Origin of the sequence: Sphingobium sp. (genome assembly GCF_032153725.1) — a bacterium.
In the GTDB taxonomy this organism is placed as follows: domain Bacteria; phylum Pseudomonadota; class Alphaproteobacteria; order Sphingomonadales; family Sphingomonadaceae; genus Sphingobium.
This window is the reverse complement of record NZ_JALDYQ010000010.1, coordinates 1-57,671: the sequence shown is the minus strand read 5'-3', so window position 1 is coordinate 57,671 and position 57,671 is coordinate 1. Positions and strand designations below refer to the sequence as shown.

Here is a 57,671-nt window from a genome sequence, read left to right as displayed (position 1 = left end):
GAAGGTGGGGGCTGGACCTATGCCAAGTTTCTGCTCGACAATGAACGTCTGATTTCGGCAGAGGTGGGCAAGGCGCAAAGGTTGATGGCGCAATTGCGCTTTTTCCTCTCGGAAATCCGGCAGGGATCGGTGACGCTGGCTGAAACGCAGGCCTGGCGCCAGCGCATGGGCGAACTGGAACTCAAGCTGATGTCGCTGGTCAGCCTGTGCAACCGGATGTTTTCCGAACTGGAAATGGGCAATGATCCCGGCCTTTCCGCGTCCATGCTGAAGATCGTCAGCGCCGAACTGCTTCAGGCCATTTCCGGCGCGCATGTCGACGCGTTGTCGCAGGGCGGCCTTTCCTTTCAGGCCGAAGCGCTGGTGCCGGGAGACTCGGCACCGCTCGTCTCGCCCGAAGGGGCGGCGGGGGCCGTTGGCGAATATCTGTTCGGCCGGGTCTATTCGATCTGGGGCGGGTCGAGCGAAGTGCAGAAGAATATTCTTGCGAAGGCGGTGCTGGGATTATGACGTACATGACAAGTCTAGATGAGGACGACCGGCGCCTTGCCGGTGCGACAATCGAGCGACTGGCCGCGCAATATTTCAGCATCGAGCGGTGCCGTTCGGGCGATCTGGTCTGCGATTCCGTCGAATGGACGTCTTTTGGCGATCAGGGCCTGTTCGCCATCGGCATCAGCCCGGAATATGGCGGTATAGGCGGCGCCGCCGGCGATCTGGCCATGGTCATGCGGCAGGTTGGCCTCAATCTGCTGCCGCTGCCCTATATGGATAGCGTCGTCATCGGCGCAACGATTGTCGCCCGGCTGGGTTCGGAGGAGCAGAAGCAGCAATTGCTGCCGGCCATCGCGGCGGGTCAATTGCGTCTGGGCTTCGCTCATCGCGAGGCCAGTTCGGGCGACGTGCCGGATCATGTCGACGCGCGAGTCTCCGGCGGAAGGATAAGCGGACAGAAAATCCATGTCATGGATGGCATGATGGCCGCGAAGCTCATTGTGTCCGCGCGGGACGAACAAGGCGTCCTGGGCTTTTATCTGGTGGACCGGGACGATCCGGGCGCGGCATTCCAGCATTATCGGCTGATCGACAATCGCATGGCGAGCCGTGTCACCCTGGCCGATGCACAATGCGTTGCCATCGGCGGCGACGCGTCGGAAACCTTGGCCGTCGTGCTTGACCTGGCTGGCGTTTGCGCGGCTGCGGAGACGGCTGGCGCGGTGACGGGGCTCAATCGCGACACGCTGGAATATGCCAAGGTCCGCAAGCAGTTTGGAAAGTCGATCGGCAGTTTTCAGGTGCTTCAGCACCGGCTGGTGGACATGTTCATCGCCGAGACAATGGCTTCCGCGCTGGTCATCGACGCCCTTGCGGCATTTGACGATTCCGCATCCGACGCGCCGATGCGCATATCGGCGGCCAAAGCGCAGGCCGATCGGTCAGGGCGCCAGGTCGGCGAAAGCGCGATCCAGATCCATGGGGGCATAGGCATGACCGACGAATGTTCGGTCGGGCATTATCTGAAACGCATTCTCGCCAATGGCTCTCAATTCGGAACGGCAGGATGGCATGTCGCACGCATTGCCCAAAACGCGCTTTGACCTGGTCGGGGCGTTAGATCCCCAATCCGCCAGTGACGAAAGTCAGGTAGGTTTCGATCGTTTCCTGGACAAATTCGGGCTGGGCCGAAGTTTTGTTGTCGATTCTGAAAAGCAGCGCGGTTCGTGCGTTCACGATCATGATGGCCACCATATACAGCCGTTCGTCGCTTGCATTGGCGAAGGGACCGCGCGTCAGGGTGCGTTTGAAGGAACGAACATAGCTTTCGGCTATGCCGTCGAGCCAGCGGCTGTAAACCTTGGGCGCGAACAGCTGCGCCTCGTAAAGAACGCGGTTCATGTAAGGATGGCTGGCGGTATAGGCGATATTGGCGGTGAAGCCGCGCCGTTCGACTTCGATCGGATCTGTTTCGTCACCGATCGCCGCGGCGATGCTCGCGAGCATTTCGTCGCCCAATGTCGGCAGGATGCTGTCCAGCAGTTGCTGCTGCGATTTGAAATAGAGATAGAAGGTGCCGTGGGCCATGCGGGCCCTGGCCGTCACTCGGGCGACGGTGCAACCGACATAACCGTAGCGGCCGATGACGCGGGCGGCGGCATCGAGAATTTTTCGGCGTGTCGCGATCTGGCGCTCGGCCCGTCTTCCCGCAACCGTTTTCGTCGTCGTGGCGGCGGCCGTGTTTCCTGCCGCCATTTCCGTAGCCTTGCGCGCCATCTCGATCCTTTCGCTTCGCCGATCTCTATCGAGCGGCGCATTTATGAGCAAGCGTGTGAATTGCGGCCGGGCCATTCACGGGCCGGGCATTCCAGAAAAAAATGACTATTGAGTCATTGAGTGTCCCGGGCACGGCAGGGTGTTAGGAGAAGGTGATGGAAGTTTCGGAAAGCATGGAGCGGCCCAGGAGCGGCATGCGCATCGCATCTCCCAACAAATGGCGGACGCTGATATTGCTGATGCTGGTCGGTCTGACCAACTATATGGACCGGCTCAGCATCTCGATCCTGCAAGTGCCCATCAAGGCCGAACTGGGGTTGAGCGATACCCAATTGGGCGCGGTCACGGGTCTGTCCTTTTCGCTGGTCTACACGCTGGCGGCGATACCCATTGCCCGCCTGGCGGATCGTCTTTCACCCAAACGGGTCATACTGGTCTGCCTGGCCGCATGGAACGGGCTGACGATGTTGTGCGGTCTTGCCAACGGATTTCTGGCGCTTGCCATGTTGCGCATGGGGGTGGCAATCGGCGAAGCGGGTTGTTCTCCGGCGGCGCAGGCGCTGCTTGCGCATCAGTTTCCGGCCCGCCAGCGCGGCCGCGCGATCGCCATCTGGCAGATGGTTTTCCCGTTGGGTACCTTGCTGGGCATTTTCTCCAGCGGCATGCTGAGCGCGGCTCTGGGCTGGCGGACGACCTTCGTGATGCTGGGGGGGCTGGGACTGGCGGTCGTGCCGCTCATCTTCTTCTTCCTGCGGGATGAAACGCGCGGCGATGATTCCGGCAGGGCGCAGAACCTCGCAAGTTCGGGCGATATGCTGGACGCGCTTCGGGAAATCCTGGCCTCGCGTGCCTATCGCCTGCTGTTGGCTGCCGGCTTTCTCGGTGCGATCCCGCTTAATGCCGCGTTGAATTGGAACGCACCCTTTTACGGTCGCGCCTTCCTGTTGCCGATCGAACAGATCACCATCATTGTGGCCCTGATATCGGGCGTGGGCGGCGCTCTCGGCATGTTTGGCGGAGGCTTTCTCAGCGACTTTCTGAGTCGCAAGGATATTCGTTGGTATTGCTGGATGCCCGCAATCGCCATGTTCGCCGTGCCGTTGATGGCGGCTTATCAATACCGGATCGCGGAGACGCCGATGTTTTCCCTGCCCGCGGGCATCATCGGCGCCATCCTGCTCAACTGCTGGATTCCGCCGCAGGCCGCCATTGCCCAGTCGCTGGTGCAGCCGTCGAGCCGCGCCCTGGCGGCGGCGTGCATCGTGGTCACGGCCGGACTCGGGGGCGCTGCCGGGCCTTTCGTGACCGGCGTGTTGAGCGATGCCCTGGCCGGTGTCGCAAACGGGCAGGGGGATGCGCTCGCCTGGTCTCTGGCGATCATGTCCCTGACCAGCCTGCCTGCTGCCCTTCTGTTTCTGCTGGCGGGTTCCAGGCTCAAGGCCGACATGGCATCCTTTCAGAGCGGTGGCGCAGGCACCGACTGAATGCAGCGCGATTAGCATAAATGATTGGACAGTCATTTTTGTCTGGACTATTTTCGGTCTGCAAGGCGGAGTTTTCCGGACCCGCGCCGATCCTGCCGAAATTCGCTGGACGTCCTTCGTCAAGGAACCAATGCCGATATGCTTGATCATCCCGTGATGCCGCTGGATTCCGCGATGTCGCCTGACGATATCATGGGGTTTGCGAGCGGCGTCGAAACATCGGCACTCATGGCCATGGCCAGTTCGATTGCGCTAGATGCCTTCGGACCGGTCGTCACCTATTCTCCGAAGGTGTTCATTCCCCTGACGCGCCTGTGCCGGGATGTCTGTCATTATTGCACCTTCGCGACGACGCCGGGACGTATCGCCAGCCCCTATCTCTCCATGGGCGAGGTCATGGAAATCGCACGGGCCGGTGCAGCGCAGGGGTGCCGCGAAGCCCTTTTTACATTGGGGGATCGTCCGGAGGACCGCTATGGCGCGGCGCGCCTGTGGCTGAGCGAACGGGGCCATGAAAGCACGCTGGCCTATGTCGCGGCTGCGGCCCAGGCCGTTTTCGACGGGACGGGTCTGTTGCCGCATCTCAATCCGGGCATATTGTCGCCGGATGACTATGCGATGCTGCGTCCTCATGCCGCGTCTATGGGGCTGATGCTGGAAAGCAGTGCCGACCGGCTGTGCGAAAGGGGCGGGCCGCACTTCGGTTCGCCGGACAAGCGGCCGGCGGTGCGGCTTGCGTCCATAGCGGCGGCTGGCGAGGCAAAGGTGCCCTTTACCAGCGGCATTTTGATCGGCATCGGCGAAACCGGGCTGGAACGGATCGAAGCGCTCTGCGCCCTGCGCGATCTCCACCTGCGCTACGGTCACATCCAGGAGGTGATCGTCCAGAATTTCCGCGCGAAGCCGGGGACGCCGATGGCTGGTCATGCGGATGCTCCGCTGGAAGAATTGCTGTGGAGCATCGCGCTCGCGCGCTTGATCCTGCCCCGGGACGTCAGCATCCAGGCTCCCCCCAATCTGCAACCGGACGCGCTGGAATCGTTGATCGCGGCGGGGCTGAACGACTGGGGCGGGGTATCGCCCGTCACGGCTGATCATGTCAATCCCGAAGCGCCATGGCCGCACCTTACTGTGCTTGAACGGGCCTGCACACGCGCGCGCCGAATCTTGCGGCCGCGTCTGGCAATCGGCCCACGTCATGCGGCCGATCCCGGCACGTGGCTCGATCCGCGCCTTGCGCCCTCGGTCCGCCGCCAGGTGGACGGGCAGGGATTGGCGCGCACCGACGGCTGGCATGCAGGATCGGGACTGGCTGCGCCGGTTTTCATCGGGGGGCAGCAGATGTCATCCCGCATCGCCGGGATATTGGACCGGCTGAACGAAGGGGAGGAACCGGACCGGGACGCCGTGGCGACCCTGTTCACGGCGGATGGCGGCGACTTCGCAGCCGTCGTGCGCATGGCGGACCGGTTGCGGCGGGAAGCCGTCGGCGACACCGTCACCCATGTCGTCAACCGCAACATCAACTATACGAACATCTGCCTCTACAAATGCGGTTTTTGCGCCTTTTCAAAGGGGAGCACGAAGGCGCTGCGGGGCCCGGCATATCGTCTGGATCTCCCCGAAATCAGCCGCCGCGCGGTCGAGGCGGTTGAGCGCGGCGCCACCGAAGTCTGCCTTCAGGGAGGGATTCATCCCGATTATGACGGCGAAACCTATCTGGCCATCGTCGATGCTGTCAGAGCCGCTGCACCGTCGTTGCATATCCATGCCTTTTCGGCCCTGGAAGTGTTTCACGGGGCGACCACGCTGGGCTTGCCATTGGAAGATTATCTGGCCCGGCTGAAGGCGGCTGGGCTTTCGACCCTGCCGGGCACGGCGGCCGAGATTCTCGATCCGGACGTGCGGGCGATCATTGCTCCGGACAAGGTCACCGCCGATCAGTGGCTGCAGGTCATGTGCGCCGCTCATGGCGTGGGGCTGCGCAGCACGGCGACGATCATGTTCGGCCATGTCGACAATTATGGGCATTGGGCGAACCATCTGTTGCAGATCCGCGCGCTCCAGCAGGAAACCGGCGGCTTTACGGAATTCGTGCCGCTGCCCTTCGTGCATATGGAAGCGCCATTCTGGCGCAAGGGCGCAAGCCGGTCGGGGCCGACCTATCGCGAAGCGGTGCTGATGCATGCCGTGGCGCGCATCGTCCTGCACTCGCTCATCCCGAACATTCAGGTCAGCTGGGTCAAGATGGGGCCGGACGGCGCAGCCGCCATCCTGAATGCGGGGGCAAACGATCTGGGCGGCGTGCTCATGGACGAATCCATCACGCGGGCGGCCGGTGGCGTGCACGGGCAACTGCTCGATCAGCCTGCCATGATGCGTCTGGCCCGATCCATCGGCAGGCCGCTGCGGCAGCGCACCACCCTTTACGATCTGTTGCCGGAGGAAGCCGATCCTTCCGCATCCCGTCAACATCAACTGGAGAGGATATGATATTGGACAGGGATCAATGCATTGCGATCGTGGGCGGCACCGGCAGCCTTGGAAGCGCGATCGGCCGCCGCCTTGCCAGGGCGGGCCATCGCATCCTGATCGGTTCGCGCTCGGCTGAAAATGCCGCGGCGGAAGCCGAACGGATCGGGCATGGCGCGGAAGGGCTCGGCAATGCCGACGCAGCTGCGAAGGCGGACATCATATTGGTGACCGTGCCTTTCGCGGCGCAGGACGCGACGATGCGGGACATCGCGCCCTTCGTGATCGGGAAGATCGTCGTCGATACAACCGTTCCGCTGGTGCCACCGCGGGTCATGCGCGTGCAATTGCCCGAAGAAGGCAGCGCGGCATTGCGGGCGCAGGCCATATTGGGCGACGGCGTCCGGATGGTTTCGGCCTTTCACAACGTCGCCGCCCACAAGCTGGCGCAAGACATGGATGTGGGGTGCGATGTGCTGGTGTTCGGTGATGACAAGGATGCCCGCGCGGTTATCATCGGCTTGGCCCATGCGATCGGACTGCGGGGCGTGCATGCGGGCGCGCTTGCCAATTCGGCGGCGGCCGAGGCGATGACGTCGCTGCTGATCTTCATCAACAAACATTATCGCGTCGATGGTGCAGGCATCGTGATTACCGGGGATCTTCAGATGGGGGACGCGGGCTGACCCGCGCCCCTATGGAAAAGGAATTGGCATGACCGATTGCCTGCAGGCATTGTACGACCGGAGCGATCTCCTTGAACTGGTAAATCGTTACGCGCGAGGCCTGGACCGCTGCGATGTCGATCAGCTCAAAGCCGTGTTCTTCGAAGATGCCACGGTCGACATGATATCCTTTTCCGGTCATGCACATGCCTTTGCCGAAACGACACTGGCGGCCCTCCGCGTTCGCGCGGTAACGACGTCGCATCTGACCTCCAACTGCCTGTTCGAGATTGCGGGCGATCGCGCGACAGGAGAGTCCTGTCTGATCTCCATTTCCGTCATGAAGGACGGAGAAGCAGGCAAGCCCGCCATTCATGTCGGCCGTTATCTTGACCGGTTCGAGCGGCGGAACGGCGAGTGGAAGATCGCCTGTCGCACTATCGTGATTGATCTGGAGGTGGCGGCCGCTTTTCCGGCCAGCACCCATGTGGTCATGCCGAAGGGGGATGAGCAACGCCATCCTGACGACGGCAGCTATGCGCTGCGAAGCTGGCTGACGGGAGGACAGGTGTGAAGGCACAAGATTTCACAGGACGGGTTGCGATCATCACTGGCGCTGCGAGCGGTATCGGCGCTGCGCTGGCGCGAGCCGCCGCCAGCCGGGGCATGAAGCTGGTCATCACCGATGTGGATGAGGCAGGCCTGCAAGCGACGGCGGACAGTTGCCGGTCGGCGGATGTCCACAGGATGCGCGTCGATGTTTCCAATTCCGAGGATGTGGAGCGCATGGCAGATCAGGCCTATGCCCGGTTCGGGGCAGTCGACCTTCTCTGCAACAATGCCGGCATCGTTCCGGGCGGTCGCCACCGCCCGGTCTGGGAATATGAGATACAGGACTGGCGCTGGGCATTCGACGTCAATGTGCTGGGCATCGTCAACGCCTTGCGCAGCTTCGTTCCTCGCATGCTGGAGGCGGACAGGCCGGCGCATATCCTCAACACCGCCTCTGTCTCAGGCTTCATCAGCGGCGCCGGTTCCCCGGTATATGGCGCCAGCAAACATGCGGCGGTGCGCGTGACCGAGGCGCTCTATGCCTCGTTGCTGGAAAGGGGCGCGCCGATCGGCGTCAGCATGCTGTGTCCGGGATTGGTCAACACGCGGATATTCGAGACGGAGCGCGTGCGCCCCGCGCATTTGCGCAGCGCCGCCGCCGACATGGAGGAACCCGAAGCGCTCCGGTCGATTGCCGCCGGCGGTGCCGATCCCGAGGCAGTTGCGCGCCAGGCATTCGAAGGTATCGAGGCAGGCCGTTTCTACATATTCACATCGGATAATTTCGACGAACCGATCGCGGAGCGCGCGCAGGCCATTCTTTCACGTAGCAATCCGCAGTTCGACGGCTTCACCGCGATGAGCCGGAAGGACGCCGAACATCCCCGGAACTGACCCGATAATGAGAAATGGAAGGTCAATATGAACGGTCCGATCAGCGCAGCAGCCCAGGCACTTGCCACACGCGTCGAAACTTTTGTGCGCGAAGTCGTGATGCCCTATGAACAGGATCGAAGGCTCGGTCCCCATGGCCCGTCCGAGGAACTGGTCATGGAGATGCGGGCCAAAGCACGCGACGCAGGCGTCCTGACGCCGCACATCCTTGAGGATGGCTGCCATCTCAGCCAGCGTGAAACCGCGCTGGTGCTGCAACGGTCAGGCTTGTCGCCGCTCGGTCCGGTGGCGCTCAATACGATGGCGCCCGATGAAGGGAATATGTATCTGCTGGGCAAGATCGCCTCGCCCGAGCAGAAGGATCGCTTTCTCAAGCCGCTGGTGAGCGGGGAGGCGCGGTCGGCCTTTTTCATGACCGAACCGGCGACGGAGGGGGGCGCGGGGTCGGATCCGTCGATGATGCAGACGCGCTGCGTGCCGGATGGCGACCATTGGGTGATCAACGGGCGCAAGGCATTCATCACCGGCGCGCAGGGCGCCAGGGTCGGCATCGTCATGGCAAGGTCCGACGACGGCGCCTGCATGTTTCTGGTGAAACTTCCCGATCCGGCCATTCGCATCGAACGGGTGCTGGACACGATCGACAGTTCGATGCCCGGCGGGCATTCGGTGGTGGCGATCGAAAATCTCCGCGTGCCTGCTTCCCAGATGCTGGGGGCAAGTGGCGAGGGCTTTGCCTATGCGCAGATCCGCCTTTCCCCCGCGCGCCTGTCGCATTGCATGCGCTGGCTGGGGGGCTGTATCCGGGCGAATGAGATCGCGACGGCCTATGCCTGCCGCCGCCATGCCTTCGGCAAGCCGCTCATCGATCATGAGGGCGTGGGTTTCATGCTCGCAGACAATCTGATCGACCTTAAGCAAGCGGAACTGATGATCGATTGGTGCGCGGACATACTCGATGGCGGGGCGCTGGGTACGGCGGAAAGCTCCATGACGAAGGTTGCGGTGAGCGAAGCGCTGATGCGGGTTGCCGACCGATGCGTGCAGGTGATGGGCGGAACGGGCGTCTCGGGCGACACGATCGTCGAACAGATATTCCGGGAGGTCAGGGCATTCCGCATTTATGACGGCCCGACCGAAGTGCATAAATGGAGCCTGGCAAAGAAGATCAAGCGCGATTCCAGGGGAGGGAACGCGGCGTGAGCGTCCATGCCGACGATAATCTGGGGACCACGGCTGTCCGGCAGGGATATGATTTCGACCGGCATGCCCTGGCCGAATGGATGCGCGCGTATATCGATGGCTTTGCCGGGCCGATGGTGGTCGAACAGTTCAAGGGGCAGAGCGGGCGGAGCGGGCCGGCGCCTGAACGCGGCGATGGTCAGCGCGCGATCAGGCGGACCACCCCTTCCTGCGTTGTGCTGCCTGCCAGATGTCCATCCTGGGTGAAGAACTGGCCGCGGCAATATCCGCGCCCATTCGCGGTCCATGGAGATTCGCTGACGTAAAGAAGCCATGCGTTGACGTCCACATCGCGGTGTATCCAGAGCGAATGATCGACAGTCGCCATGTTGACGGTCCGGGTGGACCAGTTCACGTCCAGCCGCTGTAGACTGGCCGCCAATAGGGTGAAATCGCTGAAATAGGCCAGCACGCCGCGATGAAGATATTGGAGGGCCGGGACCGGTTGCTTCAGCCGGAACCAGAAATGGACAGCATCGCCGCCCTTATTCTCTCCGAATGTCAGGGGACCGTTCACGATACGAATATCGAACGCCTGGGATCGCCGAACGATATGTTCCGGATCCGGGATCATCCGGTCGGCATGGCGGGCGAGATAGGCCGGCAGCGGTTCCAGTTCCTCCGGAAGGGATACCACCGGCATGGCGTCATCCTGACTTTGCCCGTTGTCTTGCCGATGAAAGGATGCGGCGAGATTGAGAATGATCTTGCCATTCTGCTTTGCCACGACCCTGCGGTTGCTGAACGATCCGCCGTCGAAATCGGCCATCACCTGCAGGTCCAGCGGAAGGTTGCCGTCCCCGCTCCGCAGGAAATAGGCATGGGCGCTGTGAACCAGGCGCTCCGGATCGGTGGTCTGCGCCGCAGCCATCAGGGCCTGGGAGAATACCTGCCCGCCGTAAATGCGCTGGGCCCCGCTCCGGTCGCGGCCGCCGACGAATTCCATTTCGCCGGTGCGTTCGGGGACAAGGAGATCGACGATCATGAGGTGCGTTTCGCAAGTTCATGATGACGGATTGCCTTGTTCAGGATGAATCGAAGGAATTTGACGGAAAAGTCCGGGTTGAGGCCCGACTCGGCCGGCAAGATTTTCAGCCTGTCCAGTTGTTGTGCCTCACATTCCGGATCCGCTGCCGGAAGCGCATGCCTGGCCTTGTGCCGGCCGACTTCCTGCGTAATACTGAAGCGTTCGGCCAACAGCCCGATCAGCGCCATGTCGATATTGTCTGTGCTCCGTCGAAAGGCGGCGAGCGTTGGATCGACCATTTTTGTCTCCGCTCCATATTCCATGCTGCGAACCCGGCATGCATTTACCGGTGTCGGGCCGCCAGTTCCAAGGATTCGTCAGACCCGTTCGATGATGATGGCGGGCGCCATGCCCCCTGCGGCGCACATCGTCACCAGCCCGCGCCTCAGGTCCCGGCGTTCCAGTTCGTCGAGCACCGTGCCGATGAGGATAGCTCCCGTTGCGCCGATGGGATGCCCCAGGGCGATCGAGCCGCCATTGACGTTGACCCTTGCCCGGTCCAGGCCCAGATCGCGGATGAACTTCTCCGCCACGACGGCAAAGGCTTCGTTGATTTCCCACAAATCGATGTCGGCGACCGTCAGGCCTGCCCTTGCCAGCACCTTTCGGGCGGCGGGCACGGGGGCGTTCAGCATCAGCGTGGGATCGCCGCCCATATTTGCGGTCGCCACGATGCGCGCCCGGGGTGTCAGGCCGTGACTGTCCGCATAGGCCGGTGACGCAAGCAACAGCCCGGCGGCGCCATCCACCACGCCGGACGAATTGCCGGCATGGTGGACGTGATCGATGGTGAGGTCGGGAAATTTACGCTTTATGAGCGCTCCTGCCGTGTTGCCGTCCAGATCGGCCGGCAAGTCCGCCACGGCCGCGAAACTGGGGCGAAGTTCTGCCAGTCCTTCGGCGGTGGTTCCCGGGCGGGGAAATTCGTCGCGTTCCAGGACGACCATGCCGCTCGCGTCGCGGACCGGGACGATGCCGCGGTCGAAGCGGCCCTCTGCCATGGCGACGGCAGCCCGTTTTTGACTTTCGAGGGCCAGCGCGTCCAGTTCTGCCCGCCCGATGCCCTCCAGTGTCGCGATGGCGTCGGCGCAGACGCCCTGATGCGATTGCGGGTGCCGGTCCTGCAAACGGCGATTGCCCGATCCCATGATCAGCGGGATCATGCCCGCCGCGATTTCCGATTGGGTGATCTTCGCGGTCAGGGACATCATCTCCGTGCCGCCCGCGATGACCAGATTCTCCATCCCCGACATGATCTGGGCGGCGGCCAGGCTGACCGCGGTGATTCCGCCACCGCAGAAGCGGTCCAGCGTCGTGCCGCTGGCCTTCAGGTCATAACCGGCATCCAGTGCCGCCATCCGCGCGAGGTCGCCGCCCTGTTCCGCCTTCTGCACGCTGGTCGACCATATGATGTCGTCGACATCGGCCGTATCGATCCCGTTGCGCTCGGCCAGGGCGGACAGCACCGTGGCGGCTAGATGCTGGGGATGCATATGGGCCAGAGCCCCCTTGCCGATTTTCCCGATCCCGCGCGGGGTGCGGACGGCGTCGATGATATAGGCGTCAGCCATGACAAATTCCTTCTAGTTACCGACGATCTGCCCGTCGCTTTTCACGAGAGGCCTCAGCCCTTTTGCAGGCGTGAAGGCAGGACCGTGACGATGTTCCAGCACATGCAGGCTGTTCAGTATGGCGGACGTTCCCGCCTGTTCGGCCCAGAACATCGGGCCTCCCCGATAGACGGGCCATCCCAGCGCCAGCACAGCGGCGATGTCTATATCCGATGGGCGCAGGACGATGGCTTCGTCCAGCATCTGCATGCCCTCATTGGCCATGGCCGCCAATATAGGCGTGACGATGGCTTCCATTGCCGCAATCGAGACGGAGCTTTCTGCGCCGTCGCCGGACGCAGGGAAGCCGAACATATGGAGCGCCGCGTGAATGGCCGCATCCGCCGTCCCGTCTTCTTTCAGGGCGGCGACCGCCTGCCCGTACGCGCGGGCAAGACGATCTGAAACGATACCTTTCCCGGCCCGGCTGACCACAGGCACCTTGCCCGCTTTCCGGGCCAAATGGAGTGCGGTGGCCAAGGCAGTTGGGGTGGTGCTGCGGCCCTGCGAAATTTCGATCAGCCGCGTCGAGGGATTGGCCGGCAGGGACAGTCCGACCAGCGTGGAGGGATCGTCCGTCGCTACCCGGTCCAGCGCGCCGATGTCCGCCGGGACCAGCAAGCTGTCGGGTCGCCGGATCGTGTCGAGCTTTTGCATGATGGCGGTCGTCAGCGCCATCCCCGACGATGCGCATTCGATGATGATATTGCTGGCAGCAAGACTGTCCGCGCCGTTCGCGAGCGCCGCCGTCCAATCGTCGAAGACGTCTATTTTTTCCAGCCCCGCCCTGCTGAGGATATCCGTCCATCTCTTCGCCCCCTCCAGCGCGCCGACGATCGCCGCACGGCGTAGCGGAACGACCGGCGTATCGGCTCGGACGCCGGGGATCTTGGCTGTCTCCCTCTCGCCGAAGAAGACATGCCGCTGCGCGGCGCTTTCGCTGCTGTCTTCCAGTTCGCGGAACAGTTCCCATTCTCGCGCCAAACCCGCATCGAACGGCAGGGCGACGGCGGCCTCCACGGCCCGGACGATATGTTCGGGCGCCTTGAAACCGCGCATGGCGGCGGCGTGTCGTTTGCGGAAATCCTCAAACAATCCCGGCTGCGCGCGCGCCTGTCCGATCCGTTCGTCGCGGTCGCGTATTCGGCTCAATGGTTTTCCCGCGCTGATGATCGCGCGTGCGAAGGAGACGGCATCCCCGCGCAGTCGCTCCTCCCCGGACAGGACATCCAGCAGGCCGAGCGCCTGCGCCTCCGGGGCGGCGATGCTGCGGCCCGAAACCATGAGGTCCAGCGCGGCTTCGACACCCACGATACGCGGCAGGCGTTGCGTGCCGCCGCCGCCGGGCAACAGGCCAAGATGGACTTCGGGCAAACCCAGCCGCGCGGAGGGGACCGCGATCCGGTAATGACAGACCAGCGCGGTTTCCAGCCCGCCGCCCAGCGCATGGCCGTGGATCGCCGCGACGACCGGCTTGGTGGCGTTTTCGATGAGGTGCATGACCTCATGCAGGGTTGGCGATTGCGGCGGCTTGCCGAATTCGCTGATGTCGGCACCGGCGAAAAAGGTCCGGCCTTCGCAGATCAGCACGATCGCGCGCACGTCGCCGTTCGTCAGCAATGGGTCGAACGCCTGGGCCATGCCCGCGCGCACTTCCGTGCCGAGGGCGTTGACCGGGGGTGAATGGACACTGACGATGCCGACATCGCCTTCGATGTCGATCCTGACGGGTTGGCTCATGAAATCCGCTCCCCCGATTTTCAGCGCAGGCCCATGCGAATGCCGCCGTCCAGCCGGACATCCTCACCATTGAAATAGCTGTTGCGGCACATTTCCAGCACCAGGCTCGCAAATTCCGACGGCTTGCCGAAGCGTTTGGGGAAGGGCACATTAGCGCTGAGCGCGGCCTTCACATTATCTGGCGCGCCCATCATCAGGGGTGTGTCGAAAATGCCGGGAAGGATGCTGTTGATGCGGATGCCTTCGCTCGACAGGTCGCGGGCGATGGGCAATGTCATGCCGACAACGCCGGCCTTGGACGCGGAATAGGCTGCCTGCCCCATCTGGCCGTCTTCGGCAGCGGCGCTCGCCGTGTTGACGATTGCCCCGCGCGCGCCATCGGCCAGCGGTTCCAGTGTCAGCATGCCTGCCGCGCTCTTCGCCGTGCAACGGAATGTGCCGATCAGGTTGATCTGAATGATCTTTTCAAAGGCATCGAGCGGGAAATGCTTGGGTTCGCCGGTCGCCTTGTCGCGGCTCGCCGTCTTGTAGGCATTGCCGGTTCCCGCACAGTTGACCAGCACGCGCTCCTGCCCGTGCGCGGCGCGTGCCCTGGCGAAACCGGCATCGACAGCGGCGTCGCTGGTGACATCGACCTGGCAGAAGAGCCCGCCAATCTCCGCAGCCAATGCCTCGCCCTTTTCGGCGTTGAGGTCGAACAGGGCCACCCTGGCGCCTTCGGACGCGAGTTTGCGGGCGACGGCCTCGCCCAGACCCGATGCGCCACCGGTGACGATTGCGGAAATGCCGCCTATATCCATGAGTTTCTCCAATATTCAAGAAAAGAGGAAAGTCGAAAATCCCGGTGTCAGCGTGTTTCGGTCGCCAGCTGGTCCAGTCGCGCACGCAGTTCGGTCTTCACGATCTTGCCGTTCAGGTTGCGCGGCAGGGGATGGTGGCCGATGGTGAAGCTTTCGGGCTGCTTGTAATCTGTCATACGGGTCGAACAATAAGCGCTCAATTCGTCCGCGCCGGTTTCCAGCCCGTCGCGCAAACAGATGAAGGCATGCACCCGCTCGCCCAATATGGGGCAGGGCTTGGCGATCACGGCGGCTTCCAGCACGGCGGGATGAGCCATCAGGATGCTCTCCACCTCGGCGGTGAAGATCTTGTAGCCGCCCCGGTTGATCATATCCTTCAACCGGTCGAGCACGCGCACGAAGCCCTTGCCATCAATGCTGCCCAGGTCGCCCGACCGCCAGAAGCCGCCGATCAGATTGGCCTGGGTCGCAGCCGGATTGTTCCAGTATCCCGGCGTCACCGTGGAGCCGCCGATCAGCAATTCGCCCGGCTGGCCCTGGGGAAGCTCTTCACCATCCGGCCCGGCAATGCGGATCGTGGCGCCCGGTATGGGCCAGCCGACGGAGTCGCTGTTCGCCAGCAATGCGTCGGCGGGCATGATCGTCACGCCGCCGCATGTCTCGGTCGCGCCATAGCAGTTCATGAGCTGCAATGCGCCCAGGTGCGACGCCATTTGCTCGATCGTGGGGACCGGCATGGGCGCGCCGCCGAATCCGCCGATCCGCCATGCGGACAGATCGTAAGCGGTCAAATCCACGCGCGCGAGCAGCAGGTTGTACATGGCCGGCACCATCAGCGTGTGGGTCATTCGTTCCCGCTCGGCGAGGGCGATGAACGCGTCGGCCTTGAACTGCGGCACGATGATCATGCAGCCGCCGCAAAACGCCATGGTGCACAGCGTGGCCGAAATGCCGGTGATGTGGGACAGCGGCACTACGCAGGCCGATCGATCGTTGGGGCCCAGCATCATGCAATGCGCATAGGCCGCGCCGACATGCACCAGCGCGAGATGGGTCACGATGGCGCCTTTCGGCCTGCCCGTCGTGCCGGAGGTATACATGATGAGCGCCGGGCTTTCCTCCTCCGGCTCGTCGACGGGCAGGGGGGTGGCGGGCCTGGCAAATCCCTGGACGAAGGCACGCACGTCGCCGTCCGTGACCGGGACCACCAGCGGCAGGGCAGGAATGCGGTCGGCCAGCGTCGCTTCATGCACGATGGCGCGGGCGCCGCTTTGTTCGGCAATATAGGCAAGGCCCGGCGCCTGTCCGCGAATGCCGACCGGCACGGCGATGGCGCCGATGCGGGCGATCGCGAACAGGGCGACGACGAATTCCGCCTGATTGTCGAGGAACAGGATCAGCCGGTCCCCCGCGCCGATGCCTCGGGCCACGAGGCCGGAAGCAAAGGCGTCGGCCAGATCGCTCAATTCCTGCCAGTTGCACCGGAAATCGCCGCAGACAAGCGCTTCGTTGCCGGGATAGTCAAGAACGCTCCGGGCCAGCATGGCGGGCAGCGAATGCGGCCTTTGCGCGAGGCATGGAAAGATGCGGCCGTCGTAATGCCGTTCCGGGCGGAATTGTCCGACCTTCTGAGGCCAGCGGTTCATGATCGGTCCTGTCCCTGATTGTTCCGGTCGTGCGAAGTCGTCCCGATCATGGGAGGCGCACCAGCATCTTGCCGATATTGCCGCCCGAAAACAGGTCCACAAAGGCTTGGGGCGCATTGTCGAGGCCCTCGACGACGGTTTCGCGCCAATTCAGCTTGCCCGCGCCATGCCACGCCGCCAGCTTTTCGCGATAAGCGGGCATGAGGTCGAGATGGTCGAAAACGATGAACCCCTTCATGCCGATGCGCTTCGCCGGGATCAGCGTCATGTTGCGCGGGGCCGCCATGGGTTCGATCACATTATAGCCAGCAATCATGCCGCAGATCGCGAAGCGCGCATGGAGATTGGCGCAACCGATCGCCGCTTCCAGGCAGGGGCCGCCGACATTGTCGAAATAGACATCGATGCCCTCGGGCGCTGCTGCCGCCAGCGCCTTTCGCAAATTGGGTTCGGCGCGATAATCGATGGCGGCATCGACCCCCAGCGCGTCGCGGAGGAAGGCCGTCTTCGTCGGCCCGCCAGCTGTCGCGATCACCTTGTGACCCATCATCTTGGCGATCAGGCAGGCGGTGGAACCGACGGCGCCCGATGCCGCCGAAATGAAGACGACATCGCCGGGCTTGAGTTTCGCGACGCGAAGCAATCCGGCATAGGCAGCCAGGCCCGTTATTCCGGCAATGCCCAGAAAGGCCTGGGCGGGCAGGTCCATCGGAGGGAGCTTTTCGACCTCGGCCGCCGGGAGGTTGGCATAGTCCCGCCAGCCTGCGTCGCTCAGGACGATGTCACCAGAAATGAACAATGGATCATTTGAAGAAATGATTTCGCCGATGGCCGGGCTAGCGATGACATCCCCGATCTCGAAGGGGGGAATATAGCTTTTTGCGGCATACATGCGCCCTCTTATGGCTGGATCGATCGACAGCCAAAGGTTGCGAATCTGCACTTCTCCCAGAGCAGGTTCAGGGATTTCGACATCGGCGGCGACGAAGGCGCGACACGACGGCACGCCGGTGGGGCGGTCAGCAAGCCGTATTTCCCTTGAACGCCGCATCGTAACCAAGTCTCTCCAAAAAAATGATTACACAATCATATATTGAAGAATGTCGGCTTGGCAATGGTGGAAAGGTGATCCCTGCCCTGCCGGGCTTCACGCCCTGCGGACGATGTCCAGAATCTGCTCGCGCAGCCATCGATTGCCCGCGTCGGCATGGTGCCGGGCGGGCCAGTAAAGCCGCCAGTCCAGGCTGGGAACGGCGAAGGGAAGAGGCAGCGTGGCAAGGCCGTAATAGCGCGCGAAACGTTCCGGCATGGTCATGGTCAGATCGCTGTTGTGAATGATGTCCGCAGCGATGGCGGGGCTGCGCATGCGTGCCTTGATAGGACGGACCATGCCCCGTTCGCTCAAGATGCGGTCGATATGGCCCAGGCCATAGCGGCGTGCGGAAACATGCACATGGTCGAGCGCAAGATATTGCTCCATCGACAGGCCGGTTTGGATCAGGGGATGGCCGGGGCGCACGAGGCAGGCGAAGGACTCTGTGAGAAGATCGGCGTGGCGAACGCGTTCGTCCGGGGCAATCGGCACTTCGATGGCAATGTCGAGCGTCCCGCGCGCCATTTCGTTGGCGATATCATGGCGGCTGATGAAATTGCACTGAAGATCGACTCGGGGCGCCTGCGCCAGGCAATTCACGATCAGCCGGTGAAGGAAGAGCGCTTCGGCCGGATCGTTCATGCTCAGGCGGAAGCCGCGCTCGGTCGTTGCCGGACTGAAACCCTCATGCGCGGTCAGTTCATTCTTGATGGCGGCCAGCGCCTTGTGAACGGTCGGGGCGATCCCGTCCGCGAAGGAGGTTGGCATCATGCCCCGTCGTTCGCGGACAAACAGCGGATCTCCCAGGCTTTCGCGCAACCGGTGGAGCGCGTTGCTGACGGCGGGCTGGCTGATGTTGAGCACGCGTGCCGCGCGGGTCAGGCTGCGTTCCGAATAGATGATATCGAAAACCCTCAGCAGATTGAGGTCCAGATGTTCGAAGCGCGCCATGATATAACCATTGGTGATGTACAGGCTTATAAATATCAACTTTACATATGGAATGTCCAGCGGCAGCCTGGGGTCCATGGCCTGTTCCCGGGCGGACGCGGATCCGGGCAGAAATATATTATGATTATTGAGTCATTATATGGTTGACGGAAACCGGAAATTTTCGAGAGAACATCCTAGGATTTTTGATTTGAAAATTGGGTTGATCGGAGCATTATCCGTTTATAAAAATGATCAATAAGTCATATCTTTTTGAAAGTGTGATTGATGGGAGAGGTTGCCGAAAAGGTGGCGGACGGACTTCGGCAATGGGCGCTGCGCCGCGGTGGCGCTTCCGCCCAGGTCGAGCATCTGCGCGATCTGGGCGGACATTCGGGTGAAACCTGGGGCTTTGTCTATTCCGCCGGGCTCGTTCGCGAGGATCTGGTCATTCGCCTGGCCGCTGCCGGCGGCGGTGAGCGGGCGAATGTGGAGTTGGTGCGGCAGGCGCCTTTGCTTGAAGCGCTCCTTCAGTCGGGCGCGAAGGTCGCCGCGGTGCGCGATGTTTCGGACGAGCCCGCCCTTTTCGGGGCTGCCTATCTGATCGTCGACAGATTGCCGGGACGGCCGCTTGTCATGGGGCCGGATGCCGGTCCTGAATGGTTGGCGCCTGCCGACCGCCAGAAGGCCTATCAGGCGGCAGCCGGGGAACTGGCGACGATCCATCGGCTCGACCTGTCGCGGCTGGCCGATTGGGATGTCCTGCGATCGCCGGCCGATGAAATCGCTCTCTGGACCCGCGCTTTCGAGCGCGCTGCGGAGCATGAATGGTCCCGCGCCGGAATCCGTCTTGCCTCCGCGCTGCTGGAGCGGTTGCCGGGACGATGGACGCCGGGGCTGTGTCATGGTGATTTCCAGACGAACAATGTGCTGTTTTCCATGGATGCGGGGGGCGCTGTCGTCGGTGGAGTCGTGGACTGGGAAATCGCGCATTTCGGGGCGGTCGAACATGATCTGGCCTGGTTCCTGATGATGAATGACGATCAGGCATGGTCGCCGGTCGAATTGCGGGGCAATGTCGATATGGATGCTGTCGTGCGGAGCTATGAGTCCGCTGCCGGGCGCCAGATGGGCGATCTGTCCTGGTTTCGCGCGCTGGCCTGTTACCGCATCGCCGCGATTGCAGGCTACAAGATTCGCCTTCATCGCACCGGCCGCAAGATCGACGAGGCATGGGAGCGGGCCTCCTTTTCCATGCCCTTCTTCTTTGCGCGTGCGCACGCTCTGCTGGAAGGTATGGCATGACTATGCCTGGACCGCTGTTCGAAGCGCCGCGCCAGGCGCCATGGCTTGCGCCCTATTGGGAAGGGTTGAGCGTGGGAGAGCTGCGCCTGCCGCGCTGTTCCGTCTGCGGACGTTGGGAATGGTATCCGGTCGAAAGCGGTCCAGCCTGCCCGGACGGCGACTATGTCTGGGAAGCGGTGGGTCCGCTTGCGACCGTCTTTACCTGCACGCGGGTGGACAGGCCGCTGCTGCCCGGCATCACCCACTCTTATGTGACCGGCCTCATCGTCATGGATCAGGCACCCGGATGTCGGATCGCGGCGCTGTTCGATGAATCCGCCGGTCCGGTTTCCGTTGGCGCGCGCGTGCGCCTTTCTTTTCACGGCGCGGGCGCCGCCGCCTTCCCCACTTTCATGTTGGAGAGCATGTCTTGAAATACGGAGTCTCGCTTTTTCCCCTGCGTCCCCAGCAGATCATCGACGTTGCATTGTGCGCGGAGCAATTGGGGTTCGACTCGCTTTGGCTGGGCGAGCATGTCGTCACGCCGGTCAAAAGCGATTCCCGTTTCCCCTATGCGGGCGAGGACGACGATTCGCATGAGGCGTTCCACGCCAATCTGCCCTTTTACGATCCCTATGCAGTGCTGGCCTATCTGGCGGCGATCACCAGGTCGGTCAAACTGGCCGTCTCGGTATCGATCGTGCCGTTGCACGACCCGTTCCACCTGGCCCGGTCGGTGACGACGCTGGACCTGTTTTCCAAGGGGCGGTTCATGCTGGGCGCGGGCGGCGGCTGGCTGAAGGAAGAGTTTGAGATACTCGGCCGCGACTTTGAAACGCGCGGCAAGCGGTTCGACGAAACGCTGGATGTGATGGTCAGCCTGTTCAACGATGACGTGACCGAATATGACGGCGTGGCGCTGAAGGTTCCGGCAATCGGCATGAGCCCCAAGCCGGAAACCCGCCCGCATCCGCCGTTCGTCTTCGGTGGCCATGCCAAGCCTGCGTTGCGCCGGGCGGCGCAGCGCGGCAATGGATGGCTGGCGTCCGAACTCAGCCCTGAGGAGATCGCGCCGCTGATCGGCATCATCATGCAGATGCGCGAGGAAGCGGAACGGACGGACATTCCCTTCGAAGTGAGTTGCGCGGTCATGGGCGATCCGTCCGATGAACTGATCGCGCAATATCAAGCGGTGGGGGTCGACCGGCTGGTGGTGCGTCCCTGGATGCGCGGGCGCGATGCGGTGGCCAATCTGAGCTCGCTCGCCGCGCGGATATTGTGACGATGAGCATGGCCGGCGGACAGGGAGCATGCTGAATGACTGATGTCGCTATCGTCGGCGTGGGAGAAACCGTTCCCGTCCGGGCCGATCCGCGCCCCATGAGTGTGATGATCGCCGAAGCGATCCATTGCGCGCTGGCCGACGCAGGCATCGGCGCGGACCGGATCGACGGTTTCGTCACCGAGTCCGCGACGATGCCCGGCGTCATGCCCGCTGAAGATGTGGTCGCGGCGCTGGGCGTGCCTATGCCGCCATCGCCTTTCATCGCCTATGGACTGCATTATGGGGCGGGGCTGGTGGCCGCCGCCGAACTGGCGGGATGGGCGTTGGCGTCCGGGCGCGCGACCCATGTGCTGTGCTGGTATGGCCATCAGCTGAGCCGTCAGGCGCAGGGGCCGCGCTCGCTCTATGCCGACGACCCGCTGAAGGCGGATCTGGAAATGCCGAGCGGCTGGTTCGGGCAGCCGGTCTATTTCGCGGGTATCGCCCAGCGCTATGCCCATGAATTCGGCCTGCCTGCCGAAGCGCTTGCCGCCGTCGCGATGGAGGCGCGCGAGCATGCGGCGCGCACCCCCGGCGCGATGAAGACAAGCCCCCTGGACATGGCCGGCTATCTCGCCTCGCCCAGCATCGCCACGCCATTGCGGGGACCGGACTGCGCCCTTGTCAACGACGGTGCGATTGCCTTTGTCATGACCACGACGGAGCGGGCTCGCGATTGCGCCCATCCTGTGGTGCGTGTCGCCGGTGTCGGCGTCGGATCGACCGATGTGCCGGGCGATACCTGGTTCACGCAGAACCGCAATTACCTGACCACGCCCGCCGCCATTTCGGGGCCGATGGCTTTCGCCGGCGCAGGACTGGCGCCGGATGACGTCGATTTCGTCGAGCTTTACGACTGCTTCAGCATCAACACGATCCTTCAATATGAGGATCTGGGGTTCGTGAAGAAGGGCGAGGGGGCGGCCTTCGCAATGAGCAAGGGCAGGGGTCTTCTGGATTCCCTGCCGACCAACACCCATGGCGGCCTGTTGTCCCATTCCTTCCTGCTGGGCGGGGGGCATGTGGTCGAGGCGGTTCGCCAGCTGCGCCATCAGCGGGGCGCGGGGCAGGTGCCCGATGCGCGCATCGGCCTGGTCACCGCATTGGGGGTGCCGCACCACAGCACAATGATCTTGGAACGGATGTAGAAAGATGACGGGAATACAGCGTGTGGCCCTGGTGACGGCCGCGACGAGCAGCCTGGGGCGCGGCATGGCCGAAGCCCTGCTGGCAGATGGATTTCTGGTCGTGGTGAGCGGCCGGTCGGAAGCCAAGGGATTGCAGGCAGCCGCCGAAATGGATGCGGAAGGCCGCGCAAGCTTCGTGGCCTGCGATGCGCTTGATCAGCAGCAGACCGAAGCGATGGTCGACACCGTTCTGGATCGTCATGGCCGCATTGACGTGCTGATCAACAATGCCGGGGGATCGAGCGGTTTCGCGCCCGTGCATCAATTGTCCGATGATGCATGGATGCAGGCCTTTCAATGGAATGTCAGCTCCGCCTTCTGGACGGTGCGCCGGGCGGTTCCGGCGATGCTGGAACAGGAGTTCGGGCGCATCGTCAACATCAGTTCGGTGCAGGGCAAACAGGCGAACCGCGCCAATGCCAGCCATTATGTGACCGCCAAACATGCGCTCAATGGCTTCACCAAGGCTGTGGCGCTGGAATATGGCAGGCAGGGCATCACCTGCAACGCCATCTGCGTGGGCGCGGTGGAAACGGACCTGATGCAGGATGCCGGCCGGAAGGCCGCCGCCGCCGCGGGTATCAGCTATGAAGCCTATAAGCAGCGTTATGCCGATGCGGCGATGACCGGCCGGTTGAACAGCGTGGATGAGGTGGCCGCCATGGCGCGACTGCTGGCTTCGGATGCAGGCGCGGGCATTACCGGCGCCATCCTCAATGTGGACGGCGGCACCTGCTCCTATTGAAAGAGATGACGATGACTGATGTTCGACCCACCAATCTTGCCGAAGCTTTCGACGTTCATCTCCTGCGCCAGCCCGCCGCGACCGCGCTGATCGTCGGGGACAGGGCCTATAGCCGCGCGCAGATCGGCGAACTGGCCGAGCGTGCCGTTGCCATGCTGCGGGAAAAGGGCGTCCGCCCCGGCGACCGTGTGGTGGTTCAATATGACACCTCGCCGGAGGATGTCGCGATTGCCCTTGCGACCGCGCGGCTGGGCGGCACGCTGGTTCCCATTCCCAAGCGGCTGGGCGTGCGGGAAATCAACTTTCTGCTCGTCCGTTCCGAAGCGGCGCTGTTCTGCCATGTCGGTTCGAATCCGGCAGATGGGTTGACGCTTCCCGAGGGCGCGGCGGCGGCCGGCAGCCATGCCATTCACGGCTATGACCGCATCGTCACGGATGTCGTTGCCATGCCGGACGATCATTGCGCGCTGATCGGCGTGACGTCGGGTTCGACCGGCCAGCCCAAGGGGGTCATGCATGGCTGGCAAGGCGTGTCATGGGCGGGGGAGAGGATGCGCGCGCTGGGCCGGGTGCAGGCGGGCGAAGCCGTGTTGGTGACGGGCGCGGGCGCCGGGGCGCCGGGCTTCACCTTCTTCACCTATATGCCGCTCGTCACTGGTGCCGCCATCGTCCGGGCCACTCGGTGGGACCCTGTCGAGGTGCTGCAACTCGCGGTGAAGCATGGCTGCGTCTGGTCCTGCATGGTGCCGACGATGTTGCGGATGCTGCTGGACGCGCGGCCACAGGCGCTGGGAGATGGCAGGCTGGACGCGATGCGCGCGATCAGCATGGGCGGCGGCTTCATGAGCGCCGATCTGATCGAACGCGCGCGCCAGGAACTGGGCGTTGAGGTGTTGCGCATGTATGCCATGGCGGAGTGCATGTGCAATGCGAGCACCGAGATCGACGACGGTGTCGACATACGCAACATGCTGGACGGCCGGGCCGGAACGGGTGCTGCGCTGGCCGTTTTCGACGACGATCGCAAGCATCTGCCCGTGGGGGGCAAGGGCGAAATCGGCCTCAAGGGGCCTTCGCTGTTGCAGGGCTATCTCGCCGAGCCGCAGAGCAAGGCGGACCTGTTGACGCCGGACGGCTTCTTCCTCTCCGGCGACATTGGGGAGATGGACGCGAATGGCTATGTCAAGATTGTCGGCCGCAAGAAGGATATGATCAACCGGGGTGGTTACAAGATCGATCCGTCCGAGGTCGAGGAATTGATCGGCCGGCATCCGGCGGTCGCCAAGGTCGCGGTGGTGGGTTATCCCGACGCTCTTTACGGCGAACGATCCTGCGCCGTTGTCGAATTGCGGCCCGCGCAGATGCTGGCCTTCGATGAGTTGATGGCTTTCTTGGTCGGTGAAGGATTGTCGAAGGAAAAACTGCCCGAACGATTCGAGCGCCGGGAAACGCTGCCGCTTTCCCCCGATGGCAAGATATTGAAGGCCGCGGTCAAGGCAGAGATCGGCACCGATCCTGCATCGGGCCTTGGCTGACCTGTTCTTACCATTTCAGACGCCTTTTCCCAGGCGCTCTACATAACAGAGGTTCCTATGATTGATTTCGGGCTAGAGGAAGATTTCAAGGCGAAGCTCGACTGGGTTCGCGCCTTTGTCGACGAGAAGGTCGAGAAGCTGGACGTTTTGTGGCCCAGTCCCGCCGCGCCGCATGACAAGTCCCTGGTTGAAGCGCGCAAGATATTGGCGCCTCTGCAACAGGAGGTGAAGAGGCGTGGACTGTGGGCTGCCCATCTGGACCATGATCTGGGCGGTCCGGGCTTCGGGCAGGTCAAATATCTGCATATCGCGGAAATATTGGGCCGCACCAACTGGGGATCGGTGGTGTTCGGCTGTCAAGCGCCGGATTCTGGCAACTCCGAAATTCTGGCGCGTTACGGTACGCCGGAACAGAAGGCCCACTATCTTCAGCCACTGCTGGACGGCGAAGTCTATAGTGCCTTTTCGATGACGGAACCGGAAGGCGGATCGGACCCGATCTACTTTTCTTGCCGGGCCGAACAGGATGGCGACGCTTATGTGATCAATGGCGAAAAATGGTTCTCCAGCCACGCCAACTATGCCGATTTCCTGATCATCATGGCGGTGACCGATCCGGACGCCGAACCCTATCGCCGGGCGTCGATGTTCCTGGTGCCGACCGGTACGCCGGGGGTCGCATTCGTGCGCGAAACCGGCGTATTCACCGAACCCTATCCTGAACGCGGCGGCCATCCCTATATGCGCTACACCAATCTGCGCGTACCTGCCTCCGCCATGCTGGGGCCGCGCGGGGGCGGTTATGAAGTGGCGCAATCCCGTCTGGGCGGCGGGCGCATCCATCACGCCATGCGCACCATCGGCCTCTGCCAGAAGGCCATCGACATGATGGCGGACCGCGCCGTCAGCCGGAAGACCAGCGGCGTCCTGATCAGCGAAAAGCAGTCGGTCCAGTTCGACATCGCGGAATCGCAGATCGCCTTGCGGCAGTTTCGCCTGCTCGTGCTGCACTGCGCCTGGCTGGCCGATCAAAGGGGGCGCGAGCGGGAATTGCGCGAGGCGATTTCCATGGTGAAGGTCGCCAGCGCCGATATAGCGGAGAAGATCATCTGGCGCGCTATGCACATGCACGGATCACTGGGGGTGTCGAACGAAATGCCCTTCGCCCATATGCTGTTCATGACCGGCATGCTGGGTCTGGCGGACGGTCCGACCGAAGTTCACAAGGTGTCCGTCGCGCGCCGTATCTTGAAGCGGGCGACGCCACATGAGGGCTTCTTCCCGCCGCAACATCTTCCGGCGGCCCGGGCGGCTGCGTTGGCGCAGTTCGGCCTGAACGCGGAAACCGTGAACAGGCGGGCGTGACGATGGGCAGCGATCCCTTCGACTTTTCCGGAAAGGTGCTGCTGGTTACCGGCGGCAGCCGCGGGCTTGGGCGCGAAATGGCGCTGGGTTTCGCCCGGCGCGGAGCGGACGTGGTCATTGCCAGCCGCAAACAGGATGCGTGCGAGGCCGTGGCCGCCGAAGTCCGGGACCTGGGTCGGAGGGCGCTGGCAATCGGCGCGCATGTCGGCAAATGGGACGATCTGGAACGTCTGGCCGACGCCGCCTATGCGGAATTCGGCAAGGTGGACATCCTGATCAACAACGCCGGCATGTCCCCGCTGGCGCCATCGATGGCGGAGGTGTCGGAGGCGCTGTTCGACAAGATCGTGGAGGTCAATTTCAAGGGCGTCTATCGCCTCGCGACATTGATCGGATCGCGCATGGCGGCGGGGGAAGGGGGATCGATCATCAATGTCTCTTCCCTCGGTTCGCTGATGCCGTCACCCTATTTCGGCGCCTATGCCGGGGCGAAGGCGGCGGTCAATGCGCTGTCAATTGCGCTTGCCCGCGAATATGCGCCCAATGTGCGGGTCAATGTGATCTGCCCGGGCGGTTTCCTCACCGATGTCGCGGGCGACTGGGCAGAAGACCCGGAGGCACTGAACAGCGTGCCGCTCGGCCGGTTCGCGCGCCCGGAGGAAATACTCACGACCGCATTCTATCTTGCCAGCCCGCAGTCGAGCTTCACCACGGGCACCCTTATCCGTGTCGACGGCGGCGCGCTATACACCAAATAATGGGAGGAACCCCGATGATGCCATCTCCAGAAACGCAAGACGCCTTCCCTCACAAGGGATTCCCCAGCGGCTGGTTCCAGGTTGCCTGGGCGGATGAACTGGCAGTGGGCGATGTGCGTCCGCTTCACTATTTCAACCGCGATCTCGTGCTCTATCGCGGCCGCAGCGGCTATCATGTGCTGGACGCGCATTGCCGCCATATGGGCGCGCATCTGGGGCATGGCGGCACTGTCGTGGGGGACAGCATCGTCTGTCCCTATCATGGCTGGCGCTGGGGTGCGGACGGTCGTAATGAACTGGTGCCGCTGGAAAAGAAGGCAACGGACCGCTGCCGCATGGGGGCGTGGGAAACCGTGGTCGCCAACCAGATCGTCTGGGTCTGGTACGATGCGGCCGGGCGTCCGCCGCTGTTCGAGGGACCGGTCGACCTGCCGGGTGTGGCGGAAGGCGAACGCTACAATGTCTATCCGCATTGCGCGAAGGCGTGGCGCAAGGTGAAGACGCGACCGCAATATATCCCGGAAAACAATGTCGATGTCGAACATCTGCGCTGGATTCACAAGGCCAAGGGGCCGATCGAAACGACCCGTCTGGATGTGGACGGTTACAAGATGCAGATCGCGAACAACATCACCTATGGCTTCGGCAAGACAGCCACCCGCCTGACGCCGGATGGCCCGATCGTCGTCGAGGTCTGCGCTGAGCTTTGGGGCATGGGTTTCCAATATACCTTCTTCCCACAGCCGGATTCGGCCGTCAGCATTCAGGCGCAGACCCCGGTGGATGACGATCATTGCGACATGTTCCAGTCCGTGCTGGTGTTGGGCGAGGAGGGATTTGACCGGACTGCCGAGCCGGAAGCGATCGCCGCGGCCAGGGTGAGGGAGCAGTTCGTCCAGATCGAGCGTGACATTCCTATATGGGAAAATATGCAATATATCGCGAATGCGTCCCTCTCGCCGCAGGAAGAAAAAGCGATGACGATAGTACGCCAGTGGGCCGAACGATTTTATCCCGAAGATGCGTGACGACGATGTGCTCGTCCGCCGGTCGATAGCACTCGCTTCGCCCGAAGCGGGCGTTGTTACGGCCTGGCTGGAGGATAATTTCCACCATTTCGGCGTTCGGCTGATGCATGACGGCAATCGCGTGACCCGCATTGCCGCCGCTACCATCCGCTTTCCCTGGACTACCTGTGGCGGTGCCGGACAGCCTTTGAAGGCGCTGGAGGGGCAGGCGCTGATCGCGCGGCCCGACGCGCTTTCGACGCTGCTGCCGATGCAGTTCCAGTGCACGCATCTGTTCGAACTCGCGGCGCTTGCCATGGTGCACGCGGCGCATGGGGACGTCGACAGGCGCTATGACATGGTCGTGCGGAAGGATAGCGCATTCCCCGGGCGGCATCGCGGCACAATGGGGCGCGACGGCAGGGATGTTTTGTGCATGGATATCGACGGCAGCATGATTCAAGCGCCGGCTGCTTATAGCGGCCACGACTTATATAAAGGCTTCCGCAAATGGCTGGCGGGGTTTTCGGACGAAGAGGCCGTAACGCTGTGGCTCATGCGGCGGCTCTTTTGGCTTTCCGCCGGGCTGGTCCATTTCAAACCCCGGCCTGTCGCTGCGGGGACCGGGATGGGCGCTTTGTGTCATACTTATCAACCAGAGCAGCGCTATCATGCCTATGCCATGAATACTATTATCGATGTTACAGATACGAGGGTAACATTGCTGTCGAGGAGATGATAAGTTTCGTGCGTTCGTGCTTGGGTCGTTTTCGCAAGACAAGGATTCCCCGCCCTTGTTCGTCGGGGGGACTTAGCGTCTATTGATACGCTTTTTTCCCTTTCAAGACCCCCGGGTTATACAGAGATCTCTGCTCGTCTTTCTTCAGCGAGACAGACCAATCGGCCATATCAAGCCGCCAGGCCACCAGGCGAACCGGGATGTCGGCGCGTTTCTGGTTAAACGCATATTGCATGGCTGCCAGGCCAAGATCGGCGCTTTGCACCGCGCTCCGCCCTCCGCTCAGTCCGCTTGGGGCGTAGCGCTCTTCTATCCGGTCGAGAGCCGATCGTGCGCTGGCGATCATCAGCAGGGCTGTCGGCTCGTCACCTTGCGACCATGCTCCCGCGGCTGCCTCTCCCGCAACGCGGGCATCGTCAAGATGGGTGGCGAGCGTGACCACTCGTTCCGATTTGCATTCACGAGCGGAAATGGCGCGCACATAGGCGCTTAGTCCCGCCAAGACACGAGCCGTTGGCTCAGGACCATCAAATTCCCTGGTGATCACATGATGGATGAACGCTTCGAGTCTGCCGTTCGCAGGATCGCGGGAAACCAAGCGTTTCTTTTCGGGTAGGGCAAGATCGGGAATGGGCTTCGGGTTGAAAATCCCGTCTCCCAGATGCGTGCTCAACACCGAGGTCGTGACATCGGCGGTTCCGGGCTGACCCGATACGCCGGGAAACAGGAAATCGGGGTTGGTGCGCCCATTGCGATGGCAGGTCGAGCAGGACAGTCCTAACCGGCGAGCCTCTCCCCCCAGAAGGACCGGCGTACGAAAAGCGGTCCGGCCGATATAGACGGCGAGCGTCTGTTGCCGATCAGGCGGAACCGCCAGACAGCTGCTCGGCTCGCGCGTCAATAGGGTGATGGGTCTGCCAGGCGCGAGCCAGCGGGCATCGCGCAGCGGCGGGCCGAGGGCCGGGCCATTGGCCAAACCGGCCGGTGATATCGATGAAGCCGGCGTGGGAACCGCTGCATCCTGATCCAGAGCCGTCGATACAGCGGCAATCGCGGCCCTGAGATCCGCCGCCATATGTTCTTGCACGCAGCCGTCCGCGGTACAGCCGGCGTGAAGGTGATCGTGGTCGGGTTGACCAGAAAGCCCTATCGTCATGCCAGTGAATGAGAGTCCTTTATGTTCGAGAGGATGAAGTTCAAGCGATTGGCCCGCGAAGCTGCTTTAGGGTCCGGACTCACGACAGCCATCAGCCTCGCCGCAGCCGTCATCTGGTGGCTGTGGTGAGTCCGGACCCCAATTTTCAAGAGATGCTCAGCCCGCTCCACTGTCCTTAAACGTCATGCGGCGTCACGATTTCCCACAATAGGAAATACCTCCGCTGAGTTAAGCATCTTATCGACGGCACCGGCATCGACAGGACGACTGAACAAAAAGCCTTGAAGAGATGAGCAGCCCTGCGCGCGAAGTTCTTCCACCTGTTCAGCCTCCTCCACGCCCTCGGCTGTAGTTTCCATGCCGAGCGCGGCAGCCAGATCAGTGATGGCGCGGACGACGGCAATAGCACCGGGCCGGTGCAGCAGATCCTGAATGAAGCTGCGGTCGATCTTGATCTTGTCGAAGGGAAAGGCCTGCAAATAGCTGAGACTCGAATAGCCGGTGCCGAAATCATCGAGCGCGATCTTCACGCCCAGCGCGCGCAGGCTGTGCAGCAGTTTCAGCGTCTCCTCGCTGCTGTCGAGGAAGATGGATTCAGTGATCTCGATCTCCAGCCGCTCGGGCGCGAGGCCGCTGGCGGCGAGGGCCTGTAGCACCACTTGTGTCAGTCCTTGGCGCCGAAACTGCACCGAGGACACATTGACGGCCACCCGGACATGCGGGGGCCAGCCAGCGGCATGGACGCAAGCCTCCCGCATGACCCAGGCACCGATCGGCACGATCAACCCCGTTTCTTCCGCGATCGGGATGAACTCGACCGGCGATACTAGCCCGCGATCGGGATGGTTCCAGCGGATCAGCGCCTCGAAGGAGCCGATGCGATTGGCCTTGAGGTCGAACAGCGGCTGGAAATACAGCTCGAACTCGCCCTGTTCGATGGCGCGGCGCAGGTCGCTCTCGATCGCCCGCCGCGTCTGCGCCCGTTCGTTCAGCGCCGCCTCGAAATAGCAATAGGTGCCGCGCCCCTCGGCCTTGGCGCGATAGAGCGCGAGGTCCGCATTGCGCAGCAGCGTGTCGGCGTCGATGCCTTCCTCATCGGCAATGGCGATGCCGATGCTGGCGCCCGGCAATATGTCATGGCCGTCGACCAGCATGGGCTGCTGGATCGCCGCCATGATGCCGCGCGCAAGCGTTTCGACCGTATCCTCCTCGTCCGCGCCCATGTGGAGGACCAGAAATTCGTCACCCCCCAGCCGACTGATGAAGCAGCCCCGCGCCGCATCGCTCAGCCGCCCCGCCACCGCGATCAGCATCGCATCGCCCACCGGATGACCCAGCGTGTCGTTCACCGTCTTGAAATTGTCGAGGTCGATGCAGAGCAGCGACAGCGCCTGTTCCGGCCCACGCATCGACAACAATTGTTCGGCCTGTTTCTGGAACATCGTTCGGTTGGGCAGGCCGGTCAGCGTGTCGTTGAAGGCGAGATGTGCGATATGTTTCTCCCGCTCCTCAATCTGTTCCACCATGGCGTTGAAGCTGCCCGCCAGCCGCGCCAGCTCGTCGCGCCCGGATATCCGGACTTCGCAGCGATCGCCCCGCGCGAAGCGGCCGACCGCCTCGTCCAGTTGCGCCAGCGGTCGGGTGATGCGCGCGGCCGTGCGCCAGGTGGCGAGGATCACGCCCGCCAACCCCAGCAGCGCAAAAATGGCAATAAACGCCTGCACCGGCCGATAGGGCGCCAACGCTGCGGATTTGGGATAGATCAGGATCAGGGCGGCATGCTGATCGGTGGTCAGGGTCGGCAGTGACTTGGCCAAAGCGAAACTCGTCTCGCGGCCCAGATCCGCCTCAAATGCGCTGCGCCGGTCGAGGAAGCGGTCGAAGGCGAGGGCAGCGCGGCGGTCGATCTGTCCGAAATCGCCGGCCACCCGGTGCCACGCCTCGCCCCTGCGGACGACGATGCCCGCGTCGAGCGCGATTGGCGACATGCCCTCCAGTGACCGCATCTCGCGGGCATTGAGGTCAACGCCGAACACGATCCAGCCGATCTGCGCCGGGGCCAGGATCGGCGCGGCGACGACCTGTTTGACGCGCCCGCCCCATTGCGCGACGCCGACCTGCTTGCCGCTGTCCAGCGCCCGCCACAATTCCTGCACCTGGCGCGGCGTCGGCGGCGCGCCGCGGCCGGTGATGCTGCCGTCGAGGTGGAGGATGAAGGCGTTGCGCACGTTCATCCGGGCCTTCAGATTATCCAGCGCGGAAAGCGACGTGGCCCGGTCGCCCGTCGCCACGGCCGCGCGAAAACCGAAGTCTCGCGCCAGCAGCGTGGCGGCGTCCCCCAACTGCCGGGCGCGCTGCTGCCACAGCCGGTCATAAATGGCGCCGCTCGCCACCAGTTCCTTGCCGACCTGCACGGATGCGACGCGTTCCGTGCCTACATAGAGGGCGATGGTGATGCACAGCATCGCCGCCGCGAACAGCCCGGCATAGAGAACCGATAGCCGCGTCCGCAGAGAGGCGAAGCTGAAGCTGCGCATCAATAGGCGCTCATATTATGCATGGGCGCGGGGCGGAGGCGGACGACGACATTTTCACTTTCGTCCGATGTACCCGCCGCGACCCGCCGGATCACGCTGTTCCCCGGCGCGCTGAGATAAGGATGCCAGAGGGTGATCGTATAAGGCGCGGACTGCACATCGGGGAAGCTGGCGCGGCCATCGATATGGGTGCGCGCCGTCAGCGCCGTGTCGGTCACATAGATGAAGGCCGACATGCTGTCGTGAATATTGCAGCCCACGGCGACGATGCCAGCCCTGTCGAAGGTCACGCTGCGCGTCTGATCCTTTGCAAATAGCTTCAGTTGGAAGGGCTTGGCGGGGGAGAAAGAATAGACATGATGCTTGAACGGATCGAAATTGGGGAAGGATACCGTCGCGCCGACCGGAACGACCGAGATGAAGGGGTGAAATTGCGTGTTCTTCTGGTCGATGCTGTAGCCAGTCAGAGCATGCGGCGCGGGGCTGGGCCTGCCCTGCGGCCGCAACGTCACCACCACATCGCGGGCGGGCTTCCCATTGGCATCCGTCACCCGCACGCTCAGCGTCCGAGCCTGTGCCACGGGCGCGGCGAGGAAAGTCGCCAGCAGCAGGATCATGGAGACTCGCATATCAACCGCTCTATGCCCAGAGGGTAAAGAGCCGGTTAGCGTCTTCACCATCTTGCCCGCAGGCTGAGTTGCATTTGCGTGCCCGATTGTTGCGCTGCGACCATGGCCTGGCTGCGCGCATCCTTGCGGCTTTCGACATGCAGCCCCTCGACCAGCAGGGTCAGCCATTGGTCCAGCGACCGCCTGGCCGCGACCGTCACCGCCCAGCCATCCTCGTCATTCAGCGCCGTGACCGCGCTGCCCCGGTTGCGCGTGCCGAACGCCTCCACCCGCGCGGAGACAGAGCCGCGCGCGAACTGCCGCGTCAGCAGCGCGAAGGCAGATCGGAAGCGGCTATCGACCCACAGCGCGCCGTTCTTCGGAAAGCCCATGCGCGTCGTGCCGCGCATCCCCTGGGCACGCACCTGCCAGACGGGCGACAGCTCCGCCACCAGTCCGACATTGTCGAACCGGGTGCGCCAGCCCCATTCCATATCGGCATTAACCATCTCCGGATCGCCGTCATTGTCATAATGGAGATATTCGAGATGGACCGACGCCGGCGGGTCCCAGGCGAATTTGGCGTAATAACCGGGACGACGGAAGAAGCCCGGATCGATCTCCAGCGTCGGATGGCTGAAGGAAGGTTGGATCGATGCGGAAAAGGCGTCGAGCGGCGGCAACGGCTGGCGTCGGCCGAGCAGGATCTTGCGATCATGCAAGGCCCAGCCGCGAAAGGCGAGCAAGGCCCCGGCCGTATCGTTGCTGTCGAACAGCCCGCCCGTCACCGAGAGTTTATGGGTCCCGGCATTGATCGAAGCGCTGAGTTCGCCGCCCACGACTTTCACCTCCTCTCCGATCCAGCTGTTGATCGCGGAGGGGGTGATGCTGTTGGTGACGGCCCATTCCGGGCCGGAATGTTCGAGCGAAACCGGAGGCCACATCAGCCCCGCGCGGGCCGAAAGGCGCACCGCTGAATTCGACAGTGGCTTCCAAGATAGGTAGGCTTCGGACAATCCTGCTTCAAAATCGGGTCCGCCCTGCGCCAGCGCGACGACGGTGCCGGACAGTCCCCAGGTCAGGCGCGGCTGCCAGACCAGAGCCGCCTCGCCGAAGGCGGGTTCCAGATGGAAGTCGGACCGCTTGTCCGCCGCATCGCCGCCAAAGCGCAGCTTGCCAAAGCCGCCTTTACTCCCGGCGCGCTCACCGTCGGCACCCACCAGCCTGACATCGCCGATCAGCGATAAGCTTTCGGCGGAGAAGAGATCGAGATCGCCAGGGTCAGCGACGGCAGGCGTGACGATGCACGCAAAAGCCAGCGTCGCCATGCAGCGCACAAGGGACTTGACCATGACCATGACCGTCCATGTGGCAGACCATAGTTAAACTTGCATTAATGATCGAGATCGCTGACTTGCGGCTTGATGCGAGCCCGTTCCTGCAACCGGGAAGTTGACTATGGAGAGATACAAATCTGCCGTTGGATGACCGCAATGGTCGGTGGAATGGGCTGCTACGCGCCATCTTGATTGCACGGAATGGAAAGTCACCTGTCCGCACCTAGTGGTCCGATTCTGACATTTGCATCCCTATCGGCCAGGTCGCGCGCAAATGTCAGAATCGGACCACTAGGGATCGAAAAATCGCTGTTGAGCGTCCGGGAAGGGTCGAAGCTTTCGACCATCTTCCCCGCAGGCGTGTTATGCTGCCCGTGCAAACGGGGATAGGATCAGGGCGCGCAGCTTTTCCCAATATAATGTGGTGAGTAATAGCACTCCGCAAAGGAACAGGGTGACTAGCGCGATGGTCTGTCCAGTCGCGGGGAAACTGTGGATGACGAAGGGCATGGACACAAGGATCGCAGCCCGTCGGTCAATGCCGATGGCGAGCAGAACGAGCATGGCGAAAAGCGCGCCGATGATCCAGCCTGCGTTTGCAAGGCTTCCTATCAGGCTAAAGAGGGACGGCAGGATCATCAGGCTAGCCGACAGGTGCAGCCAGAAGGCGACGTCGCATCGCAGTGTTCGGCGTTCGGGGTCCGACCCGTCGAGCAGCATGGCGACCGCGAAGGTGATGCCGCCAGCGAGAATGGCCCTTTCCTGCAATAGGGTCAGCGCGGCGCCGCGGTTCTCACCGCCGCCGCCGGCTATCAATAGGGTCAAGGGAGTGTACAGGATCGGGAGCAATAAGAAATGAAACGCATAGGCATAGCTCAAGGCTATTCGGTGGCGCATTGCAAACAGCAGATTAGCGACGGCGCCGCACAGGCTTACCAGCAACAGGATCGGCAACATGTGGCTGATGGGCTGGGGCTGCTGCGAGAAGCCTGGGAAACGGGGCTGCTCGCCGGTGAAATGCCAGAAGATGATGATGCCTGCATAGCCGACGATGAAGGAGAAGGAACTGGCCAATTGAAGCGCAGGCAGAGCCATGCGGCGGCGCCGAACGAAATATTCGGCCGCTCCCCAGCTGGCGACCGCCGGCAGAATGAGCAGACGCCAATCAAGCGGTGAAAGGGATGAAAAGTCCGACCGAGCTGTTGCGGCACCTGGCATCGCGAACAACCGCAGAGAAATGAGGCAGTTGCCTGCGATCAGCGTACTGAGGCCCATCGCCACGAATATGTCGTTGAAGCTGAACACCAACCGCAGAGGCTCGGTTTCGCTCGCGGGGGTTTCAGGTCGTGGCACCGGCGGGTTGCTGATCATGGCGGTCGGAACCACCCAGCGGGACAGGGCCGCGGGTGCAATGGCCAGCAACCACCGGCGCAGATGATTCCAGGCAACCGACAGCAACAATATGCCGCCGCCCAGCAGCAGTGCGACGATGGCGACACTTTTTAGTGGTTCATCCTTGACCGCGACCAGCGAATAGAGTGCATATGCGACATAAAGGATGCTCGACACCAGGATCGGGCGTCGATCCACGACCAGCGCCACAATCGCGAGCATGAGAAAGAGCAGGAGGATCGGCAGCGGATTGTCGGCTGGCCCATATCCCAGCCTGTCATGCAGGATTGCAAAGGCACCGTGGACAACCAGCGGTGCAGCCGACAGATGCAGCCAGAACGCGACATCAGCGCGCCGCGTTTGCCGCAGGCGGTCCGAAATATCCCAGGCCATGGCTATGCCGAAGAGCACAAGGCCCCAAAGCAGCGCCATTCCGGACGCTGAGCGGTAACTCTGAAACGGTGTGAAGGAAAAGAGGTTGGTAGACGATCCGCCCGCCAGCAGAACCAGCGTCAGGATCGACGCGGCGGCAGCGGCGGGTATCCTGAACCGACGCCAGTAGGACCATGTCGCGGCCGCTCCCAGCAAGCTGCCCAATATTCCGAGCGTTGGCGCCAGCGTCACTTGGACGCCAGCCACAAAGCCGAAGGCGAGCACGATGGCGCAGGCCGCGAAGTTCCTTCGTTCGACCAACGGCCGGCTTAGCCACCATGTCAGCGCCGCCATGGTAATGCCCGCCAATACGCCCAAACTTTTGCCCGCCAAACCGCCAAGGGCGACGAGCCCAATGATCAGAACGACCGCGGTGAAAAGATCGGCAAAGCCGGTGACGAGCCGAAAATGCTCTTCCCCGGCAAGGGCGGGAGTTACGGCCTGTTCGACTGGAATGCTGGGTTCCGTATGGTGCATGGCCTCCGCTTATCAGGCGCGGGTTAAACGCGCGTCAACCGATCATCTTGAGATTGGTGTCCATCTGGAGGACAGGTAGATTCGCGCCATCTTGGGCGTGACATTCGGTCAGCAGACGATCTGGGCCGATGGCTCGTCTGGCGAGCGATGCGCCGGGGCCTTGACAAGCGGCGGGAATGGATGGCGCTGTCTACCCGGGATGCGGGGAGCCTGAATGCGGTTCACCGCAGGCTTTGGGGGGATTGTTATGATTTGGGGATTGGTGCGGAATTTGTTGGTCGCCTGCGTGATCGTTGCGGGCGTCGGCGCGACCCCGGCGGGCGCGCAAAATGGTGAGGTGCGATTGGCATCCATCGCGGAAGAAAGTCTGGGGGACGCGGATGCGCAGGCCATTCGCGCGAATGTCGAGGACGAGCTGTCCCGACTGCAACTGCGGCTGAATGCCGATACGCCTGATCAGAATCCCGGCGCGATCACGACAACAGCGAGCGAATTGGCGGGCCGCATGATCGCCAATGCGATGCGCCGGCTGCTGATTGTCCAGCCGCACGGACAACCGATCATCGTCGCGATTGCGCCGCAGGTGGAACCGGATGGCAACCGCCAGCTGGTCCTTCTGAACCTGTCCGCCTGGATCGCGAAGGGGCGGCAGTTGGGGATCGACCAACTTGAAACCTTCGCCATCCTGCCGGATCAGGAAATGCGCACGCCCGGCGGCAGCCCCTTCCAGATGGACGGCGTCAGCTATTATGGCGCGGTCGAGGGATCGTCGATCCAGTTCCATCGCCGGCCTTGAGGGCGATGCGGCGCAGCGGATCGTGATCATGCGCAAACCGGTGTTGAAACCCGCCCCGCTTGTTGGGGCGGCGGGATGCCTGCTGCTGGCAGCTTCGTCGGCAGGGGCGGCCCCGACGGGCACGCAATTCCGGAACAAGCACGAAATAGCCACTTTCTGCGCCGGCGTTGGCATGGCCGGGCTGCCGTCGCCCAATGATCCGCGCCCGCCCGATCCAGCCATTGTCCGGGCAAGTCTGGAATTCACGCGATACTGGTTCGAGCGGGCGCAGGCGGAGCCAGCCGGGGAAATCCCCTCGGCTCGCCCGCTTGCCGACGCCGTCAACGAACAGGGGCGGACCCTCGCAGAGGGTTTCGAAAAGCATGTCGCGCCTTTTTACGATCTGGCGCAGTGCGATGACGCGCGCCCCTCTATCCTGTGGCAAGCCGTTCCGCGCAGCGGCCCGATCTCGCTCGACCGCCTTGCCGATGACCGGGAGATGGAGATTTTCCGGTCGCTGACTGGACGTCTCCGGCCCGAATTTGCGCGACTATCCGTCCGCGAAACCTTTACGACGGACGTTCAGCTTCTGGCCCTGCGCCATGCAGCGGTCCGCGCCGGGGGGCAGGAGGCAGGGCATCTCAACCGTCAACTGGGCCAGCTTTTCCAGTCCCGGCAGATCGGCGTCCCGGCACTGAATCTCGAAAACGCCATAGCCTCTTTCGAAGCAGCATCGGCCCGGCTGGAGCGCAACGGCACCGAATGGGGGCTGGCCCAAAGCGGTGCCTGTTTCGCCTATCTCACCAGAATATTGGGGGACCGTGCCGACAATCTCGAACATGCCGTGGCTACCTGCCGCGATGCCTTGAGCGCGCTCGATAAACCCGAAACGCGCGGCGCTTGGGCGAATACCCAGCTGGTGATGGCCGGGGCGCTGAATGACAGGGTCCGGGGGCGGCGTTCCGACAATATGCGGAACGCCATCCTTGCCGATCAGGCCGCCTTGTCCATGCGCTCTCAGGCGACGGACCCGGTGGCCTGGGCAACGACACAGATCAATCTGGGCGCGCATCTGGCGGGCAATCCTTTCGGTAACGAGCAGGCCAATGTGGAGGCGGCGATCACGGCCTATGAGGCGGCGGGCAGGGTGATCACGCAGCAACTGTCCGACGATGGCTGGCTGGTCTTGCAAAGGAATCTCGCCCCTGTTCTGGCCCGGCGGGACAAGGGTGGGCTGGCCAATAATCAGGAAACCGCGATTGCGATGCTGGACGTCATCCGGACGTCGCCCAGGGCATGGGGGGCTTTGCAGGCCGGGGCGAATTACCAGCTTGGTCAGGTCTTTCGCCGCCGGATCACGGGCGATCGGCAATCGAACCTTGAGCAAGCGGTTCGCGCCTATCGGCAGGCGCTGCTGGGAGAAGGGGTGGATGATCGCTTTGCGATTTCCGTGGGCAGGGCTCTTGGCAACGCGCTGATTGCGCTCGGCCGATATGAAGAGGCGCGCGATGCGCTCAAGATTGCCCGCCGCGCCGCCGAACGGCTGATCGGCCTGGGCATGGACGAGGCGCAGCTTCGGGATGTGCTGGGCGACGCCGGCGACATCTATGTGCTGGCGTCCTACGCGGCGGCCAAGGCCGGCGATAATGGGCAGGCGCTCGACATATTGTCCTCCGGCAAGGCCCGGTTGCTCTTCACCGCGCTCAGCGCGAACAACCTTGATCTCAGGCCTCAAGAAAAGGCGGAACTGACGCAGCTGCGGGGCGATCTGCGGCGAAGGGAAACGGAACTCGAAACGCTGGTGAGAAGCGATGCCAGCGGACGCGCCACCGACGTTGCGATGCTCGGTGAGTTCGACGCGATGCGTCAACGCATTCTGGCTCTGTATGAGAAAGGCTCCCGCGCGGCCCTGTCGCAACCGTCGTCCCGCGATGTCGTCAAGGATGGCGTTCTACTGGCTCCGGTCATCACGGAATTTGGCACTATCGTTTTGGTCGCGCGTCCCTCAGGCGATGTCCAGTCTGTCGAGTTGGCCGAACTGACCCGGAACCGGATCGATCCCCTGATCGACAGGGTCAGCCGGACCCGGCGCAGCAAGCCGCTGGCGCCGCCCGATGATCTGGACTTGCAGCAGTTGCAGGACGAACTCGGTGCCACCCTGGGGGCCGCGATCCGCCATGGGATCGCTGCGGCAGGCATCGCTGCGGGAAGCATCGTCACGATCATTCCCGACGGCGCGACGGCCATCCTTCCCCTTGCTCTGGCGGTCGATCCTGAAAGCGGTCATGCTCTTGCGGACGATTTCGTGATCCGGCTCGTGCCGAGCCTGGCGGCCATGCGCGAATCGGAAAACCGGGCGGCAAGATCAGGCCGCAAGGGGCTGGCGCTGCTGCTTCCTCCGCAGGATGCGGGACTTGATTTCGCCTCGCTCGAGGGCCGGCTGGTCGAAGGCGCCTTTGCGTCCGCTCCCCACGAGGCGTGGCAGAATCCAGGCAAAGCCGTCCTCCTGCAAGCGATGGGAACGAAATCTTACTGGCATCTTGCGACCCATGGCTGGTTCGACTGGGATGACGCGCGGGCGTCCGGCCTCACCATCGGACAGCAAGGTGTCCGGTTGACATTGGGCGATCTGCTGGAGGCGCGGCAAGGCGTTGGAGAGCCTCGCCTGGTCGTCCTGTCCGCGTGCAGCACGGGCATCTCGGAGGTCGGTCACAATCCCGATGAGTTTTTCGGGCTGCCCGCCGGCTTCATGATGGCTGGCGCGGCCGCTGTCGTCGCGTCGCTCTGGCCGGTCGATGACCTTTCGACGACTTTGCTGATGAGCCGCTTTTACGAACTCCATCTGAAGGAGCATCAAATGCCGGCGACGGCGCTCCGCAACGCCCAGATCTGGCTCAGGGATGCAAGGATTGCCGATCTGAACGATTATGTCGCCGCCAGGGTGGCGGAAGGGGCGCTTCTCGCCGGGCAGGCGCAATCGATCCAATCGGAACTGGCGCCGCGCGAGGACGAAACAGGCGATACGAGGCTTTTCGAAGCGCCACGCCATTGGGCTGCCTTTGTGGTCTATGGCGAGTAAGGAGCGCGCGACTGAATGCCGCGTCTGTTGATCTCAGTATCGAGAGACGGGACTATTGATCGGCCGATTCAACCTGCCGGTCTGCACTTGATGACAATAAATTTGAGGCTGAAGTTCTGCAAAGGGCTCTTGCCACAGGCGATACGCGCTATTTCGCCACGGCGCTTATGGCGTCATTCTAGGAGCATTGAACGAGTGGCTTTTGTTGGCCAGGTTCAGGCATCCAAAACGGAAAAATAGCCCGTCCGCGGGGGCAACCAGAACTCGCTGCTGAGTGACTGGGAAGGGTCGGACGAACCCGTAATATAGACCAATCCCTGATCTCAGCTTCGTAGTGGCCGGGTTTCCGGAAGCGTCAGCAGTACCGGAAGCACCGCCAGCGAAACCAGCGCGATCATAATGCCGGGCGCTGTGGTCGACCCTGTCCACTCCGTCAGCACTTGCGCAAGCCAAGGCGTCAGGCCGCCAAACAACGCCGTTGCGGTCGTGGCGCCAAGGGCAAGTCCGCTCAGCCGCCCCTCCGCTGGAACCTGTTCAGCCGTCGCCACCGCGCCCACGGCACTGACGCCGCCGGCCAGCGCGGCGAGCACCACGGCGCCGATCAGCGATGAAAACGCTCCCGCTTCGGCAAGTAGGCGGAACGCCGCATAAGGCAGCGCCGCTGACAGGATAGCGAGGACTACGAGCATCGGACGACGCCCGAACCGGTCGGCGAGCAAGCCGATGAAGGGCGTCACGACTATCACTGCGACCGCGGCGACGGTCGCCAGTTGGAGCGCATCCGCTTCGCTGAGCCCGCCCGCCGACACCAGGTGGATCGGCAGGTAGGTGATGCCGATATAGTAGGTGATTGATCCAAGGGCCGATATGGCGAAGCCTCGCGCCACGCCCGATCTGTAGCGCGACACAGCATGGCCCAGCGGCCTGCTCACCAGCGTCCCTGCCGCGCGATGGACCTCGAACTCCGGCGATTCCCGCATCGCCGCCCGGGCCAACAGGATCGTGCCCGCCAGCACCGCGCCGAACAGGAAGGGTAACCGCCAGCCCCAGCTTTCCAGCGCCGGAGCAGGCAAGAGGCTCACGGTAAGTGCCGATACGCCCGCCGCCAACAACCCTCCAATCTCGCTGGTCGCCGCCGCCATCGAGGTGACGAACCCCCGACGATGCGGAGCCGCGCCTTCAAGCAGATAGGCAACGACGCCGTTATATTCGCCTCCCACTGCAAAGCCCATCACGCAGCGCAGGAGCAGCAGCAATATCCCAGCGGCCGGCCCGATTTGCGCCACTGTCGGCAGCAAGCCGCTTAGCAGCATGGCTACTGTCATCAACGCCATCGACACGAGCAGCGTCGTCCGTCGTCCATGCCGGTCGCCGAGATGTCCGAACACCATCGCGCCCAGCGGCCGCATCAGGTAGGCGACGGCAAAACCCGCCAGCGTCGTGAGCATCGCGTTCTGGCCGACGAAGAACAGCCGTGCGAGCACCGTCGCGAGATAAAGGAACAGGGTGAAATCATACCATTCGACCACGGTGGAAAGCGCCGCGAGTGTAAGCGAACGGCGGTCCAGTGGCTTTGAGGCGGTCATGCTCCACCTTTATCACCATCCGGTACTGCGGCAATCGCTGCATCGACCGTCCTGAGGTGCATACAACCACCGGGCAGGAGCATCGCACCTTATCCCCGGCATCACGAAGGGTCGGGACTGTCACATATCGCGATTGTTGGAAATTTGTTGGTAGTTGCGATTGGGAATTGTCAAAAAATTTCTTATTTTCAATCCTATAGTGGGGATGGATTAGTTGTCGCAATATTCCCAACGGCCAGCATTGCAGGCGGCCACCGCGTGGCGCCAAGCCGCCATCCTGCGCGCATATTCGGCACGGGCGTCTTCATATCTGTCGCGTTCGCCTTGGGTCACGCGATAAGTCGGGCGGTTCCTGGCGTCGCGCTGGCGGACATAGGCGAGTTGTTGTTGGTTCATTCGCTTGATGATCGCGCGATCGCGTGCGCGCGCCGCGGCGCTGCGCATCGTCGGATCGCGCGGGTCATCGGCAAGCGCCGCCGCCGGCAGTAGCGCCACACCCAATGCAAAGGCGCGAACAAACGAACCAAGCTTCATGAACTTTCAACCCTCCTACGCTCTCGCCCGCTATTCGCCCGATGGCTGACGCATGGCAACCGATTTGCGACGAGTGGGGATGTCTGATTGCGGTTGCGGTTTCATCCGGCCGGTGCCGGGAAGGCCCGTCCAGGAACACCGGCACATGCGCGGCAGGATCGGCGGTCATTCCACGATCATGGATGCATGCTCATTTTTCGGCGAGATAGGGTTGGTCGCTTTCGCAAATGTCCTCCGGCGCGATCATCGGCAAAGCGCCGATGATGCGGTAAACTTCGGCGAAATCGGTTTCTTCCATCACTCGGAGAAGTTCCTCAAAACTGTCAACCACAAAATAGACCCGCTGAAACTTGTCGAACAGATAGTCCGTCCGCATCACGCGAGGCAGATCGAAGCGCAGATGACGGGCATCGGCATCGGTCAGGGCATGCACCGTCTCCGCGTAGCTGGAAAGCATTCCCGCGCCATAGGCCCGCAGGCCGTCTGCTTCATTCACCAGGCCGAATTCGACGGTATGAAGATAGAGACGCGCCAGGAAACCGGACATCCCCCATTGTTCCGCGCGCAATCCCGCCCGACCATATTGCACCATGAACTCTGCAAAAACCGGATTGGCCAGCATCGGCAAATGGCCGAACAGGTCGTGGAACATGTCCGGTTCCTCGCTATAGTCGAGCGAGTCGGCCTCGCGCAGGAAATTCGCCGCCGGAAAGCGCCGTTCGGACAGATGTTGGAAAAAGGCGTCGTTCGGTACGATTCCCGGCACCGCGACGACCTCCCAGCCCGTGGCGGCATGAAGCAGTGGGTTGAGTTGACGATAATCCGGTATGCCCTTCCCTGTGAGATGCAGGAGATTGAGTCCGTTCAGGAATGTCCTTGAGGCATAGCGCTCGAGCGCGTGGCTTTGCCGATCGACCAGCTTGTCCCAGCTGTCATGTTCTTCCGCAGTGAACTGATTCCAGTTCTGCGGCATCGTCCAATCCGTGGCGACGCCCTGCGGTGGAGTGTCGAACATATGGGCGATAGCCATCCGGGGCCTCCTGAAACCTCGACGTCCATCATAGGTGCCATCGCGGCGGACATTGTCCCGAACTGCTGGTCGGAACGGCCCGTTTGCAGAACATCGTTTCGCTGTTCCCATATTCCTGATAACGTTGTTCTGAAAAGGGGCAGCATATCGAGCGCCATGTATGGAGCTGCCGGAGGGATGACGGAATGGATCACATCGACCGGAAGATCGTCGCCGAACTCGAAAATGATGGGCGCATGTCCTTCGCCGCCTTGAGCGAGCGCGTGGGCGTTTCCAAGTCCCCGGCATGGCAGCGCGTGCGTGCCCTGGAGGAAGCCGGCGTGATCCGGGGCTTCCATGCGGAGGTCAGTCCATCGGCTCTCGGTCTTGTGGTGGAATGTCTTGTCGACGTCCAGATTCGACTCGATGCCCACATCGCGTTCGAGGACGCCGTTCTGGCCCATCCGGCCGTGATCGAATGTCGGACCACGGCGGGCGACAGCGACTATGTTCTGCGCATCTTCGCCCGGTCCATGGAGCATCTGGACGACCTGTTGCGTCATGATCTGTCGAAGCTTCCAGGCGTGCATCGGCTGTCCACCAAAATCTTCCTGAAAACGATCAAATCACGGTCTTCCCTGACGAAGTGGGCGGTTGCCAGCGCCCATTGACCAGGCGACGCGGCCATCGCAGAAAAAATGGGATCGAGCCCGTCCTGGCACCTATGGCCGCGGCCGGTTGGATTTTCGTTGAGCCTTTTCATCTCATGCGGAGTATATTTCGCCTTGCGCTTGCCTGTCGTTCGCTCGCGCCATGATGATTCAGGATTGTCCTGTTCATTCAATGATAATGTATGGGAGCCGCGCGTTGAAAATCCGTCGTTTCGTCGAAGATGGCGTGGAAAGCTTCGAAGCGCGCATCGATGGGGAAAATATCCAGTGGGATCGTGGGCTCTCCTATGCCCGGCATCTCCAGATCGAGAAGCTGCTTTCGGCGCAGGTGCCCGTGTCGGACAAGCCCGACGAACTGCTGTTCATCATCATGCATCAGACGATGGAACTCTGGATCAAGCTGGTCCTGCACGAGACGGGCCTGACTCTGGAGGCGATCCGGAACGACCGCCTGCGCCGGGCTGAAAAATGCCTGGACCGGATCGCGACCATCCAGCGGCATATGATCCATTCCTGGGAAGTGCTGGCAACCCTGACCCCGCACGATTTCCTCACCTTTCGCGGCTATCTTCGCAAGGCATCCGGCTTCCAGTCGCACCAGTATCGTGAGCTTGAATATATGCTCGGCAACAAGCGGAAGGATCTGCTGCTCGTCCATCATGAGACGGAAGCGCATGCGCGTCTCAGCGCGGTGCTTCACGCGCCTTCGCTCTATGACGAAGTGCTGCGCCTGCTTGCAAGGCGTGGCCTTGCCATTCCAGCGTCGCATCTCGATCGGGACTGGAGCAAGCCCTATGTCGCCTCGGACGAGGTCGAGAATGCGTGGCTCGAAATCTATTCCGACGTCGATAAATATGAAGATCTTTATATATTGGGGGAGAAAATCACCGCGCTGGAATATTATTTCCAGGAATGGCGTTTCAAGCATATGAAGACTGTATCGCGGGTGATCGGGCACAAGCCCGGCACTGGCGGATCGGCCGGCGTCAACTATCTGGTGAAGGCCCTGAACCTCAGCTTCTTCCCGGAACTGTGGTCGATGCGCACCCGGATGGTCGCGCCGAAGGCGGGCCCTAATTATGCCGATGGCCAGGAACCGTGAGGATGTGGGATATCTCCCAGACGCTGCGCGCGGGCCTGCCTGTATGGCCGGGGGAACCGCCCTTCACGCTGCGGCGGCTGGCGGAGATCGACGTGGGGTGTCCGGTGAATGTCGGGGCGATCGAGACGTCGCTGCACGCCGGGACCCACGCCGACGCCCCGTTGCACTATGCCATTGCAGGCAAGGCGAGCGCGGAATGCGATCTGGAGCCTTATATCGGCCGTTGCGTGGTTCTCGATGTCCGAGGGGCACGGGAACGGGTGGAGCAGGGGGACGTGGACTGGACCGCCGTCGAAGGCGAACGGCGCGTGCTGCTGCGTACGTTCGACCGCTTTCCCGCCAATGGCTGGGTTTCCGATTTCACCGCCATCGCGCCGGATGTGCTGGCCCGGATGCGCGATATGGGCGTGCGCCTGATCGGTACCGATGCGCCGTCGCTCGATCCCGAAACCTCGAAGACGCTCGACGCCCATCAGGAGATGTTGCGGGGCGACATGCGCATATTGGAAGGGCTGGTGCTGGACGATGTTCCCGCCGGAATCTTCGAACTCATCGCCCTGCCTCTCAAGATCGCCGGAGCCGATGCGTCGCCGGTGCGCGCTATCCTTCGGGAGATGAATTGATGTCCCCGATGGCAGACGCAATTGCCGACCTTGACGCCCGCGATCCGCTCGCGCCTTTCCGCGCTGAGTTCCAGCTTCGCGAGGGCCTGCTCTATCTTGACGGGAATTCGCTTGGCGCCCTGCCCAGGGCGACCGCCCCACGGATCGCCGACGTGGTTTCGCGGGAGTGGGGCGATGGGCTGATCGGATCGTGGTTGAAGGCGGAATGGGTCAGCGCGCCGCAGCGCATAGGCGACAAGATCGCCCGCCTGCTCGGCGGCCGTCCCGGCGAGATCGTCGCGGCGGATTCGACATCGATCAATATCTTCAAGGCACTGGCCGCCGCCGTCTCGCTTCGCCCGGATCGCCCGGTGATCCTGTCGGAGCGGACCAATTTTCCCACCGACGTCTATATGATGCAGGGGATGGAGGCGTTCAGCGGCGGACGGCTGCGCTCCCGGACAGTGGACCCCGCCGATGTCGTCGGCGCGCTGGACGAGGAAGTCGCCGTCCTGCTGCTGACCCAGGTCCACTACAAGTCCGGCCTGATCCGCGACATGACGGCGGTGACCCGCGCCGCCCATGAAAAGGGCGTTCTGGTGGTCTGGGACCTGAGCCATAGCGCCGGCGCGATCGAGGTCGATCTGAACAGCGCCAATGCCGACTTCGCTGTAGGCTGCGGCTATAAATTCCTGAACGGAGGTCCGGGCGCGCCGGCTTTCATCTTTGTCGCGGAACGGCACCAATTGGCTGCCAGGCCGGTGTTGTCGGGATGGTTCGGCCATGCACGGCCCTTTGCCTTCGAAGAGGATTATGAGGCGGTGGCCGACATTGGACGCTTCCTTTGCGGGACGCCGCAGGTGCTTGGCCTGTCCGCCCTCGAATGCGGCATCGACCTCATGCTGCGCGCCGACATGCGGGAACTGCGCCGCAAGTCCGTGCGGTTGGGCGAACTGTTCATCCAGTGCATGGACGAGCGTTGCGCGGAGTTCGGCTTCTCGCTGGTCAGTCCGCGTGATGCCGCCCGGCGCGGCAGCCAGCTTTCCTATGCCCATCCCCATGCCTATGAGATGATCCGCGCGCTGGGCGAGCGTCAGGTGGTGGGTGATTTTCGCGCGCCTGACGTACTCCGCTTCGGCTTGACGCCGCTCTATCTCCGCTATCGGGATGTGGTCGAAGCGGTCGAACAACTGCGCGGCGTCTGCGTCAGTGGGGCATGGGACCGCCCCGAATTTCGCGAGCGCGCTGCCGTTACCTGAAGCGCGGCACTGTCCGCCATCTTCGTTCAAGAGGTTTTCTGATGCTTGACCTTCCCCTTTAGAAAGGTCGCAGTCGTTCAAGGCGCGCGTGTCCTTTGTCGGAATGCGGTTTCTCGAACAGAGCAGGTTTCGATCCGATGGCATCGGATCGAAACCTGCTCTATCTTAAAATATATTTTATAGGCCAAAATTGTTCTTCTGATCTCTCAGGATACTGTAGAGTTCGACCTGTTCCTTGATATGGGATTTTTTGATCGGGATCGAAAAGAACGGGTTCGTTCGGCGTTCCAGACCAATCGTGCTGGGAACAGTCGGGGAGTTCTGTCGCATTTGTATTGCCTCTGCACGGGCAGAGAATTCCTGGTCATTATGGTAGTCGAGGCTAAGGGCGAAGGTTGCATTTGCAAGGCCATATTCATGGGCGCAATAAATGCGGGTTTCGGCGGGCAGGGCTGCAAGCTTGAGCAGGCCGTTCCATGCCATTTCGGGGGTGCCCTCGAACAGGCGACCGCAACCCATCGTGAAAAGCGCATCGCCGGAAAAAACGGCATCTACCTTCGGGACATAATAGCTCAAACTGCCCAAAGTATGTCCTGCCGTCTCCATCGCATGGATCGTCAGGTCGCCCAGGATGATGACGGCGCCGTCGCGGATGCCGACGTCTATTCCCGGGATGCGCTTTCTCTCCGCCTCCGGCGCGATGACGCGGGCGCCGGTGGCCTCCTTCAACATGACATTTCCACCAACATGATCGTCGTGCCAATGCGTGTTGAGGATGTAAGTCAGATGCCAGCCCTTCTGTTCCAGCAGGGCAATCACCATTAACGGGTCGGGCGTGTCGATCGCGACAGCTCTTCCGCTTCGACGGTCGGCCAGCAGATATCCGTAATTGTCGGCACGGCAGGCGAATTGAATGATTTCGCCTGTATCGGTCTGTTTATGATAGCGATAGTATAACATCATTTTTCTCCCGGAATCGCGCTGCAACCTTGTCCATGCTCAACGCCATATTGCAGGGCCATCACGCGCAAGCATGATGCGAAGTTGGGCAGGTCCTGTTCGGACTGTCGAACTTCATCGTGAAGAATGGTGACCAGCCGGCCCAGGCTTTTCCCCTCGGCCGCGGCCATGCATTCCAATATGTCCCAAAAGCTCTTCTCAAGGCGGACGGATGTGGAATGGCCATGAATGCGGACCTTCCGCGTCGCCGGACTATAGTTGTCCGATGAAGTATGGCGATAAAATCGGCACATAGCCTTCCTCTCCCAGCATTCCAGAACCTTGACGGCTTATCCGACGTTTTGCGGTTGCCGGTTACAGGGAAGTAATCAAACTTCGTGCCAACTTTGGCTGGAGCGGTTTTCCAACGAATTGCGGCGCCCCAGGCCCGCAAAGCGGGACGCGGGACGCCGCATGAAACAGATTTGTGTCAGTCTGTATCGCTTTGCTTCGGATAATCAGAAAATATAGAGGCCCCGGATCAGCAGGCCGATGTCCTGACGGAAGCCGCCGCGCACGTTGAACTGATGGTTGACTTCACCCATCAGCTGAAATTTGGACGTCACGAACTTCGACGCGACAAGCCGGGCCTCGTCAAAATGGGTGCGATTGCCGTTGTCGATTCCGTCAAGCTTCTGCTTGCCGCCCCGCATGCCCTGATAACCCGCAGACAGGGTGAAGCCGTTGGCGAATTTGTGGTTCAGGAAGGCCTGCATCTGCACCGTTTCCGACTGGGTCAGCAGTTGCGCGCCATTGATGCCGGCTTTGTCGTTATGGCTGTAGAAGATCAGGTCGGCAGTCAGGTCGACCGACCAATTTTTGCCGATGCCTTTCGACAGGGCGATTTGGGGGTCCCAGACGAAGCGATTCCCGCCGAGATTGACGGCCCTTTCCTTGTCATATTTCCCGGTGGGAAGGGTCGTGTACAAGGTGAGCCCAACATAGGTCCTGTTCCGGGTGTCATTGATTGGCCAGATCGCCGCCGCAACGATGGTGTCGGCCAGGCCCGAACTGGAGTTCAATTTTTGCCCTGCAACTCGCGCCTTGTTAAGGGAGCCGAAGGGCTGCAATACCTCCACGAGCGCAAGGGTGTCCCCCACGTTGAAATAATGCGCCAGACGCGCAATGCCCAGGTTCAGGTCGAGATTGGTGCCGTCATCCAGGCTGGGGCCGCTCACCGGCGCCAGCCTGTCGTGATTGGCGTAGATCGCATATCCGAGGAATGCCGTAGTTCCGGCCGGTGCCGTGACGAATTCCTCCGGTTCCAACTCCAATGCTTGTGCCTGATTGCTGACGGCAAAGGGAAGCGCAACCAATGCCGCAGCCGCCAGATTACGAAAAAAACTCATAACACTCTCCCACTATTATTCAGCAGGAGACATTATGATTGACGTTTTAAAATGAACGGAGAAGTTATTGTTGAACCATGCGGATTACAAAATACTCTGTGCCATTAAAGATACAATATTACACATTATAGTACTACACAAAAACTATTCAACAATGACGTAGTATTTTGTTACTGCAATATTCCGTCATCACCAAGAAGGCTCTGGTTTATCTCAATCGGACTGATTCGCTTCAGGCCATATTGATTCATCTTCCGATAGAGCGTGCTGCGTGACACGCTCAACATAGCTGCGGCCACGGACAGGTTTCCACCCGCCAGGCGGATGGCCTTGCTGATTGCCAGCCGCTCGCCGTCGGAAGGAGGAATTGCCGCGGCCATGCTCTCTGGAGCACTGACTTTCTCCAATTCTTCGGTGCGCGCAATTTCTCGCGGCAGGACATCCACATCGGCTATATCATCCTGGGCGAACAACAGGCTGCGCTCGACGACATTGCGAAGCTCCCTGACATTGCCGGGCCAATCATAGTCCTCCAGCCTGGCCATGGCTGCTGGAGTGAAGCGCACCGGCCGGCGATCGTGACGGTCGGCTATGCGTGGATTGAAATAGTCGATCAGGCGCGAAATATCGTCCCGCCGCAGGCGCAGGGGAGGGACTTCGACCGCAGTCACGCTCAGGCGATGATATAGGTCCAGACGAAAACGTCCCGCCGCCACCTCGGCCCGCAAGTCGCGATTGGTCATGGCCACGATCCGCGCATTGACGCGACGCGGCTTGCTGTCGCCTACCCTGTACACGACCCCTTCTTCCAGCACGCGCAACAGATAGGGCTGCAATTCCAGGCTGAGTTCACCGATTTCATCGAGGCAAAGCGTGCCGCCGTCCGCTTCCTCGAACCGGCCGATGCGTCCTTCGCTGCTCGCGCCGGTAAAGGCCCCGCGCACATAGCCGAAGAGTTCGCTCGCGATCAGATCTTTGGATACCGCACCACAGTTGAATGCGACGAACGGCCCCTGTGCTACCCTGCTCTCTCCATGGATGGCGCGGGCGAACAGTTCCTTGCCCACCCCGGATTCACCTTCGATCAGGACCGGTACGTTAAGCGGGGAGATGCGGCGGGCCATGGCGATCGAGTGACGAATGGAGGAGCTTTCGCCCACGATGCAGTCGAACTGCGATCGGGCCGGGTCTGATTCATCCCGGATTTGACGCGGGGGCGCGGCGCGGGAGCGCTGCTGGGAAGGGATGACCAGCAAATGGCCTCCCAGTTCGCCATCGGAAACAAGGGGACGGAGCCAGTCGCGCGGCAGGCCGGGTATCAATTCGCTGATCGGCCTGCCATCATCATCCAGGATGCGCGTGCCGCGCCTTAGTTCGGGCAGGCTCAGTGCCAGGCGTTCGCTCAGAACCTTTTGCGCCAGTCTGCTGGTATAGACGATGCGGCCGAAGGCATCGATCGCGATCAGATCGTCGCCCGAATGTCGTTGGCTGTGTTCAAGACCCATTTCCATCAGGCGAAGATGCTTTGCCTCGACCTGGCGGGTCAGCCGCTGTTCGATCTGACTGGCCGTGACAACGGCAAGCGCCAATATCTGAGCATTGGATTGCCCCTTTTTGGCGGAGATGTCGAGAACGCCCAGGATTTCCCCATTCAGGGGGTCCCGGATGGGCGCCCCGGCACAACTCCAGCCCTTGATACCCTCGCAATAATGTTCGCCAGCGTGGACCATCACCGGCCCGCCTATGGCAATGGCAGTCCCGATTCCGTTGGTGCCGGCATCGCTCTCCGTCCAGAGTCCGCCCTGCATCAGCGCGATGTCCATCCCTGCATGGACCGTATGGATGTCGCCGGCGGTTTCGAGCACGACTCCCTTGTGATCCGTGATCAGCATCAGCGAGCTGGTGCCCGCCAGCAGGTCTGCCGCCTGGGTCAGGGTAGGGGCGGCCGCCTGAAGCAATTGCCGGTTGCGGTGCCGCAGATGCGTTATTTTGTCGTTCGCGAGATAGGGCGCATATTCCACGCCCAGATTGACGTGGGAGCGCTGGCAGCGCTGCCAGCTCTGTATCACGACATCCCGCACGAGCGCAGGTTCGCATATCGACCCGGATACGAAATGTTCCCAGGCCCGGACCACGGCATGATCACGTTCTTCCAGGACCGCCAATGACGTTTGGCCCGCGCGATCAAATGCGTTCATACCCATCTACACCCTCCCGCGTCCTCCGCAGATACCAGGCCGGCGAATTGATTGGAGAACCCCTTTCCCAAACATGGTCCTCAAACAATTGCCGGGCCTGTTTTCCCGGGTCTGGCCGATCCGGGGTCGCATCGACCGGAGGTGCTTCTCCTTATGTCAGGCGGATGTCACCCATGGGGTACTCCACCGTTATACAATAGTTTAGGCCAGGTTCCCGGGCATGGGTAGTAATATTATACCCCTATTGGCGTGTCGCCTTTTCAACCAGATAAGCCAATGATCGATAAGAGATTCCGGAATGGCCGGTCAGGCCGATTTCGCAGGTGCGGCTGGTGGAATAGCCTTCCTTGCACCCTGCGGGGACCGACTCGGGCAGATCACGCAGGGCGTGGTCGTTGAGTTCGGGGAGCATGAACCCCTTGTCCCCCGCAAAACCGCAGCATCCGATGCGGTCCGGGATCACCACATGGGTGGCGCATGACCGGGCCACCGCCGCGAGTTTCGTTTCCAGGCCCATCCGCCTGCTGCTGCACGTGATGTGGAGCATCACGTCCTCGCTTACCGGCGCGACATGCAGGCGTGGCAATATCTCGTCATGAAGGAATTCGGCGATGTCGATGAGTTCGATCTTTCGACCGGTAGCCGCCATGCGACGTTGCAGGCGGAAGGTGCAGGGGCTGGTATCGACCAATATCCGGTTCGATCCGGTGGCTTCAGCGGCATCGAGCACGGCGTCGGCCATCTGGTCCGCCGTCTCGATCAGGCCCTTGCTCTCCCACGGCATGCCGCAGCACAGATCTCCGCCGCAGGACAGGGAGCCGAGCGTCAGCCCCGCCCGTTCAGCCAGGGTCTGCAACACATCGATCAGGGATGTCCCGTCCGCTTCCTGCGCGGACGGCCCGAATGTACGCGCGGCGCAACTGGGAATGTAGAGCCAGTCATATCCCGCTTCATGGGCGGTCGGCGTATATTTTATCGGCCGGGGCAAAGCTTCCGGCGCGATGGGGGTGCGTCCGCCCGTCACATGCCGGGCCGACCGGGTCAGCGCCGCGAGCCTCTCTGGCCCCAGCACGCGCGATGCCGCGCCGCCGACCGCGAGGGACGCCCGCGTGGCCATCAGCGTCGCCGGGAAATGATCCGCAAGGGCGCTCCCGACGCGCCGCGCGATGGCGCCCCGGCGCTTGCCGCGCTCCTGCTTCATCAGCAGACCGGTTTCGATCCCCACCGGGCATGCATTCGCGCACAGGCCGCATGCCGCGCAACTGTCCACGCCCGCAAAGGCATAGGACTTCTTCAACGCCTTGCTGTCCTCTCCCGCCGCCTCTCGCCGGGCGATCTCTCGCGCAACCACGATCCGCTGGCGCGGTGACAGGGTAAAGCCATGGGACGGGCAGGTCGGTTCGCAGAAGCCGCATTCCATGCATTGGTCGACCAGCGCGTCGACCTGTGGCAAGGGCTTGAGATGTTTGAGATGAACCTCGGCATCGTCGTTGAGGATGACGCCGGGATTGAGGACGCCCTGCGGATCGAGCAGCTGCTTGATCTCCTGCATCAGCCGGTAAGCCTGGCTGCCCCATTCGACCTCGACAAAGGGCGCCATGTTGCGGCCGGTGCCATGCTCCGCCTTCAGCGATCCGTCAAAGCGCACGACAACCAGATATACGACATCTTCCATGAAGCGCCGATAGCGCTCGACCTCCACCGGATCGTCAAAGTTCTGGGTGAAGACGAAATGCAGATTTCCTTCCAGGGCGTGCCCGAAAATAATCGCGTCGTCATAGCCATGCCGGACAAAGAGTTGCTGGAGGGCGACCGTCGCGGCGGCAAGATGCTGGATCGGGAAGGCGACGTCTTCGATGATTACCGTCGTGCCCGGACGCCGCATGGCGCCCACCGCCGGAAACATGCCCTTGCGCACTTTCCAATAGGCATCGGTCACGGCCGGATCGCGTTCGAAGCTGGCGGGGGCGAGCATCTGCTGGCCGGTCAGGCTGTCCGTCACTTCCGCGATCCTGGCGTCCAGTTCCGCAGCGTCATTGCCCCGGACTTCGACCAGTAGAGCCGCTGCGGAGGGGCCGAGTTCCCTGATCCTGTCGGGAATGCCGGGTTTGCCTTCCACCGCGCGAAGCGAGGCCCGGTCCATGATCTCGGCCGCCGCCACCGGTCCGCCGCGCAACGCCATGACCGCAAGGGCGGCCGTTTCCACGTCGGGGAAAAGAAGAAGCGCGCTCGCCTTGTGCGCATGATCCGGCACCGTGCGCAGCACGACCTCCGCAATGAAGCCGAGCGTCCCTTCCGATCCGATCAGGAGGTGCTGAAGGATGTCGAGAGGATCGGTAAAGTCGATCAGCGCATTGAGCGCGTAGCCGGTCGTGTTCTTGATCGCGAATTTGCGGCGGATCAGGGCGCTCAAATTTTGGTCGGCGCGAACCGACCGGCCCATCGCGCCGAGTTTTTCGAACATGTCGCGATGGGTCCGGATGAACGCCGCCCGGCTTTGCTGGTTGCCCGTATCGACAACCCACCCGTCAGCCAGAATGATCCGCATGGATTCCAGCGTCTGATAGCTGTTCTGGGCAGTGCCGCAGCACATGCCGCTGGAATTATTGGCGGTGATGCCGCCGATCCTGGCGCTGGCGATGGACGCGGGGTCCGGTCCGATCTTGCGTCCATAGCGGGCGAGCATGCGATTGGCCGCCGCGCCGATCACGCCGGGCTGCAATTGGATCGTCGCTCCATCCGCGCTCACTTTCGCCTGCCGCCAGCCGTCGCCCAGCACCACCAGCAGTCCGTCGCTGATCGCCTGTCCCGACAGGCTGGTTCCCGCCGCCCGGAATGTGACGGATGCGCCATGACGCGCGGCGATTTCCAGGACGGAGCGTACCTCCGCTTCCGATTCCACGATGATGACCAGTTCGGGGATCAGCCGGTAGAAGCTCGCATCGGTGCCATAAGCGAGCCGGCGCAAATAATCCCCGATCAAACGGTCCTTCGGTATGACCGAACGCAGTTCGCGCTCGACACGCTTGGTCATCAGTTCATCAACCATCGGTGCGTCTCAATTTTGTCATTCATGCCCGCTCCGCGGGAAAAAGGGGTGCTTCCACGCAGGCCTGTGGAAGCACCCATCGGAGCGGCAAAGGCGTGATGGCCGATCGCCAGTCCGCCGCCGATCAGGCCCGTCCGTAGACCTCAGCGCCACCGCCGCGCGCAGGGCCGGCGGTAGGATCAAAGTCCTCGGGCAAGTCGACCACCAGCGAATGGGTCGTCAGGATGAGCTTGGCCACCGACACCGCGTTGGCGAGTGCGGCGCAGGTCACGCGAACAGGATCGATGACCCCGGCTTCGAACATGTCGCCGAAGGTTCCGGATCGCGCATCGAATCCGGCATGATCCTCCGCGTCCATCACCCGGGCAACGACCTTGTCGGGGTCCTGCCCGGCGTTGCGGGCGATGATCGCCAGAGGCTGGCGTATCGCTTCCTGCACCAGATGAATGCCCGCGCGAGCGCCGTCCTCATATTCGCTCGCCAACGATCCGAGATGTTTGGACACTTGCACGAGGGCCGTGCCGCCGCCGGGCAGGACGCCCTCGTCACGGGCCGCCCGCGCCGCATGAAGCCCGTCATCCAGCAACTGGGCGGTGCGTTTCTGTTCGACCGGCGTCGCGCCGCCCGCCAGAAGCAGCGCGGTGCCCCGCGTGAGCTTGGCCAGACGCTCGGCATATTTGTCCCGCTCGATATTCTGGGGCGCTTCATCCCATAGCCGCTGAACCAGACGCCGGCGACCGGCGACAGCCTGTTCGTCGCCCTTCGGCCCTTGAATGACGGTCGCGGAGGCCGTGATCCGCACGAAGCCGGCTGACCCCAGGTCATCGAGCGTCGCTTCCTCGATCCTGCCGCCCAGATCGCGGGCGATCACCCGCGCACCGGTCATGATCCCCAGATCTTCCATCATCGCCTTGCGCCAATGGCCGAATTCCGGCGGGTTGATGGCCACCACGGTTCCGCGCCCCTGAACGCGCGCCTGCATCATGGCCGCGATCGCATCCGGCGAGATTTCATCCGCGACGAGCAGCAGCGGCCTGCCGCTGGGCTTCAACGCGTCCACCAGGCGCAGGATGGCATCAGCGGAGGGCACCTTGTGATCTGTGAGCAGGATAGCAGGGTCGGTCAGCTCGGCCGCCAGGCTCGACGCATCCGTCGCCATATGATGCGACACGAAACCGCGATCGAGCACGACGCCTTCATCGACCTCGAGCCGGGTTGGTGAGCCAGGCAAGCCATAATCGACGTTGATCACGCCTTCCGGCCCGACACGCTCCACCGCTTCGGCGATCAGGGCGCCCAGTGCCTCGTCCGTCGCTGCCACATTGGCCACCATGAGCAATTCGCCCTGCCGTGCGGGCCGCGCCAGATCGCGCAACGCATGCGTCACAGCTTCGCTGGCGCGATCGATGCCCGCAATGACATCGACGGCCTTATATCCCTGCTCGACCATCGGTACGCCGCTCTGGACCAGAGCGTTGGCAAGGGCAGTGGCGGTCGTCGTGCCATCGCCGGCGACTTCGTTCGTCTGCATCGACACTTCGCGGACGACCTGCGCGCCCAGATTTTCGAAGCGGCAGGGTAGTTCGATTTCCGCGGCTATGCTGACGCCGTCCCGCGACACCAGCGGGGTGCCGATCGGACGGTCGATGATCGCGTTCGTTCCTCTGGGGCCGAGCGTTCCGACCACCGCTCGGGAAAGCTTGTCGACGCCACGCGCCAGCGCGGCGCGGGCTTCACCATCATACAGCATGATCTTGGCCATCGGTCTTCTCCTGTTTCGTCTCCCGCTGTTTTACGTGGAGATCGGGTTTGTGGGTGGGTCAGGGAAGTGACGCTCCGGCAGGATGATCCCGCCGGAGCGCGGCACCTCATTCGTAATCGAGCGCCTCGTCCATGTCGCCGAAGAGAATGATCGTGTTCTCGTCGATCATCACCATCCGGCCATAGTGGGTCGAAGTAGAGATTTCGAAGATATGGGGGGTCATTTCGCGGCCAAGGGCCTCGCTGATTTCCTCCATGTTGAAGATGATCTTGCCTTCGCCATCGACGCGGATCATTGCCGGAAGATACGTCACCTTGATCCCGGGCTTTTCCTGCATCACTTCCGCGATGCAACGCGCTTCGACACTGTCGTTCATCGTGACGCCGCACTGATGAGAGATCGTGCGTTCCTGCTTGATCTGATCCAGCGGCGTGAAAAGCTGCTGCTCTGTCGTGATTGCCATGCTCTGGGTCCTTTCTGCAAATGTTCGGTTGGCTTATTCAGCCGCTTCGGTTTCAAGGCCGGGCATCGCCACCTGGGTGGCGAAGACACCGATTTCCTTGACAATGGCCTGAAGGCGATTGATCGCTGAGGCATAGGCGTCGGCGAACTGGGCGGCCTTCACGCGCGGTTGCGACCAGATCGGCTGGAGGTCCATCGCGGCCTGGGTGGCGATCGGCTGATATTTGTCGAACCAGGCGTGCAGAACCTGACGGTTTTCTTCGCCATGCACCGGATCGCCGACGAGGAGAGCGAACAGTTCGACGGTATTGGCAAGGTTGCGCTCATAATCGGCTTCGGCGGCCGACACGACGGCGGGCGTCGAATAGTCGTTCTGGGCGGCCGCGACCTGCATGACCAAGCCGGAGCGGAAGAGTTCGCCGACGAGCGGTTCGAACAGGACGTTGATGATGAAATATTGTTCGAGGAAGTCGTCCGCGCCCCGGGCGCATTCGATCAGTTCCCGCGTCTTCTGCCAGATCGGGTTTTCGAGCCAGGACCGCTTGCCGGCATCGACGTCGAAACCATCGATATCCAAGCCGACTTCACCCAGATAGAGCGTCAGATCCTGGGCCAGACGCAGTTTGTAGGACGAATTGGTCAGGATCGCATTGTTGACCATCTGCGTGTAGCCGTAACGCTGCGCCCGCATCAGGGAGGTGCCGGCACCATATTCGGCATGCTTGTACGCGCCAAGATGTTCCTGGAGCACCTTGACCCAGGCTGTGTCGAACCGCTTGGGCGCGCCGGCCCGCCGGGCAGGTCGGTGATCAGCCCACGCTGCAGGGCTTCGAAGACGGCTTCCCCGCGCGAGCTGACGGCGAGCTTGCGGTAGATCTGCTTCACGTGGGAGCCGACGGTGTTCACGGAAATTTCCAGCGCGGCCG

The 57,671-nt window shown here is 62.3% G+C and carries 50 protein-coding genes (1 of these 50 running past the window's edge); 24 read left to right on the top strand and 26 right to left on the bottom strand.

The features are described from left to right. Positions 1-510, top strand: partial view of an acyl-CoA dehydrogenase family protein gene (locus tag RUH75_RS05450; RefSeq protein ID WP_313802964.1) — the 3' portion only. Its footprint begins 681 nt before the window's first position; 510 of the gene's 1,191 nt are visible here — the last part of the coding sequence; its start codon lies beyond the left edge, outside the window; the stop codon is at positions 508-510. 5 nt (positions 511-515) lie between these two features. Then, on the top strand, positions 516-1,598 hold the full coding sequence (locus RUH75_RS05445) for an acyl-CoA dehydrogenase family protein (protein ID WP_313802962.1): 1,083 nt from the start codon (positions 516-518) through the stop codon (positions 1,596-1,598). Between the two features lie 13 nt (positions 1,599-1,611). Here the strand turns inward: RUH75_RS05445 and RUH75_RS05440 are convergent, their stop codons facing one another. Then, entirely contained in the window at positions 1,612-2,271 is a 660-nt protein-coding gene (locus tag RUH75_RS05440) for a TetR/AcrR family transcriptional regulator (RefSeq protein WP_313802960.1), read from the bottom strand. Positions 2,272-2,426: 155 nt separating this feature from the next. On the opposite strand from RUH75_RS05440, the gene RUH75_RS05435 reads away from it, so the two are divergent. From RUH75_RS05435 to RUH75_RS05410, 6 genes are all read left to right on the top strand, one after another. After that, complete coding sequence (locus RUH75_RS05435; RefSeq protein WP_313802958.1) at positions 2,427-3,755, top strand: MFS transporter; 1,329 nt, start codon at positions 2,427-2,429, stop codon at positions 3,753-3,755. 138 nt (positions 3,756-3,893) lie between these two features. Next, positions 3,894-6,248 carry a 5-amino-6-(D-ribitylamino)uracil--L-tyrosine 4-hydroxyphenyl transferase CofH gene (gene cofH / locus RUH75_RS05430; RefSeq protein ID WP_409592323.1) on the top strand — a complete coding sequence of 785 codons (2,355 nt, stop codon included), beginning with the start codon at positions 3,894-3,896 and terminating at the stop codon, positions 6,246-6,248. Beyond that, positions 6,245-6,913 carry an NADPH-dependent F420 reductase gene (gene npdG, locus RUH75_RS05425; protein WP_313802956.1) on the top strand — a complete coding sequence of 223 codons (669 nt, stop codon included), beginning with the start codon at positions 6,245-6,247 and terminating at the stop codon, positions 6,911-6,913. The genes cofH and npdG overlap by 4 nt, the downstream gene beginning before the upstream one ends. Before the next feature lie 28 nt (positions 6,914-6,941). Continuing rightward, positions 6,942-7,466 carry a nuclear transport factor 2 family protein gene (locus tag RUH75_RS05420; protein ID WP_313802954.1) on the top strand — a complete coding sequence of 175 codons (525 nt, stop codon included), beginning with the start codon at positions 6,942-6,944 and terminating at the stop codon, positions 7,464-7,466. After that, entirely contained in the window at positions 7,463-8,338 is an 876-nt protein-coding gene (locus tag RUH75_RS05415) for an SDR family NAD(P)-dependent oxidoreductase (RefSeq protein ID WP_313802952.1), read from the top strand. The genes RUH75_RS05420 and RUH75_RS05415 overlap by 4 nt, the downstream gene beginning before the upstream one ends. A 27-nt stretch (positions 8,339-8,365) precedes the next feature. Continuing rightward, positions 8,366-9,541, top strand: coding sequence for an acyl-CoA dehydrogenase family protein (locus RUH75_RS05410; protein ID WP_313802950.1), 1,176 nt, complete (start codon positions 8,366-8,368; stop codon positions 9,539-9,541). A gap of 178 nt (positions 9,542-9,719) precedes the next feature. On the opposite strand, the gene RUH75_RS05405 is transcribed toward RUH75_RS05410, so the two are convergent. The 8 genes from RUH75_RS05405 to RUH75_RS05370 form a co-directional block, all read right to left on the bottom strand. Then, the gene (locus RUH75_RS05405) at positions 9,720-10,565 is read right to left on the bottom strand and encodes an acyl-CoA thioesterase (RefSeq protein ID WP_313802948.1); all 846 of its coding nucleotides are present in this window, start codon (positions 10,563-10,565) and stop codon (positions 9,720-9,722) included. Continuing rightward, positions 10,562-10,870 (bottom strand): chorismate mutase, encoded by a 309-nt coding sequence (locus RUH75_RS05400; RefSeq protein ID WP_313802946.1) that lies wholly within the window; start codon positions 10,868-10,870, stop codon positions 10,562-10,564. The genes RUH75_RS05405 and RUH75_RS05400 overlap by 4 nt, the downstream gene beginning before the upstream one ends. Positions 10,871-10,924: 54 nt before the next feature. After that, positions 10,925-12,178 (bottom strand): acetyl-CoA C-acetyltransferase, encoded by a 1,254-nt coding sequence (locus RUH75_RS05395; RefSeq protein ID WP_313802944.1) that lies wholly within the window; start codon positions 12,176-12,178, stop codon positions 10,925-10,927. Between the two features lie 12 nt (positions 12,179-12,190). Next, complete coding sequence (locus tag RUH75_RS05390; RefSeq protein ID WP_313802942.1) at positions 12,191-13,957, bottom strand: enoyl-CoA hydratase-related protein; 1,767 nt, start codon at positions 13,955-13,957, stop codon at positions 12,191-12,193. A gap of 20 nt (positions 13,958-13,977) precedes the next feature. Beyond that, positions 13,978-14,757, bottom strand: a complete 780-nt coding sequence (locus tag RUH75_RS05385; RefSeq protein ID WP_313802940.1) for an SDR family NAD(P)-dependent oxidoreductase — start codon at positions 14,755-14,757, stop codon at positions 13,978-13,980. Between the two features lie 47 nt (positions 14,758-14,804). Continuing rightward, complete coding sequence (locus RUH75_RS05380) at positions 14,805-16,403, bottom strand: class I adenylate-forming enzyme family protein (protein WP_313802938.1); 1,599 nt, start codon at positions 16,401-16,403, stop codon at positions 14,805-14,807. Between the two features lie 46 nt (positions 16,404-16,449). Then, positions 16,450-17,454 carry an NADP-dependent oxidoreductase gene (locus RUH75_RS05375; RefSeq protein WP_313802936.1) on the bottom strand — a complete coding sequence of 335 codons (1,005 nt, stop codon included), beginning with the start codon at positions 17,452-17,454 and terminating at the stop codon, positions 16,450-16,452. Positions 17,455-17,550: 96 nt separating this feature from the next. Then, positions 17,551-18,447, bottom strand: a complete 897-nt coding sequence (locus tag RUH75_RS05370; protein WP_313802934.1) for a LysR family transcriptional regulator — start codon at positions 18,445-18,447, stop codon at positions 17,551-17,553. Positions 18,448-18,714: 267 nt separating this feature from the next. On the opposite strand from RUH75_RS05370, the gene RUH75_RS05365 reads away from it, so the two are divergent. From RUH75_RS05365 to RUH75_RS05320, 10 genes are read left to right on the top strand one after another with little or no spacing between them, the layout of a single operon-like run. Continuing rightward, the gene (locus tag RUH75_RS05365) at positions 18,715-19,731 is read left to right on the top strand and encodes a phosphotransferase family protein (protein WP_313802932.1); all 1,017 of its coding nucleotides are present in this window, start codon (positions 18,715-18,717) and stop codon (positions 19,729-19,731) included. Then, entirely contained in the window at positions 19,728-20,144 is a 417-nt protein-coding gene (locus RUH75_RS05360; RefSeq protein ID WP_313802931.1) for a hypothetical protein, read from the top strand. The genes RUH75_RS05365 and RUH75_RS05360 overlap by 4 nt, the downstream gene beginning before the upstream one ends. After that, complete coding sequence (locus RUH75_RS05355) at positions 20,141-20,992, top strand: TIGR03619 family F420-dependent LLM class oxidoreductase (protein WP_313802929.1); 852 nt, start codon at positions 20,141-20,143, stop codon at positions 20,990-20,992. The genes RUH75_RS05360 and RUH75_RS05355 overlap by 4 nt, the downstream gene beginning before the upstream one ends. A 35-nt stretch (positions 20,993-21,027) precedes the next feature. Continuing rightward, the gene (locus RUH75_RS05350) at positions 21,028-22,182 is read left to right on the top strand and encodes a thiolase family protein (protein WP_313802927.1); all 1,155 of its coding nucleotides are present in this window, start codon (positions 21,028-21,030) and stop codon (positions 22,180-22,182) included. Between the two features lie 4 nt (positions 22,183-22,186). Further along, complete coding sequence (locus tag RUH75_RS05345) at positions 22,187-22,966, top strand: SDR family NAD(P)-dependent oxidoreductase (protein WP_313802925.1); 780 nt, start codon at positions 22,187-22,189, stop codon at positions 22,964-22,966. An 11-nt stretch (positions 22,967-22,977) separates the two neighbouring features. After that, the gene (locus RUH75_RS05340; protein WP_313802924.1) at positions 22,978-24,501 is read left to right on the top strand and encodes a class I adenylate-forming enzyme family protein; all 1,524 of its coding nucleotides are present in this window, start codon (positions 22,978-22,980) and stop codon (positions 24,499-24,501) included. A 57-nt stretch (positions 24,502-24,558) separates the two neighbouring features. Further along, on the top strand, positions 24,559-25,866 hold the full coding sequence (locus RUH75_RS05335) for an acyl-CoA dehydrogenase family protein (protein WP_313802922.1): 1,308 nt from the start codon (positions 24,559-24,561) through the stop codon (positions 25,864-25,866). A gap of 2 nt (positions 25,867-25,868) precedes the next feature. Then, positions 25,869-26,624 carry an SDR family oxidoreductase gene (locus RUH75_RS05330; protein WP_313802920.1) on the top strand — a complete coding sequence of 252 codons (756 nt, stop codon included), beginning with the start codon at positions 25,869-25,871 and terminating at the stop codon, positions 26,622-26,624. A gap of 14 nt (positions 26,625-26,638) precedes the next feature. Further along, positions 26,639-27,652: a Rieske 2Fe-2S domain-containing protein gene (locus RUH75_RS05325; protein ID WP_313802918.1), complete on the top strand. Its 1,014-nt coding sequence runs from the start codon at positions 26,639-26,641 to the stop codon at positions 27,650-27,652. Continuing rightward, positions 27,645-28,370, top strand: a complete 726-nt coding sequence (locus RUH75_RS05320) for a hypothetical protein (protein ID WP_313802916.1) — start codon at positions 27,645-27,647, stop codon at positions 28,368-28,370. The genes RUH75_RS05325 and RUH75_RS05320 overlap by 8 nt, the downstream gene beginning before the upstream one ends. A 79-nt stretch (positions 28,371-28,449) precedes the next feature. Here RUH75_RS05320 and RUH75_RS05315 read toward each other — a convergent pair whose 3' ends face one another. The 5 genes from RUH75_RS05315 to RUH75_RS05295 form a co-directional block, all read right to left on the bottom strand. Beyond that, positions 28,450-29,526: a hypothetical protein gene (locus RUH75_RS05315; protein WP_313802914.1), complete on the bottom strand. Its 1,077-nt coding sequence runs from the start codon at positions 29,524-29,526 to the stop codon at positions 28,450-28,452. A 182-nt stretch (positions 29,527-29,708) separates the two neighbouring features. Further along, entirely contained in the window at positions 29,709-32,063 is a 2,355-nt protein-coding gene (locus RUH75_RS05310; protein WP_313802912.1) for an EAL domain-containing protein, read from the bottom strand. After that, complete coding sequence (locus RUH75_RS05305; RefSeq protein ID WP_313802910.1) at positions 32,063-32,692, bottom strand: methylamine utilization protein; 630 nt, start codon at positions 32,690-32,692, stop codon at positions 32,063-32,065. Before RUH75_RS05305 ends, RUH75_RS05310 begins: the two co-directional genes overlap by 1 nt. A gap of 44 nt (positions 32,693-32,736) precedes the next feature. Further along, positions 32,737-34,023, bottom strand: coding sequence for a hypothetical protein (locus RUH75_RS05300; protein WP_313802908.1), 1,287 nt, complete (start codon positions 34,021-34,023; stop codon positions 32,737-32,739). Positions 34,024-34,371: 348 nt separating this feature from the next. Then, entirely contained in the window at positions 34,372-36,309 is a 1,938-nt protein-coding gene (locus tag RUH75_RS05295; protein WP_313802906.1) for a hypothetical protein, read from the bottom strand. A gap of 262 nt (positions 36,310-36,571) precedes the next feature. Between RUH75_RS05295 and RUH75_RS05290 the strand changes: the two genes are divergently transcribed. Continuing rightward, positions 36,572-37,105, top strand: coding sequence for a hypothetical protein (locus RUH75_RS05290; protein ID WP_313802904.1), 534 nt, complete (start codon positions 36,572-36,574; stop codon positions 37,103-37,105). Further along, the gene (locus RUH75_RS05285) at positions 37,059-40,163 is read left to right on the top strand and encodes a CHAT domain-containing protein (RefSeq protein ID WP_313802902.1); all 3,105 of its coding nucleotides are present in this window, start codon (positions 37,059-37,061) and stop codon (positions 40,161-40,163) included. Before RUH75_RS05290 ends, RUH75_RS05285 begins: the two co-directional genes overlap by 47 nt. Positions 40,164-40,486: 323 nt before the next feature. Here the strand turns inward: RUH75_RS05285 and RUH75_RS05280 are convergent, their stop codons facing one another. The 3 genes from RUH75_RS05280 to phhA form a co-directional block, all read right to left on the bottom strand. After that, positions 40,487-41,749, bottom strand: coding sequence for an MFS transporter (locus RUH75_RS05280; protein ID WP_313802900.1), 1,263 nt, complete (start codon positions 41,747-41,749; stop codon positions 40,487-40,489). Between the two features lie 210 nt (positions 41,750-41,959). Continuing rightward, a complete protein-coding gene (locus tag RUH75_RS05275; RefSeq protein ID WP_313802898.1) occupies positions 41,960-42,283 on the bottom strand; it encodes a hypothetical protein in 324 nt (107 codons plus the stop codon). A gap of 190 nt (positions 42,284-42,473) precedes the next feature. After that, a complete protein-coding gene (gene phhA, locus RUH75_RS05270) occupies positions 42,474-43,313 on the bottom strand; it encodes a phenylalanine 4-monooxygenase (RefSeq protein WP_313802896.1) in 840 nt (279 codons plus the stop codon). Positions 43,314-43,498: 185 nt separating this feature from the next. Here phhA and RUH75_RS05265 point away from each other — a divergent pair, with 185 nt between their 5' ends. The 4 genes from RUH75_RS05265 to kynU all read left to right on the top strand — a co-directional run bounded on the left by RUH75_RS05265 (position 43,499) and on the right by kynU (position 46,926). Next, positions 43,499-43,963: an Lrp/AsnC family transcriptional regulator gene (locus RUH75_RS05265; RefSeq protein WP_313802894.1), complete on the top strand. Its 465-nt coding sequence runs from the start codon at positions 43,499-43,501 to the stop codon at positions 43,961-43,963. A gap of 178 nt (positions 43,964-44,141) precedes the next feature. Continuing rightward, positions 44,142-45,065, top strand: coding sequence for a tryptophan 2,3-dioxygenase (locus RUH75_RS05260; RefSeq protein WP_313802892.1), 924 nt, complete (start codon positions 44,142-44,144; stop codon positions 45,063-45,065). Positions 45,066-45,067: 2 nt separating this feature from the next. Continuing rightward, positions 45,068-45,688, top strand: coding sequence for an arylformamidase (gene kynB / locus RUH75_RS05255; RefSeq protein WP_313802890.1), 621 nt, complete (start codon positions 45,068-45,070; stop codon positions 45,686-45,688). Positions 45,689-45,696: 8 nt separating this feature from the next. Beyond that, positions 45,697-46,926, top strand: a complete 1,230-nt coding sequence (gene kynU, locus RUH75_RS05250; protein ID WP_313802888.1) for a kynureninase — start codon at positions 45,697-45,699, stop codon at positions 46,924-46,926. Between the two features lie 177 nt (positions 46,927-47,103). Here kynU and gloB read toward each other — a convergent pair whose 3' ends face one another. The 9 genes from gloB to RUH75_RS05205 all read right to left on the bottom strand — a co-directional run. Further along, complete coding sequence (gloB, locus tag RUH75_RS05245) at positions 47,104-47,886, bottom strand: hydroxyacylglutathione hydrolase (RefSeq protein ID WP_313802886.1); 783 nt, start codon at positions 47,884-47,886, stop codon at positions 47,104-47,106. Next, positions 47,886-48,179, bottom strand: coding sequence for a ribbon-helix-helix domain-containing protein (locus tag RUH75_RS05240; RefSeq protein ID WP_313802884.1), 294 nt, complete (start codon positions 48,177-48,179; stop codon positions 47,886-47,888). The genes gloB and RUH75_RS05240 overlap by 1 nt, the downstream gene beginning before the upstream one ends. Before the next feature lie 204 nt (positions 48,180-48,383). After that, positions 48,384-49,274 carry a transporter gene (locus tag RUH75_RS05235; RefSeq protein ID WP_313802882.1) on the bottom strand — a complete coding sequence of 297 codons (891 nt, stop codon included), beginning with the start codon at positions 49,272-49,274 and terminating at the stop codon, positions 48,384-48,386. 170 nt (positions 49,275-49,444) lie between these two features. Further along, positions 49,445-51,478, bottom strand: a complete 2,034-nt coding sequence (locus tag RUH75_RS05230) for a sigma-54-dependent Fis family transcriptional regulator (protein ID WP_313802880.1) — start codon at positions 51,476-51,478, stop codon at positions 49,445-49,447. A 235-nt stretch (positions 51,479-51,713) separates the two neighbouring features. Beyond that, positions 51,714-54,521: an FAD-binding and (Fe-S)-binding domain-containing protein gene (locus RUH75_RS05225; protein ID WP_313802878.1), complete on the bottom strand. Its 2,808-nt coding sequence runs from the start codon at positions 54,519-54,521 to the stop codon at positions 51,714-51,716. A gap of 124 nt (positions 54,522-54,645) precedes the next feature. Continuing rightward, entirely contained in the window at positions 54,646-56,283 is a 1,638-nt protein-coding gene (gene groEL / locus RUH75_RS05220; RefSeq protein ID WP_313802876.1) for a chaperonin GroEL, read from the bottom strand. A gap of 106 nt (positions 56,284-56,389) precedes the next feature. Next, complete coding sequence (locus RUH75_RS05215) at positions 56,390-56,746, bottom strand: MmoB/DmpM family protein (RefSeq protein ID WP_313802874.1); 357 nt, start codon at positions 56,744-56,746, stop codon at positions 56,390-56,392. A 33-nt stretch (positions 56,747-56,779) separates the two neighbouring features. After that, a complete protein-coding gene (locus RUH75_RS05210) occupies positions 56,780-57,496 on the bottom strand; it encodes a hypothetical protein (RefSeq protein WP_313802872.1) in 717 nt (238 codons plus the stop codon). Beyond that, on the bottom strand, positions 57,436-57,671 hold a 236-nt coding region (locus RUH75_RS05205; RefSeq protein WP_313802870.1), incomplete at its 5' end, for a helix-turn-helix transcriptional regulator. The genes RUH75_RS05205 and RUH75_RS05210, both read right to left, overlap by 61 nt.

Excerpts from the sequence above, each read along its gene's own strand:
- RUH75_RS05215 (WP_313802874.1), bottom strand. The coding sequence starts at position 56,746 with ATGGCAATCACGACAGAGCAGCAGCTTTTCACGCCGCTGGATCAGATC.
- RUH75_RS05400 (WP_313802946.1), bottom strand. The coding sequence starts at position 10,870 with ATGGAATATGGAGCGGAGACAAAAATGGTCGATCCAACGCTCGCCGCC.
- RUH75_RS05325 (WP_313802918.1), top strand. The coding sequence starts at position 26,639 with ATGATGCCATCTCCAGAAACGCAAGACGCCTTCCCTCACAAGGGATTC.
- RUH75_RS05375 (WP_313802936.1), bottom strand. The coding sequence starts at position 17,454 with ATGCGGCGTTCAAGGGAAATACGGCTTGCTGACCGCCCCACCGGCGTG.
- RUH75_RS05390 (WP_313802942.1), bottom strand. The coding sequence starts at position 13,957 with ATGAGCCAACCCGTCAGGATCGACATCGAAGGCGATGTCGGCATCGTC.
- RUH75_RS05385 (WP_313802940.1), bottom strand. The coding sequence starts at position 14,757 with ATGGATATAGGCGGCATTTCCGCAATCGTCACCGGTGGCGCATCGGGT.
- RUH75_RS05225 (WP_313802878.1), bottom strand. The coding sequence starts at position 54,521 with ATGGTTGATGAACTGATGACCAAGCGTGTCGAGCGCGAACTGCGTTCG.
- RUH75_RS05260 (WP_313802892.1), top strand. The coding sequence starts at position 44,142 with ATGTATGGGAGCCGCGCGTTGAAAATCCGTCGTTTCGTCGAAGATGGC.
- groEL (WP_313802876.1), bottom strand. The coding sequence starts at position 56,283 with ATGGCCAAGATCATGCTGTATGATGGTGAAGCCCGCGCCGCGCTGGCG.
- gloB (WP_313802886.1), bottom strand. The coding sequence starts at position 47,886 with ATGTTATACTATCGCTATCATAAACAGACCGATACAGGCGAAATCATT.
- RUH75_RS05440 (WP_313802960.1), bottom strand. The coding sequence starts at position 2,271 with ATGGCGCGCAAGGCTACGGAAATGGCGGCAGGAAACACGGCCGCCGCC.
- RUH75_RS05420 (WP_313802954.1), top strand. The coding sequence starts at position 6,942 with ATGACCGATTGCCTGCAGGCATTGTACGACCGGAGCGATCTCCTTGAA.
- RUH75_RS05275 (WP_313802898.1), bottom strand. The coding sequence starts at position 42,283 with ATGAAGCTTGGTTCGTTTGTTCGCGCCTTTGCATTGGGTGTGGCGCTA.
- RUH75_RS05295 (WP_313802906.1), bottom strand. The coding sequence starts at position 36,309 with ATGCACCATACGGAACCCAGCATTCCAGTCGAACAGGCCGTAACTCCC.
- RUH75_RS05410 (WP_313802950.1), top strand. The coding sequence starts at position 8,366 with ATGAACGGTCCGATCAGCGCAGCAGCCCAGGCACTTGCCACACGCGTC.
- RUH75_RS05285 (WP_313802902.1), top strand. The coding sequence starts at position 37,059 with ATGGCGCGGTCGAGGGATCGTCGATCCAGTTCCATCGCCGGCCTTGAG.
- RUH75_RS05445 (WP_313802962.1), top strand. The coding sequence starts at position 516 with ATGACAAGTCTAGATGAGGACGACCGGCGCCTTGCCGGTGCGACAATC.
- RUH75_RS05280 (WP_313802900.1), bottom strand. The coding sequence starts at position 41,749 with ATGACCGCCTCAAAGCCACTGGACCGCCGTTCGCTTACACTCGCGGCG.
- RUH75_RS05335 (WP_313802922.1), top strand. The coding sequence starts at position 24,559 with ATGATTGATTTCGGGCTAGAGGAAGATTTCAAGGCGAAGCTCGACTGG.
- RUH75_RS05305 (WP_313802910.1), bottom strand. The coding sequence starts at position 32,692 with ATGCGAGTCTCCATGATCCTGCTGCTGGCGACTTTCCTCGCCGCGCCC.
- phhA (WP_313802896.1), bottom strand. The coding sequence starts at position 43,313 with ATGGCTATCGCCCATATGTTCGACACTCCACCGCAGGGCGTCGCCACG.
- RUH75_RS05340 (WP_313802924.1), top strand. The coding sequence starts at position 22,978 with ATGACTGATGTTCGACCCACCAATCTTGCCGAAGCTTTCGACGTTCAT.
- RUH75_RS05315 (WP_313802914.1), bottom strand. The coding sequence starts at position 29,526 with ATGACGATAGGGCTTTCTGGTCAACCCGACCACGATCACCTTCACGCC.
- npdG (WP_313802956.1), top strand. The coding sequence starts at position 6,245 with ATGATATTGGACAGGGATCAATGCATTGCGATCGTGGGCGGCACCGGC.
- RUH75_RS05240 (WP_313802884.1), bottom strand. The coding sequence starts at position 48,179 with ATGTGCCGATTTTATCGCCATACTTCATCGGACAACTATAGTCCGGCG.
- RUH75_RS05330 (WP_313802920.1), top strand. The coding sequence starts at position 25,869 with ATGGGCAGCGATCCCTTCGACTTTTCCGGAAAGGTGCTGCTGGTTACC.
- RUH75_RS05380 (WP_313802938.1), bottom strand. The coding sequence starts at position 16,403 with ATGAACCGCTGGCCTCAGAAGGTCGGACAATTCCGCCCGGAACGGCAT.
- RUH75_RS05405 (WP_313802948.1), bottom strand. The coding sequence starts at position 10,565 with ATGATCGTCGATCTCCTTGTCCCCGAACGCACCGGCGAAATGGAATTC.
- RUH75_RS05230 (WP_313802880.1), bottom strand. The coding sequence starts at position 51,478 with ATGGGTATGAACGCATTTGATCGCGCGGGCCAAACGTCATTGGCGGTC.
- RUH75_RS05350 (WP_313802927.1), top strand. The coding sequence starts at position 21,028 with ATGACTGATGTCGCTATCGTCGGCGTGGGAGAAACCGTTCCCGTCCGG.
- RUH75_RS05360 (WP_313802931.1), top strand. The coding sequence starts at position 19,728 with ATGACTATGCCTGGACCGCTGTTCGAAGCGCCGCGCCAGGCGCCATGG.
- RUH75_RS05435 (WP_313802958.1), top strand. The coding sequence starts at position 2,427 with ATGGAAGTTTCGGAAAGCATGGAGCGGCCCAGGAGCGGCATGCGCATC.
- RUH75_RS05235 (WP_313802882.1), bottom strand. The coding sequence starts at position 49,274 with ATGAGTTTTTTTCGTAATCTGGCGGCTGCGGCATTGGTTGCGCTTCCC.
- RUH75_RS05320 (WP_313802916.1), top strand. The coding sequence starts at position 27,645 with ATGCGTGACGACGATGTGCTCGTCCGCCGGTCGATAGCACTCGCTTCG.
- RUH75_RS05365 (WP_313802932.1), top strand. The coding sequence starts at position 18,715 with ATGGGAGAGGTTGCCGAAAAGGTGGCGGACGGACTTCGGCAATGGGCG.
- kynB (WP_313802890.1), top strand. The coding sequence starts at position 45,068 with ATGTGGGATATCTCCCAGACGCTGCGCGCGGGCCTGCCTGTATGGCCG.
- RUH75_RS05395 (WP_313802944.1), bottom strand. The coding sequence starts at position 12,178 with ATGGCTGACGCCTATATCATCGACGCCGTCCGCACCCCGCGCGGGATC.
- RUH75_RS05265 (WP_313802894.1), top strand. The coding sequence starts at position 43,499 with ATGGATCACATCGACCGGAAGATCGTCGCCGAACTCGAAAATGATGGG.
- RUH75_RS05345 (WP_313802925.1), top strand. The coding sequence starts at position 22,187 with ATGACGGGAATACAGCGTGTGGCCCTGGTGACGGCCGCGACGAGCAGC.
- RUH75_RS05300 (WP_313802908.1), bottom strand. The coding sequence starts at position 34,023 with ATGGTCAAGTCCCTTGTGCGCTGCATGGCGACGCTGGCTTTTGCGTGC.
- kynU (WP_313802888.1), top strand. The coding sequence starts at position 45,697 with ATGGCAGACGCAATTGCCGACCTTGACGCCCGCGATCCGCTCGCGCCT.
- cofH (WP_409592323.1), top strand. The coding sequence starts at position 3,894 with ATGCTTGATCATCCCGTGATGCCGCTGGATTCCGCGATGTCGCCTGAC.
- RUH75_RS05310 (WP_313802912.1), bottom strand. The coding sequence starts at position 32,063 with ATGCGCAGCTTCAGCTTCGCCTCTCTGCGGACGCGGCTATCGGTTCTC.
- RUH75_RS05370 (WP_313802934.1), bottom strand. The coding sequence starts at position 18,447 with ATGGCGCGCTTCGAACATCTGGACCTCAATCTGCTGAGGGTTTTCGAT.